Source organism: Desulfovibrio desulfuricans (assembly GCF_024460775.1).
Taxonomy (GTDB): domain Bacteria; phylum Desulfobacterota; class Desulfovibrionia; order Desulfovibrionales; family Desulfovibrionaceae; genus Desulfovibrio; species Desulfovibrio desulfuricans_E.
Map to the genome: position 1 here is coordinate 1 of NZ_JANFYZ010000019.1, position 42,540 is coordinate 42,540.

A 42,540-nucleotide genomic window follows, 5' to 3' on the forward strand; every position below is an offset into this window, starting at 1 on the left:
AACCTTTTCGGTGCTGCCGCTGCCCGGCAGCACGAGAGGCGGGCCATCGCTGACTGAAGATAGCTGCGGCGCATAAAACGCGAGAGGCAGAGGCCCCACGCCCCCGCCTCTCTATGAGTGGAGAATTCGTCATGGATTGCGGACTGCCATGCCCCCTATCATGTCACGGAAAAGTGATGCTAGTGGTTTGTGTTCTGCAATGCAGCGTTAATATTGCATTGAGAACGCATGGTCGTTCTGCATCCGGGCCGGAGTTCAACGTAGAAGTCCGTCCGGTTTATTGTTCGGGCGCGTCAGGGACGCGCCGCACAAGAGCCAGGGCCAGCAAGGCCGGAGACATCCTGGGCATCTGGGCAGGTCTGCGCAACTGCCGCCGCACAAAACCCGCCATGTCCAAAGCCATATCCGCATCAGTCAGAGCCGAGCGGCATGCCTTTTTGTTTTCTTCCAGAACTGCAAGATACCGCTCAACCAGCCTCAGATCACGATTGTGTGATGGATCATCGGCCAATTCAGGCGGCGAGGCTCCCAACTGGAAAACGTCACCGATGTGTTGCGACATGACCATTCCTCCATGAATGGATCACTTGCTTCCTTGCAAAGGGGTTGGCCCTGTCCGCCTCCTTGTTTGGTTTCGTACCGTCTCCCCTTCCCCACTCGTCAAGATTTTTATCGGAACATTAGGCCAGATCTTTAGGCTACGTCTAAAAAAAAGGCCCATTGCATGCCCACAAACGCAAAGTAAAAACGGAGAACAAATTATATCAGTCATGTAAAAGAGATACGATAAAACTGTTACTTGCAAGTAATTTCGATCGCAGCTACCATGCAGCAACTCAGATGCCTGACGAGGAGAACCTATGCCAACACCTATATTGCACAAGGAAAGCCTGATCCCGGGCAAAACCAGCAAACTGGTGCTCCACGCGCCGCAAATCGCGCAAAAAGCGCGCCCCGGCCACTTCGTCATGCTGCGCATGAGCGAACAGGGCGAGCGCATTCCGCTGACCATTGCAGATACTGACCGGGAAAACGGCACCATTACCATAGTGTATCTGGTTATGGGCAAGAGTACCGCCATGCTTGAAGCACTCGGCGTTGGAGATGCCATTCTTGACGTCTGCGGCCCCCTGGGCCACCCCACCCATATTGAAAAACGCGGCACGGTCGTATGCGTGGGCGGCGGCACCGGTATTGCCGCCATGCACCACATTGCCAAGGGCCATGCACGCATCGGCAACAAGGTCGTGGGCGTTATCGGCGCTCGCAGCAAAGACCTGCTGCTCTTTGAAAACGAGCTCAAATCCTTTGTGGATGAACTGCTTGTTTCCACGGACGATGGCAGTTACGGCCACAAGGGCCTTGTTACCGAGCTTCTGCGCGACCGGCTTGAAAAAGACAAGGACGTGTTTGAAGTCGTTGCGGTCGGCCCCGTGCCCATGATGGCCGCCGTGGCGGAAACCACGCGCCCATTTGGCGTCAAGACCACGGTCAGCCTCAACCCCATCATGGTTGACGGCATCGGCATGTGCGGCGCCTGCCGCGTCACCGTAGGCGGCAAAACCAAGTTCGCCTGTGTGGACGGCCCCGAATTTGACGGTCACGAAGTGGATTTTCCCGAACTGCGCCGCCGTCTGGCCGCCTACCGGGAGCAGGAAACCATTTCCATTGAAGAATACCGGAGAGTCAGCCATGGAGAATAGCAAGCCCAAAAAGACCGTGGCTCCCCGTGTGGACATGCCCTGCCAGCCCGCAAAAGTGCGCCGGGCCAACTTTGAAGAAGTCGCCCTTGGCTACACCAGGGAAATGGCTCAGGCCGAGGCCAGCCGCTGCCTTCAGTGCAAAAAGCCCCTGTGCGTCTCGGGCTGCCCTGTTGAAGTGCCCATCCGCGACTTTATCCATCAGGTTGCCGAGGGCAACATGGATGCCGCCTACCGCATCATCAAGACCACCAACAGCCTCCCCGCCGTGTGCGGCCGCGTGTGCCCCCAGGAGCACCAGTGCGAAGGCAAGTGCGTACTCAAGGCCAAGGGCCAGCCCGTGGCCATTGGTCGCCTTGAGCGCTTCGTGGCAGATACGTACATCGCCACCACAGCCTGTGAGCAGGTGACCGGCACCAATGCCTGCGCCCTGCCCCTGGGAGCCAAAAAGGTGGCCTGCATCGGCTCCGGCCCTTCATCCCTGACCTGTGCTGGCGTGTGCGCCACCGCAGGCATCAAGGTTGACGTGTTTGAAGCCCTGCACGAACCCGGCGGCGTGCTTATTTACGGCATCCCCGCCTTCCGCCTGCCCAAGACCGTGGTAGCCACGGAAATCAACGGCCTGCGTCAGGCCGGTGTGGACTTCCACCTCAATTCCGTGGGTGGCCGCACCATTGATATTGACGACCTGCGCAAGGAGTACGACGCCATTTTCATCGGCGTTGGCGCTGGCCTGCCCGTCTTTTTGGGCGTTCCCGGCGAAAATCTGGTGGGCGTGTTCTCCGCTAACGAATACCTCACCCGCGTCAACCTTGGCCGCGCCTACAACTTCCCCTCGCAGGACACTCCGGCCTACCCCGGCAAGCACGTTACCGTGTTCGGCGCGGGCAACGTGGCTATGGACGCGGCGCGCACTGCCCTGCGCATGGGCGCGGAAAGCGTGCATGTGGTCTACCGCCGCACAAGGGCTGAAATGCCCGCCCGTCTGGAAGAGCTGGAACATGCGGAGGAAGAAGGCGTGCAGTTTGCCATGCTTTCAGCCCCGCTGCGCTTCAACGGCGATGCGGAAATGCGCCTTCAGTCCGTAACCCTGCAGCGTATGGAACTGGGTGAGCCCGATGCTTCTGGTCGCCGCAGGCCTGTGCCTGTGGAAGGCTCGGAATACGATCTGCCCACCGACCTTGCCATTGTGGCTCTGGGCACCCGCTCCAACCCCATCCTCCTCGAGGCTACCCCTGAGCTCAAACTGAACAAGTGGGGCTACATCGAGGCCGATGAGGCCACTGGCGAAACCTCCATTCCCAACGTCTTTGCGGGCGGCGACATCGTCACCGGCGCGGCCACGGTCATTCTGGCCATGGGCGCAGGGCGCAAGGCCGGACAGGAAATAGTCAAAAGAATCGCAGGCTGATTGCAGCCCGGCATCTGATAAAAGGGGGGCCTCCGCTGGAGGCTCCCTTTTTTCATAGCCCATACATAAAAAGACAACAATTCAGCCTGCCCATTGACCTCGGCTTGCCAGACCTGCAGTTCGCGGTCATACTCACGTCAGAGTTCACACCAGCATCAGACCTGCCACCCCTGCGCCGCCATGGCAGGCCCTTTTATATCGGCAACATCCCCTTTCAGGGGCCGGAACGGCATCTCCGGCGGGCCAAGGGCGCGGCCCAGGCATATTCAGGAAGATCAGCATGATTCTCGCAGACCTGCACACGCACACCAAGTATTCGCACGGCGGCAATACTCCGGCAGAAATGTACGCTGCCGCCCAGGCCAAGGGGCTAGAATACATGGGCTTTACCGAGCATTCTCCCCGGCCCGTTGGCTTTGACTACACACACGAATACCGCGAGCAACTGACCCGCCACCTGCCGGACTACGTACGCGAGGTTTGCGCCCTCAAAGCCGCCAACCCCAATGGCCCCTGCCGCGTTTTGTTCGGCATGGAAATGGACTGGCTTGAAGGGCAGGAGGACTACACCCACGCCTCCTGCGCCGCCTTTGACTTTGATTACCTGCTTGGGAGCGTGCATTTTATCGGCCACTGGGGCTTTGACGACGGCGCTGAGCCGTGGAAAGCCTTTTCGCAGGAAGAATGCGACAAACAGTACCATGCCTATTTTGAAGCATGGGAGCGCATGATCCTATCCGGCCTGTTCAACATTGCCGCGCACCCTGACCTCATCAAGATTTTCTCTGTGGAGCAGTTCCACATCTGGCTGGCAAAGCCGGAAAGCATGGCGCTGGTGCAACGCGGCCTTGCGGCCCTGCAACGCATGGGGATGAGCATGGAAATATCCTCCGCGGGCCTGCGCAAGGCCTGCCGCGAGATATACCCCGCGCCGCCCATCATGCTCATGGCCGCGCAGATGGGCCTGCCCGTGAGTTTCGCCTCAGATGCGCACGGCACCGATGACGTGGGCTACGGTTTTGCCCGGCTGGCCTCCTACGCGCGCGCCTTTGGCTTTGCCGAGTACACCATTTTTAATCGGGGCCAGCGGATTGTGCTGCCTCTGTAAAAACGGCGCATGCCTTTGACACCACGGATCTCATGTATGTCCGAAATTATCGTATCCATCGATGACGTAAGTCTTTTCCTGCCCGGCGACGCCAGCCAGAAGCATGTGCTGCACAACATCAACTGGCAGGTGCGGCGCGGCGCGCACTGCGCGCTCATTGGCCCCAACGGCTCGGGCAAGTCCACCCTGCTGCGGCTCATGCGCGGCGAGCTGTGGCCCGCCCACGGGCGCATCCAGTGGCACGGGCCTGACGGCCCGGAAGATTCCCCGCTGGCGGGCAGGGGCATGACAAGCCTTGTCTCTCCTGCGCAGCAGGAAAACTATCAGCGGCAGGCATGGGATCTCACGGGCCGCGACCTGCTGCTCACAGGCTTTGAAGATACCTCACTGGTCTATGCCGACAGCACGGCCTACAGGCGGCAGGCAGTGGAAGACATGGCCGCTCGGCTTGACGCCGAGGGCCTGCTTGAGCGCACTGTGCCCACATTTTCGCAGGGGCAGCTGCGTTTGCTGCTGCTTGGCCGCGCCCTCCTGCGCGCGCCTACCCTGCTGCTGCTTGACGAGTGCGATGAAGGCCTTGACGAACGCTATCGCCAGATTTTTTTTGAGACCCTCGGTGAATACACCAGCCGCTGCACGGTCGTGATGACGGCGCACCGCGCCGCAAATATTCCCGACTGGTGCGCTGGCCGCCGTTATGTGCGTAATGGCCGCCTGCTCACTGCGCCGCCTGCGTCCGAGGGCAGTGAAAAAACGCCAAAGACGGCGCAGAGCAACAATGCCTCCGGCGTCGCAGAGCACGTCCTCAACGGCGGGCACGCCATGCTTGATCTGGATAACGTCACCGTATTCATTGATCGGCAGGAAGTGCTGCACGACATCAGCTGGTGCATGCATCAGGGCGAAAACTGGCGCATCACCGGGGCCAACGGCTCGGGCAAATCCACCTTGCTGCGTTTGCTGGCAGGTGATGAATTTGTTGCCGCCGGGGGAAGATTTGACCGCTGGCTGCCCGGTCAGGGCGGGCAGGTAGACACCCTCGAAGCCCTGCGCAAGGGCGTGCGCCTTGTATCAGATCTTTCGCAGGCTCTGTATGGTTATTCCCTAAATGCGCTTGATATGGTCTGCACAGGCTTTGACAACAGCATTGGCGTATACCGCCGTTTTTCTGATGCCGAGCGGGCCGAGGCCACAAGCCGCATGGCCCAGATGTTCCCCGATGAAAATCCCGAAAGCCTGAAACAGCTTGGGCGGCAATCCATCCGCCATCTGTCCACGGGGCAGTTGCGCCGCCTGTTCCTGGCGCGCGCCCTGGTGGGCGGGCCGGATATCCTGCTGCTGGACGAACCCTGCTCCGGCCTGGATGCGTCAAGCCGCGCCCAGTACCTGCATCTGCTGGATCAGCTTGCCTTACAGGGCATCCAGATGGTTTTTGTGTCCCACCATGATGAAGACGCCCCCCTGTGCATCAACAGGGAGGCGCATATGGAAGGCGGACGCCTGCGTGTGGTGCTGTAGGGCCTAATCCTTGCCCTTCCCTAACTTGGAACGCGCGATTTCAATAACAACGGGCAGCACGGAAATAATAATGATGCCGTAAACAATTAGGCTGAAGTTCTGCCGCGCCCATTCCAGGTTGCCGAGAAAGTACCCGGCGGAAACCAGCCCCCCCACCCAGAGCACGCAGCCCGTGATGTTGAACAGAAAAAACGTGGGCGGATGCATCAGGGCAATGCCCGCCACAAAGGGTGCAAAGGTGCGCACTATGGGCACAAAGCGGGCCAGCACAATAGCCTTGCCGCCGTGCCGCTCGTAAAAATTGTGCGCCTTGATCAGGTGGGATTTTTTGATGAGACGATTCTCGCGCGAAAAAATGGCTGGCCCCACATGCCGCCCGATAAAGTAATTCACCGCATCGCCCAGTATGCCTGCCGCCAGCAGTACGCCCATCACTTCGCCATAGCCCAAAAGCCCGGCCCCGGCCACCACGCCGGAGGCAAACAGCAGGGAATCGCCCGGCAGGAAGGGGGTTACCACAAGGCCTGTTTCGCAAAAAACAATGACGAACAGTATGGCGTAAAGCCATAGCCCGTACTGATCGGCAAGCTCAAACAAATGCACGTCTATGTGCAGAATAAAACTGACAAAGCTGCTCAGTAGTTCCATAAAGGCTGATCTCCCTCATCGGGCGCGTAGGCGCGCCTTCGGTCTGCTCTTGTACCCCAAGGCCGCTTGTGGCACAACACAGCCATGCGCGTACTCACCACCATAGCTGTCCTTGCCCTGATTCTGTTCGCTCCTGTTGCCAATGCTGCCGACACTTATATGGTTGGTTTCAGAACGCTTGGCCAGTGGTCGCCGGAAACAGGTCTGCGCCTGGATGTGAATGTGTGGTATCCATCATCCCGCCCGCCGCGTGATCTCAACTATGCCCCATGGGAGATTTCCGCCTCCCGCGCTGGCAAGGCGGTGGACGGGCGTTTCCCCCTGCTTCTGCTCTCGCACGATACCGCAGGAACGCGTTTTTCGTACCATGATACCGCCGCCTGGCTGGCATCGCTGGGCTTTGTAGTGGCTGCCCCCAACCACCCTGGCGACAACATGGACAACATGGACAACCTGCTGACCTGGCAGCAGCTTGAAAATCGCGCACATGAACTTTCTGGCAGCATTGACCTGCTCCTGCATGATCCGGAAGTGGAGCCCAGCATTGACGCCTCGCGCATCGGAGTAATCGGCTTTGGCGTTGGCGGCGCGGCGGCTCTGCTGCTGGGCGGTGCGCTGCCCGACTGCGAGGGCTGGGCCAGCTACTGCTCGCGTACTGCGCCAAACGACATGTATTGCAATACCTGGGCTCGCGAACGCATGGAATCGCTGTGCAAGAACCTGCCGCTCACACGCAGCCTCGCCGACACGCGCATCCGCGCCATAGCGGCAGTTGCGCCCGGCTTTGGCATGCTGTTTTCGCGCCAGTCGTTCCACTGGTTCTACCCGCCTCTGCTGATCATGGCTGCTCCCAATGACAGCCTGAACAACCCCGCCCTGCATGCGCGGCGCATATTTGAGCTTATGGATAAAAAGCCTCGCTGGCTGAGCCTGCCGCAGGCAGACACGGGTGCGCTCATGGCGCCCTGCCCGGAATCTCTGGCCATGGAATTGCCGGAGCTGTGCCGTTCGGTCACAGAAGAAACGCGGGGTGCAATCCACAGGCGCATGACCGAATCCTTGGGCGATTTTTTTCTACACTACCTTGGCAATGCGCAGAATCTGCCCCAGATTCCGCCGCCGCCCGACCTGACGCCCCAGCAGCAAAAGGCAGCGCCAGAGCCAGCCACGCAGCCTGCGCCAAAACCCAAAAAACGACGCCCAGGCTAGGCTTGTAAAGGCATAGGGCATGCGCCTTTTCAGCTGCCTTGACAATTGCCGCTCGGCTCACTAAAGGGTGTGGCATGGCGGTAGAATCATACCGTAACATGCAAATTTCCCTATCCGGAACAGGATAATATGCGGAACACAATTTATTTGTTCTGTTTTTTACTGGCTGCCCTAGTCCCCGCAACCGCCTTGAGCACAGACAGCCAGGGATTGCCAGAACAGCAAGGCTGGGTGGTCATGCCAGCTGGCGCGCGCCCTGCCTACTTTGGCATACACGGCGGCACCATGCCCGTCAGCCTGCTTGTATATGGCGACGGTTCTTCGCTCGTGACCTTTGTTGGCCGCACCGGCAACGACTTTATTGATGTGTTGCGCCGGGCCGAAGTCTCCATGCCAAGCCTGCTTAACGCCACCTCGCAGCGCTCGGCGGCTGGAAAAAACGTCTCGCCTTCGGCCAATGCTACCGCAGTGCTCATGGCGGGCTCTTCTTCCAGCAGCCTTCCGGTGTTCAATGTCAGCGGCGAAAGACTCTCACACATGGATGTTCCGCCCGGACAGCTCCAACCCTTTGGTCTTTCCGACAAGGCGCTGTCTATCGAAGGTGAAGTAACAGCCCCCCAGCGGCTGTCCACTGTGAAGCAGTATCGCCTGCTTTTTCAGCCGCAGTATCTGCAACCACGGCGCAACCAGCGTTAGCCTAATTGCAAAAAGCAACTTTTACTTTTAACAAAAAATCAAAAAAACTTTTTTACTGTTCAAACAGCCCATTGGGCAAACAAGTTAAATAATTTTAGCTTCAAACGCTGCCTTTTAAAATTGTTTTTGCGACTGCCCGCCCGGTACAAGAGCGGGCTTTTTTTTCGCCTGCTTGATTTGAATGTTTATAGAAGATAAACTATTTTTAAGCAGAACATTTTGTCTCAGGAGACAAGCTATGCCGCTTTCAGATCATTTGGAACTTATGCAGCGCCTCTGTGCCAAAGCAGGACAGGATCATGAGTGCCCCTTTGAAAAACACTTTCGTTCAGGCATTATGTCACTCAAGGAATTCAGCACGGACTATGATGCCATAGTTGACGAGCACAACCCCTTTTATCAGGAATTTACAAAATACCTGAAGCAGGATGCCCTGGAGACTGACGATCTGTTTTCGCTCTTTGAATGTCTGGTGATCTTTATCCGCATGCGCCAGATGGCACGTTCCGGCCTTGAGCTCAGCCTCAGGGAACAGAGCGTGCTGGACTATTTTGAATCATGCGGTGAGTGGGCGTCACGTGACGATACGCTCGTAAGCAACTGGTACTGGAAGCAACTTCCAGGTAAGCAGCGCAACCATTAGCGAAACAGCTCTCCGCAACGTGTCGCCAGATAATTCCAATCCACCAAACCGCCAGCCATATCCATGCGCAAAGGCCGCCCAGCATTGCTGAGCGGCCTTTTCAACATATGTGCTACGGCTATGCCGCCAGCATTCTAGAACACGCCAGGATTAAGCATCACCAGCACGGTGCAGATAATGCCCACGATGGTGCCGTAGAGCATGAAGGGCCAGAACGTGCGGCGCAGGACCTCGCCTTCTCGGCCCGACAGGCCCACAACCGCGCAGGCAGCCACGATATTGTGCACGCAGACCATGTTGCCCATGGCGCCGCCAACGGCCTGAGCCGCAACGATGATCTGACGGGGCAGGTGCAGGGCCTGAGCCATGTTCCACTGGAATTCAGCAAACATAAGGTCAGAAACCGTGTTGGAGCCAGTGATAAAGGCACCAAGACCACCCACAAAGGCAGCCAGAACAGGCCACACCGAACCAGCCACAGCGGCCACTGCCTGAGCCAGAGCCAAAGGCATGGAGGGCACATCAATGGGGTTTGTCGCAGAACCACGGAAGATGGACACCAGCGCCACGGCAAAGATCAGGGCAATGGTGGGGGACTTCATCTTGCGCAGGCTTTCGCCCCAGGCTCGGGAAACCGCGGCCTTGGGCATCTTGTGCAAGGTGATCGTCATGAGCGACACCACGATAAAGAACGTGCCGGGCAGATACAGATAATCAATGGAAGCGTTTACGCCCTTGAATCCCAGGATATCAACAAAGTTCAGCTTGAAACTCAGCAGCCAAGCCTTGAGCCCCAGCGAAGGAATGCGCGAAAGCACCAGCAGGATGCAGATCAGCACATAGGGCAACCATGCCTGGAGCTGGGTCATGTGCGCACGGAATTCTGTCTTGGTGCTGGGGGGCACGGAGCCAGTCCAGCTTTTGTCCCATTCTGTATGCGGGGCAAATTCCCACACCGTCTTGGGAACGCAAAATCCCTTTTTGGTACCCCACACCACAACGCCGAGACCAAGCAGGCCAGCAAGCAGAGCGGGGAATTCAGGGCCAAGCAACCACGCGCAAGCAAGGTACGGCACAAGGAAGCAAACACCCGCAAAAACGCAGTACTTCCAGGCGGCAAAGCCAACAGACCAGGACTTTTCCTTGCCAAAAAAGCGGGTCATGAAGCCCAGCATGAAAATGGTCAGGATAATTGCCATGGGGGCATGCATAAAGGTCGCCCACTGGCCTACAGCCGCACCAAACCCGTCATAATTCTGGAAGGGCAAATTGGGGTTGGCGGCAACGGATTCCGCCACAAGATTTTTAAGAAAGCTGAAACCAACGATAACAGGCGTGCCCACTGCCCCAAAGGTAACTGGCACGGAGTTGAACACCAGGCAGACCACGGCTGCGGCCATGGCCGGAAAGCCCAGAGCAAGCAGCAGGGGCGCGGCAAGAGCGGCAGGAGTGCCAAAGCCGGCAGCGCCTTCAATAAAGGCTCCAAACATGAAGCCAATAATGATGGCTTGCAGACGGCGGTCACGGCTGACGCCCTGCATGCCGCACTGGATGGTTTCCATGCCGCCGCTTTCTTCAAGAGTATAAAGAATAAGAATTGCGCCAAAAACAATAATCAGAACGCCAATGGCAACGACAACGCCCTGGAGCGACAGAGCAAGCAGATAGGAGGGAGATAGCTTCCAACCCACAAGTCCGCAGATGACGCAGACCAGCCAGGCCAGAGGCATGGCTCGGGTCGCTGGCCACCGCAGGCCAACCATAAAAATGAGTGCAACAAGGATGGGGATAATAGCTAAAAGGGCCAACATTCCAATAGACATAATGCCTCCGCATTTGTGAAGCAGTGAGATGCTCCCATTCTCAGCACACACTGCCCAGTTTTACACCTCGCCGCCTGGCAGGATGATGTTAACGCAATGCTGCCGCATTGCTTTACGGGGTTTCAGCCAGAGTTTTTCCGTCCCCAAGCGCAAGGGGACAGACCAGGTTTCGGCCCTCCCCACAGTGGAGAGCCGAAACCATCCCTCAACTTTCCTGCGGATGAAGAGCCTCAGCTCTCCACCCGCAGGAAGATGTTTCGTTGGATTATTTTTTCAGATTTTCAGCCAGAAGTTCGGCAATATGATCGACCTTTATCTTGAGGCCCTGCTTTTCAGCACCGCCACGGATCTGCATGACGCAGCCGGGGCAGTCCACCACCAGGCGGTCAGCGCCGGTGGCCTTCATATTGGCGATCTTCTTGTCCAGCAGCTGGGCCGAGATTTCGGGGAACTTCACAGAGTAGCTGCCGCCAAAGCCGCAGCACACTTCTTCTTCCTCGCAAGGCACGTATTCAGCCGCATCGCCAATGAGATCGCGGGGGGCCTTTTTGACGCCCAGGCCGCGGCACAGGTGGCACGAGGCATGGTAGGTGACCTTCTGCGCGGACTTGTTGAAGTCCTCGGCCTTGAGGCCCAGCACGTCATGTACGAAGGAGCTGAAGTCGATGATCTTGGCCGCAAAGGCCTGAGCTTCCACCGTGGAGAAATCCTGATCCAGGATTTCAGGGTAGTGGTGCTTGAGGTGACCGGCGCAGCTGGCGCACAGCGTGATGATGTAGTCGTAGTTGCCGCCACGGAAGGCCGCAATATTCTGCTTGGCCACGTCCATGGAGGTTTTGCGCTGGCCCATCATTTCGAGGGGCAGGCCGCAGCATGACTGTTCCATGGGAAAGTCCACGGCCACGTTTTTGGCGGCCAGAATCTTCACGCAGGCTTCCAGTTCTTCGGGGTAGATGAAGTCCTGGGCGCAACCGCTGAAGATGGCCACGCGGAAGGTGGGGTTCTGCACCTTGGGGGCCAGTTCGGGCCAACGGTCGCGGAAGGACTTGTTGGCAATGGCGGGCAGAGCCTTGAAGTTGTGCTTGCCAAGGAAGACGGCAGGCAGATGGCGCTGGAACTGCGCCCCGCGTGTGAAGGGCTTCTGGGCGAAGCTGGCGAACTTGAGCAGCTTGTGGAACAGCTTGCGGTTCTTCATCACAGCGGAAAGCAGGTTGGCTTCAATGGGCGCGCCCTGTTCCACGTTGAGGCGCGAGCGCACTTCGCGGATAAGACGCGGCAGGTCGATGCCGCCAGCGCACACATTGGCGCACGATTCGCAGCCCATGCAGTTCTGGCTGAGAATACGGGCGCGATCCTTGCCGTGGAAGAAGTAGGTAAGGATCAGGCCGATGGCGCCAATGTAGATGTAGCCCATCTTGTGGCCGCCCACGAGGCGGTACACGGGGCAGACGTTGGCGCAAGCGCCGCAGCGCACGCAGCGGAACACCTGCGAGAAGAGGGGATCCTTGGCGATTTCGGTACGGCCGTTATCAAGAAAGATAACGTGCAGAATCTTTTTGTCGTCGGCATTGGCTGCGCAGGGGCCTGCGCCGCACATCCAGGTAACATAGGAGGTAAGGCGCTGGGCGGTGGCGTTGCGGGGCAGCACCTGAAGGGCCACCAGGGCATCGTCCAGCTTGGCAACGAGCTTGTCCAGACCGGCAATGGCAACATGCACACGCGGCAGGGTCGTAACCATGCGGGCGTTGCCTTCGTTGGTCACGGTAGAGATCGCGCCGTTTTCGGCCACGGCAAAGTTACAGCCGCTCACGCCCATATCGGCGGCGATGAACTTGCGGCGCAACTGCACGCGGGCCACCTTGACCAGACGCTGCACGTCAGAATCCTGCTTGACGCCGGTGGCCTTGGTGAAGTCGTCCGCCACCTGATAACGCGAAAGGTGGATGGCGGGCATAACCATGTGCGAAGGACCTTCGTGGCGCAGCTGGATGATCCATTCGCCAAGGTCGGTTTCGTCCACGATCAGGCCGTTGCCTTCCAGCGCGGTGTTCAGGCCGATTTCTTCGGCGGTCATGGACTTGGACTTGACCACCTTCTTCACTTTGTTTTCTTTGGCGATGCGAACGATCATGTCGTTGGCTTCGGCAGCGGTGGCGGCACGGTGCACGTGCACGCCGCGCTTTTCAGCTTCGGCCTTGAACTGAGCGTACAGTTCGTCCATGTGCTGACAGGCGTAGTCCTTGGCGTCGGCGATCTGCTTGATCAGCGCTTTCTCGTCCACTTCCTTGAACACGGCTTCGCGGTTGGCGCGGTAGGCCACGGCAAAGGTATCAAGGGTGCGACGCAGAAATTCGTCGTTCAGGGCTTCGTCCAGTTCCTTATGATATCCCGATGAGCTCTTGAGGGCGTCATGCATGGGTTAGTCCTCCAGCAGAATGATATGCAGTTCCAGCGGCCCATGCACGCCCACGGCAGCCACGCGCTCAATGTCGGCGGTACGGCTGGGGCCAGTCACCAGTGTGGTGTACGTGGCAGTACCTTCGTTCATGCGCTCGCGCAGCAACTGGGCTATGGAGGGCAGATCGGGGTAGATGGTGGACTTGCGCAGCATCAGCACGGAAACTTCCGAGATCATGCCCGTAAGGCGCACGTCTTCGTTGTCGGTATTGAGCAGGCAGGTGCCGCTGGCGGCAACGCCAAGTTCGGCAGTGGAGACGCCCACGTCAATACCGGCAAGATAGTTGCGCAGCCCTTCGCGGATGCACAAAAAACCTTTTTCTTCACAGGCAGCTGCCAGCGCGGCAAAATCGGCGTCGCCAAGCTGCGGCGCTGCCACCACACGTTGTACGCGCGTGGGAACCTTATTGGGGCCAAGGGGGCCTTGTTCCGTGCCGGGTTCGTCAGCCAAAAGCTCTGCGGGAGCCTTGTTGGCGCAAACGTCCACAACATACTGCAAGGCGGCTGCCATGTTGGGCACTTCCTGCACTACGGCGTTAACAGCCGCAGCCTTGGCGGAAAAGGCTTCTACCAATTCCTGATGTGTCATAAACAACTCCTTTTTCAAAACACGCCGGGTTCTTGAACCATGCAGCTTCGCCGCGAAAAATAGTGTGCAGAGGGCCGGATTCACCCGCTGCCATTGTTTGCGCTCATATTCCTGCGAACGGCGTAACACGCCCATAGCTTCCGAAACAAACCCCCACGGCTCTTCTTCAGATGGGCATTCTGGCAGAATAACCGCCGGGTTGATAAACGCGGCGGAGGAACCACAGTCCCCCGCCGCGCTCGCATGTTACTTCAGGCTTTCAGCGTACAACTCCACTGTGTGCTTGACGCGCACGGAGTCATGGTTGTGCGAAAGCACGTCCTCAAGCTGCATCATGCAGGCAGGGCAACCGGCGGCCACAATCTTGGCTCCGGAAGCTACCACATTGTTGCGCTTGCGCTGGCCGATCTTGCGCGAATAATCGTAGTGGAAGAGGTTGAACGATCCGCCGCAGCCGCAGCAGCGGTCAGCTTCGGCCATTTCCGTGATCTTGTAGGCCGGGTTGGCCGCAACAACGGAACGGGGCTGGCTGACAACGCCAAGCGACTTCTTGAGGTGGCAAGAATCGTGGTAGGTCACGCTGACGGCGTTTTCCTGAGCCTGCTCGGCGGGCTGCACCTTGAGCACATCCACCAGGAAGGCATTGATGTCCATGGCCTTGGCGGCCAGTTCTTCAATCTTGCGTTTTTCGGCAGAACCCAGACGGTGCGCGTAGCGGGGCCACAGTTCCTTGACCGTGGAGGTGCAGGAACCGCAGGGGCTGAGAATATAGTCGAAGTCGCCGTTTTTGAGGGCTTCCACGTTCACGCGCATCTGCTCCACCATGCCCTTGGCATCACCGGACGAAAGCGCCGGAATGCCACAGCAGGTGAGATTTTTGGGCATGAACACGGCCACGTTGTGATAACGCAGCACCTTCAGGCAGGCTTCTGCCATATCGGTGTACATTTTGTCGCCCACGCAGCCGGGGAAGAACGCCACCTTGAGCCCGCCAGCGCGGCGGGGTTCGTCAAGCGCGCCGTAGCGGGCGTGCAGAGGTGTTTTTGCCAGGGGGTGGATGTGGCGGTCGCCCAGCATGAAGTTGAGCAGAGGCGCGCACACGGTGCCCTGCGCGTCGTTGCTCGAGCCAAAGATAAGGCCCTGCATGGGCGCGCCAACGCGCATGGCGAAGTTGAAGAGGCCAGGCTTGGTCAGAAGCGAACGGAAGATCATCTTCTTGACCGGGTGCAGGCCGATGAACTCGTTTACGATTTCACGGGCTTCCATGAAGACGTCCATAATCTGGACGCCGGGCGGGCAGGACGCCTGGCAGGAACCGCACAAAAGGCAGCGGCCCAGTTTTTCGGCCACAGCCGCAGGGTCCTGAATCATCTCATGGGCCAGGTTGTCAATAAGGGCCAGCTTGCCGCGAGCCACGTCGGCTTCCATACCGGTGGCGCCGAACATGGGGCACACGGCCTGGCACATGCCGCATTTCATGCAGGCAGTGATCCTGTCGTCCAGGGCCATAAGGCGCTGGGCCAGTTCGTGCATAGTACTCATGAAACGCTCCTGGAGCGGTTGAATTTTTGCTCTTGCCCGGTAGCGCCCGCACTGGGCGGGCAGCCCCCGGAAAAGACGGGGGCCAAAAGACCCCGCCTCTGCAATGCCGGAGCGAACTGCCTAGATGCCCACCAGCTTGGTGGAGTTAAGCAGTCCCTTGGGGTCAAGAGCCCGGCGCAGCCGCTGCGAGAACAGAATGGTGCCGCGTGAGGTTTCCTTTTCCATCCACTTGGACTTGGCGGTGCCTATGCCGTGTTCGCCGGAGAGCGTACCCTTCAGCTTGATAGCCGTATCGAACATTTCGTCGATGGCTTCTTCCACGCGCTTGAATTCGTCGGCGTCGCGCTTGTCGCACAGGAAGGTGGGATGCAGGTTGCCGTCGCCAGCGTGACCAAAGGTGCCCACTTCAAGGCGGTACTTGGCCGCGATGTCGTTGACGGCCTTGACCATGGCGGGGATCTGCGAACGCGGCACGGTGGCGTCTTCAAGCACGGTGGTGGGCCGGGCGCGGGCCAGCACGGGCAGGGCCATGCGGCGGGCTTCCCACAGCTTGAACTTTTCGGCGGCGTCCTTGGGCACGTGCACGGCAGTGGCGTGGTTGGCCTTCAGCACCTTTTCAACGGCTTCGGCATCGTCAGCAACCTGGGCAGGGTGGCCGTCCACTTCGATGAGCAGGATGGCGCCAGCCTCGCGCGGCAGACCAGCCTTGGTGAAGTCGTCCACGCGCACGATGGTGTTGTTGTCGAGGAATTCGAGAGTACAGGGCACAACGTGGGCGGCGATGATGCCCGCCACAGCGTCAGCGGCGTCCTGCACGTCAGAGAACACGGCCATCAGGGCCTTGGAGGCCTTGGGCGGCGGCACGAGCTTGAGGATGGCTTCAGAAATAACGCCCAGCGTGCCTTCAGACTGCACCATCATGCCGGCGAGGTTGTAACCGGTAACGCACTTGACCGTGCGCGAACCGGACTTGACCACTTCGCCCGTGGCGTCGAAAAATTCGATGCCCATGAGGTAATCCTTGGTAACGCCGTACTTGAGGCCGCGCAGGCCGCCAGCGTTTTCAGCAATGTTGCCCGCGAGGGTGGACACAGCCTGGGAACCCGGATCGGGGGGGTAAAAAAGATTTTTCTTGGCAACCGTAGCCGCAAATTCAGCAGTAATGACGCCCGGTTCCACCACAGCGTAGAGGTCGTCAGAATTGATTTCAATGATGCGGTTAAGGCCGGTGGTCAGAATGACCACAGTTTCGGACTTGTCCGGGATGGTGCCGCCGGAAAGGTTGGTTCCCGCGCCGCGCACGGTCATGGGGATACCATTGTCATACAGTTTTTTCACACACTGGCCGAGCTGTTCCTTGGTAGTGGGGCGCACCACCAAAGAAGGCATGACCGGCGGCAACACCGCAGAATCATACGAATAGCTCATGCGGTCGGCTTCGGAACTGAACACGTTTTCCTTGCCGATCATGTCTTCAAAATCCTTAATCAACGCCTGGCTTGCCATAAGGCCTCCTTAAAAGTCCGTCATGAACGTCTTTATGGTAAGGCACAGACCTCGCGCCCCTTGCGCGGGCCTGACAGATTTGGATTCCCATACGGTTGTTTGAACAGCCGGTCAACTTTTTTACGAGAATGAAGACGTATAGCGTTGTTTGACAAGTTTGCAAAGGGCACAAGCCAAAAAACTTTGGTATCACAGTCTGACATTATCGCCAAAAGTTTCCCCACTGTCGTTGCACCGATACCTGGGCAATGCGATATGCATCATTGCAATTCAAATCGTTTTAAACAGTTAAGCATTATGCGCGATATTGTGAAGACGCAGTGCCCACAATGTTCCCAACACTCTGGCTGGAAGGAACACATAAAAAAAATTCTGCGGCTGCCATGAAAAAATATTCCATGTCCAGCAACGGCATCGCAAAATGCGACCAGTGAGAAAATGTGAAAAAGATGGCCCAGACAGGCGGGAATGCCGGAATCAGGAGCTTGTGAGGATGTGGCGGCGCAGCGCGCGCCGCCACAAAAAAATTAACGCTGCCAACAGCTGCCGTCAACGGCAGATACCAGCGGATATGCCCGGACGGGCCAATTGTGTTAGCTTGCCCGGGGTTTCTTTGCAGCGGCCTGCTTCCAGAAGAAAAAATGCCCCAGAGCCATGCCGCCATGTCCAACGGCATAGGCCATCAAAAGCCATACAAATACGCTGTGCAGGCTTGCTGCTGTGTGCGACGCATCACCCATCTGCCACGAGCGGAACCACCACAGGCCAGTGAGCAGGGTCATACTCAAGGCTCCCATGCCGAGGCCCTGCACAACACAGGCAAGCCCCTTGGGGCGCGGCGCGATAATAAGCTTGCCGCTGCGTATGGCCGCAACGTCACTGGCAAGTTGCGCCATGTCGCCCCACAGATAGGGAAAATAGTGACGCGGCCCACGCATGCCAAGCCCGCATGCCACAAGGCCAAATCCCAGCACGCACAGCACAAGGCCCAGAATCATGTGGACGGCGCCAAGGCCAAAAAGTTGCGTCAGCACCTGCACCATTATCAGGCAGACCACCAGGGCGTGCAAAAAACGCAACACCGGCGGCTGAAAAAATCCGAGAAACTTCCACAGCAAACCCAACTGGGTTTTCAGCATTTCACCCAAGCCCATAGCGTCGCTCCCTGTTTTGCAACTTTTCAAGAACGGCGGCGCAACGGCGCGCCTGTGGCTTCAATCCCCGCAAAAAAACAAGCGCCGCCCCAAGGGGCGGCGCAACAGGTCTAATGGAGGCACGAGCATGAAAGCATGTGCGCCATCTTTTCTTTCTTGGTACGCAGATAGTTTTCATTCTCCGGGCAGGCTTCCATTTCAATGGGCACCCGCTCCACAATCTCTATGCCGTAACCGGAAAGTCCCACAATCTTCTTGGGGTTATTGGTCAGCAAGCGGATCTTGTGGATGCCCAGGTCAACCAGCATCTGCGCGCCGGTGCCGTAGTCGCGCAAATCCGGGGGGAAGCCCAGCTTGCGGTTGGCTTCGACCGTATCGTAGCCCTCATCCTGCAAGGCATAGGCCTTGATCTTGTTGGCAAGGCCGATACCACGCCCTTCCTGACGCATATAGAGCAGCGCGCCGCGTCCTTCTTTTTCGATCTGGCGCAGGGCAGCGCCCAGCTGGCCGCCGCAGTCGCAGCGCAGTGATCCAAGGGCATCACCCGTGAGGCATTCGCTGTGAATACGGGTCAGCACCGGTTCCGGCGTGGAAAGGTCGCCCTTTACAAGTGCCAGATGCGTGCCGGGTTCGTTTTCGCTTTCATAGGCAATGACAGAGAAGTCGCCAAAGCGCGTGGGCAAATGGGCCTGCGCCACCCGGCGCACCGAAACCTGACCCCGGTCAAGGCGGTAGCGGATGAGATCCTTGACCGCGGCAATCTTCAGGCCGTGCTCTTCGGCAAAAATTTCAAGGTCGGGCATGCGCGCCATGGTGCCGTCGTCGCGCATGATCTCGCAGATGACGGACGCAGGCTTGAGCCCGGCCAGACGGGAAAGGTCAACGCCGCCTTCGGTCTGCCCGGCGCGCGAAAGCACACCGCCAACCTTGGCCCGCAGGGGGAAGATATGCCCGGGGGTGACGATATCGTCAGGCCGCACATTGTCTGCCACGGCAGCCAGGATGGTCGTGGCGCGGTCGGCGGCGGAAATGCCCGTGGTCACGCCGTCGCGGGCTTCAATGGAGATGGTGAAGTTGGTGCCAAAGCGCGAGCCGTTGCGCTGGGTCATCAGGGGCAGTTGCAAGCGGTCAATGATCTCGGGAGCCATAGGCAGGCAGATGAGCCCCCTGCCGAACTTGGCCATGAAATTGATGGCTTCCGGAGTCACATGCTCGGCTGCCATGGTGAGGTCGCCTTCGTTTTCGCGGCCTTCGTCATCTACCAGAATAATCATTTTGCCCTGCCGGATGTCGGCAATGGCCTCTTCAATGCTGCACAATGGCATGTTGCTTCCTTCATTGCCCGCCGGGGGGCGTGATTTTTTTTACTTTCATCAAAGGTTAGGTACGGAGGCCTGTTCTGTCAACCGCAGGAGGGTCAAACACACAGCGCCTTTCTGCCCGCAAAAGGTTCAGTGCCACCCCCGCAGAGACAAATCGCCCGCGCCTTGGGCTAACTGCCCGAAACAGGCTTGAGGCCAACCTCTGCCAGCAGATCCTTGACCGACCTGCCGAACAAAAAGGGCAGCATGGCGCGGGGTACGCCAGCGCGCTCCACGCAAAGCTCGCGAAAGGCCGCGTCCATGCGGGCGGCTTCGCCCAGTTCCGCCACGGCGGCTTCCCGCTCGCTGCCCTCCAGCGGGCCTTGCTCCGCATAACGCTCCACCGTCAGGCCTTGCCCCTGCTGCGGAAAAAATCCCAGTCTGTCGGCCAGTTCAAGCACCGCCCGCACAGAAACCTGCTCTTCATGCGCGCTCACAAGGTCAGGCAGCAAGGCCCTGCTGGCAGCACTCAGAGTTGAAAATCCGGGGATCCCGTCGGCCAGCGCGTTCAGAGCCGCATACCGCCCAAGGTGCGAACCCTTGGCAAGCAGGGCCTCCAGCGGCCCGGTGTCCATGCAGAACAGGGCCGTGCACTGGGCCGGGCGCTGTTCATAGATGCCGCAGCCCGCGCCTTCGCGGTAATAACGGCAGCGCCAGGGGTGCACCCTGCCGCCGGGCCCGGCAATCTTGAGACGTTCCCCTTCCAGCGGCCGCAATGCCTTGCGCGAGTCATCCCGCGCCCACTCCCCGGCGCGCAGGCACACCAGGGCTTCGAGGGTCAACGTGCCGGAAACCAGCAATGCGGCGTCGCTCAGCATCAGGGTCGGCCCGCCCAGCAGGCAACAGGTGCCGCAGCGCCTGCACACAGGCTCCCCGCCGGAATCCGCGGGCATGGATGAAAAAGGGGTATTCTGCATACTCATAGGTTCTCCAGGGCCGGATCAGTGCGAAGGAGGAAAGGCTTGCCCTTTCTCCGCATGTTCCTGCCGGTTCTGCTTGAAACGTCCGCCCCAGAGGCGTCCCAGCCTGCGGGAGAGTTTTTCCATATAATAGTAGTACACTGGCGTGATGTAGAGCGTGACCAACTGCGAAAAGCACAGCCCGCCCACCACAGCCAGACCCAGCGCACGGCGGGCATCGGCCCCCGCGCCGATGCCCACGGCAATGGGCAGCGCGCCCATGAGCGCGGCCACGGTGGTCATCATGATAGGCCGAAAGCGCACATGACAGCCCTGGGTAATGGCTGCCAGCGGATCAAGGGACGGATCATTCTTCTGCGCTTCCAGTGCGAAATCGAGCATCATGATGGCATTTTTCTTTACGATGCCAAGCAGCATGATGATGCCCACAAAGCCGTACAGATCAAGCTCCATGCCGAACAGCCACAGGGTCGCCAGCGCGCCAAAGCCCGCCGACGGCAAGCCGGAAAGAATGGTGAACGGGTGGATAAAGCTTTCATACAAAATGCCCAGCACAAGATAAATGACCACAATGGCCAGCACAAGCAGCCAGCCCATACCTTTGAGCGAACTCTGAAAGGCCTGCGCAGTGCCCTGCGATTCGGCGGTCACCGTATCGGGCAGCAGCGGGCGCGCCGCCGCCTCCACCGCGCCTACGCCCTGACTGAGCGAAATACCGGGGCGCAGGTTGTACGAGATGGTCACGGACGGGAACTGCCCGTTGTGGTTGACCGCGATGGGGCCAACACCGGTGGAAAGTTTGGCAAGAGTATCCAGCGGTACAAGATCGCCGCTCTTGGAGCGCACATAAAGCCGCGAAAGGGCCGAGCGGTCTTTCTGGAAGGGCTTTTGCAATTCCACAAAGACCGAATAGTCATCCGTAGGCGCGTAAATTGTCGAAACCTCGCGCGAACCGTAGGCCGACTGCAGGGCCAGCTCTATCTGCTGCGGGGTCACGCCCAGAGCTGCGGCGCGGTTGCGGTCAATGGTCACGCGCAGTTCAGGATTCTTGAGTTGCAGGTCGCTGTTGACGTCCTGCAATTCCGGCAGCTTGCGCAGGGCATCCTCGATGCGTTGGGCGCTTTCAAAAAGCGAACCCATATCCGGCCCAAACAGCGTGTATTGATACAGGGCCTTGGAGGCGCGGCCGCCAATGCTGATGGTGGGCGGCACACGCACAAATACGCGCATGGAAGGCGAGGTGTTGAGATCCTTGCGCAGCTTCTGGGCCACGGCCTCAATGCCGGGGCGTTTGTCGTGCTCTGCCAGCCGCATGAGCAGGATGCCGTTGTTCATGCTCTGGCTGCCGCCCACAATGCCCACAATGGAGTTGTAGGCCGCCACATGGGTGGATGATTCCAGCATTGGGTCAAGGCTGTGCTGCGCCCGCACCATGCCCTCAAAGGACACGCCCTGCTCCGCCTCGGTACTGGCCTGCAACAGGCCCATGTCTTCCGTAGGCAAAAAACCCTTGGGAATGACCATGCCCAGCCATACTGTCAGGGCCAACAGGCCAAACGAGGCCAACAGGGTAATGCGCCGATGGCGCAACGCCACATCCAGCGAGCGGGCGTACAGGTCGGCCAGGCGGTCAAAACATCGTTCGAGCGCGCCGTACATCCCGCTCACGGCAGGCTTGTGCCCGGCCATGTTCCGCCCCTGAGCCTTTAAAAAATAGGCGCAGAGCATGGGAGTGAGCGTGAGTGAAACCACGCCGGAGCTCAGAATCGCGCCAATGATCACCACCGCGAATTCGCGGAACAGCCGCCCCACAATGCCGCCCATGAACAGCACGGGAATGAACACCGCCGCCAGCGAGAGCGTCATGGAAACAATGGTGAAGCCGATCTCCGCCGAGCCGTCAAAGGCCGCTGTCTGCGGATCCTTGCCCATTTCCTGATGGCGCACGATGTTTTCAAGCATGACGATGGCATCGTCCACCACAAAGCCCACGGCAAGAGTCAGGGCCATGAGCGAGAGGTTGTCCAGGCTGTAGCCCAGCACAGACATGACGGCAAAGGTCGAAATAACCGACATGGGCAGGGCAAGGCTGGGAATGATGGTGGCGGGCAGGTTGCGCAAAAAGATAAATATGACCAGCACCACCAGAAATACCGTGAGCACCAGAGTGAATTTTACGTCTGCCACAGATTCGCGGATGGACTCGGAGCGGTCGTAAAAAACCTCCACCTTGGCGGAGGGCGGCAATTGTTTTTCCAGCGCGGGCAGCAGGGCGCGGATGGAATCCACCACCTGCACTGTATTGGTGCCGGGCTGGCGCTCCACGGCCAGCATGATGCTGGGCGCGCCGCCGTTGCTCCAGGTGAGCTGTTTGTCCTGCTTGAAGCTGTCCACCACTTCGCCCAGATCGCGCAGGCGCACGGGCGCGCCGTTGCGGTAGGCCACCACCGCGTCGCTGAAGGCGCGGGCGTTCATAAGCTGGCCCGAAGATTTGATGGAATCAGCCCGGTGCGACCCTTCCAGCGAGCCTGTGGGCAGCATGCTGTTGGCTGCGGCAACAGCCTCTGCCACCTCGTCAATGCCAAGGCCTCGCGTGGCCAGCTCGTCCGGATTCAGCTGCACGCGCACTGCGTACTGCTTCTGCCCGTAAATGACCACCTGAGCCACGCCGTCCACCATGGAAAGTCGCTGGCCTATGAGCGTATCCGCGTATTCATTAAGCACATAGAGCGGCAAGGTGGCAGATGATACGCGCAGTTGCAGGATGGGCAGATCCGCGGGGTTCACCTTGCGGAAGCTCGGCGGCACGGTCATGTTGGAGGGCAAACGGCGCTGGGCAAGGCCGATGGCCGACTGCACGTCCAGAGCCGCCGCATCGATATTGCGGTCAAGGGCAAACTGGATGGTGATGCGTGTGCGGCCCGTAGAATTGACAGATGAAATGGAGTCGATGCCCGCAATGGTGAAAAATTCTTTTTCCAGCGGCGTAGCCACGGATGAGGCCATGGTTTCCGGATCGGCCCCGGCAAGTTCGGCCTGCACCTGAATGGTGGGAAAATCCACGGTGGGCAACTGGTTTACGGGCAGGTTGCGATACCCCGACACGCCAAAAAACAGCATGCCCAGCATTATCAGCACAGTGGCCACAGGGCGGCGGATAAAAAGCGCGGCGATATTCATGCGGCCCCCTCGGGGAATGCAATGGACGGCACACTTGCCTTGCGGCAAAAGGGGCTGCCCGGATCAAGTCTGCCCATATAAAACAATCAACGTCCGGGGCACTCGCCTTGTGGCGGTCAAAGCCCGCCCAAGCCTGCTTTGGACAAATCCATTCCGATCAATTCAAAAAATACTGCTCCAGCTCCCGCACCAGCAGGAACAGGCCCAGCAAACAGCACACGCCGCCAATGAGGGTGCGCAGCATGCCTGTGGGCGTGCGTTTTGCCAGAACCACGCCGCCAGCAAACCCTGCGACTTCAAGAATGCATATTATCGGCAGCAGGGCAAAATCCACATGCCCGTCAGCTATATTGCCCACCGTGCCAAACAGGGCTGTAACCACCTGATACGGCATGGCAAGGCCCACAGCCGTCATGGGGGCAACCCCAGCGGCTATCATCCACGGGATGGTCAGCACCGGGCCGCCAGCGCCAGTCATGCCCGCCAGAAAGCCCGTGCTCGCCCCGATGAAGAAAAACCCCGCCCTGCTCTGCCAAAAAACGCTGCCGCCAGCCTTGGGGGGGCGCAATACGCAAAAGCCTGCAAACAGGATGATGCCCGCCAGCAAAATTACCAGCGGCTTTGCGTTGATGCTGGCGTTGAGCACGGCCCCGGGCAGAGCCGCGAGGCCGCCGATCATAAAGGGCGTGGCCCGCGACCAGTCCACATGGCCCAAACGGCGATACATGACGGTTCCCACCAGCCCAATGGGCAAAAAGGACGCCAGCGCCGTCCCCATGGCCTCGTGCGGCTCAAGCCCGCTCAGCAGGATCAGGCCCGGAGGAACAAGAATACCGCCCACGCCCGTAAGCCCGACCAGAATACCCACCAGCAGGCATACAGCGCCCAGAACTATTAACAGCATATCTTCCTCAAAAATTAGGCAGACTGACCACCATGAAGCACAGCCAGAGCGTCAGTCCCCCACACAAGGCGCTATAGCGCAAGAGTTCACAAAGCGCCAGCAAGCGCTTGCGATCCCAGGGCGCGGCCTCGTCCTGTTCCGGCCCGAGCCAGGGTTTTGGCGTCAGCGTGCCGAAGTACACGGACGGCCCGCCCATGCGCGCGCCGCACAACCATGCGCAGACCGTCATGGACCAGCCGGAATTGGGGCTTGGCATACCTACGGCCTGTCGGGCCACAACCCGAAAACCGGGCCAGCGGCCTTGCCACACGCGCACGGGCCGCAGCCGACCGGGCAAAAACCGCAGATGATGCTCGCAAATGGCTACGCATCTGTCCGCAAGGCAGGCCGCACAGGCCGACAAACGGGCAGGAAGGTAGGCCAGCGCATCATCGCCGCGCGCCCCGGCCCAGCCCAGCCAGCGCCACTTTTCGGTCACGTAGCCCCACATGGAATCAGTGGTGCTCACGGCCTTGTAGCACCACATGGCCACGGGCCCGCCCACGAGCAGCCAGAAAAAAGGAGCCATAAAGGCGTCCGTAAGATTCTCAGAAAGCGTATCGGCCAGCGTTTTGCGCATGAGGAGACGGTCCATGCTGGATGTATCCCTGCTGACCAGCCACGAAAGCGCTTCGCGCGCTTGCGGCTCGTCATAGTGTTCGACCCGGCGCAGCACTTCCTGCCCGGTGCGCAGCAAGCTGCCCAGAGCAAGCCCGGCCCAGGCCAGATACAGGGCCAGCAGTGGCCCAAGCACCGGCAAGGAAACCAGCCCCCATGCCGCAACACCTGTCAGCCCCACAAGCACCGCCAGGGCAATCGCCCCGGCAAAACGCCCGCGCTGGCGTTCGGCATCCGGCCCGTTCTTGCGCATAACGCGCCGCGCCGGGGCTTCCAGCCAGTCCAGCAGCTTGCCCACCACGCAGACAGGGTGCCTCCAGGGCAGGGCAGGATCGCCCAGCCAGAGATCAAAAATCAGGGCCAGAGGGGCAAGCCACCAGCATTCCCACACGGAATAGGGGAATAGCTGCGCCAGACTCACGCCCAATTCTCCATAAGGCCGGTGCGGGCCAGGGCCATATACAGCACAATTCCCGCCGAGGTGGAAAGGTTGAGGCTGCGCACACGGCCCTCCAGCATGGGAATGCGGATACGGTGGGGTGAAAGCGCCAGAATTTCCTGCGGCAGACCGCGCGTCTCCGGCCCGAACACGAGGCAATCTTCCGGTTCAAAGGCAAACTGGTGCACCGGGGCGCTGACCTGCCCTTTTTTGGCCGAGGTCAGCACAAGGCGTGCGCCCTGCTGCCCTTGCGCTGCAAAGGCGGCCCAATCGGGCCAGACGCGCAGCCGCACGTTGGGCCAGTAATCCAGCCCTGCACGCTTGAGGTAGCGGTCTTCAAGCTTGAAGCCCAGAGGTTCAATGAGATTCAGGGTGGTATCCGTGGCGGCGCACAGCCGGGCGATATTGCCTGTATTGGGGGGAATTTCCGGCTCAAAAAGAACTATCTGCATGGTGTAGCTGACTGGTGGTAATAATGTGAATGGCACAGACTGGAAGTGCCAGCCATATTGCCGTGGCAAACATATCTAGTTGGCCTCCCCCGCGAGGGACAGGCGCATGCCGATGCGGTTGGTCAGGCCGCAGCGCTTTTCTTCTTCAAGAATATCCTTGAGAAACCGGGGCATGCCCGCATCTTCCAGAGCAGTGAAGCCCAAGCGGGCGTAAAATGGCGCGTTCCAGGGCACGTGGGTAAACGTTGTCAGATAGAGTGCGGGCATTTGGCGTTGCCGCATGCGCCCTGCAACCCGGCCAATGAGCGCCGCGCCTATGCCTTTGCGCATGTGGTCGGGGTGCACGTCAATCTGGGCCAGCAGGGCAGCATGGTCAATCAGCCGCACATAGGCGTAGCCCACAGGATTGCCCGCATGGTCAAGGGCCGCCCAGAGAAGGCCGTTTTGAACAGCTTCATGAAGTTTGTCCACAGGCGTGAAATCGGAACGGATGTGATCCGGTATGGAGCCTGGAGGAAAAATCCCCGCAGCGGCTACTTCAATAGCCGCCAGCAGGGGCACATGACATGCCGTTGCCTGTGCTATGGTGTATCCCTGAGGACTTTTCATATCAATCCGCCGCGCAAAGCAACGTGCTTTCCTGCAACAAGTGGTTGCTGATTCTTGTTTTCCAGCGAAATTTCACTACCCCATACTTTCATGAGCGGGTGCGCCATGCGCAAATTTCCCTTCCTCAGGGCCGCACGTTCGTCAGAGTCGGCCTCCCCTGAGCACCGTTTGCTCTCCGCCGAAATTCTGAAGCCCTTGTCTCTTCGTGAGCGGGAGCGCCGTGCGATGGATTTTGTTCTCCGGCAAGGAAAAATATTGTCCGTGGAGGGAGTGTACATAGCGGTACTCGACCGACACCGGGCAATATTTTGACGCAGCCGGAGGGCAAAAGCCACGCACGGCACACCCGCTCACATAATTTTCATGGAAGCGGAGAGACCGGGAACAACCTGACAAACAACACGAATATCCTTGCTGCCAAAACCCGCGTCATCCAGCGTGGCAAATATGTCCGCCTCGGTCACTTCCACCCGCGCGCCGCTGACGCCAGCCGCCTCCAGCCTGTCACGCAGCATGGCGCTGGCCCGCTGGCGGGCTTCGCTCAGGCTGTAGCCCTTGCCAATGCGCTCGGTCAGCTCCAGGGCCGGGATTGTCAGCACGCAGCGCCCGGTATCGGCATAGAGTTCCAGCGCGTCTGTTGGCAGGGTCAGGGCCGCGCCCACGGCATTGGCGACATCTGCGTATGGCGGTGTTTCCACGGGCATGTTCAGGGCTTTGGACATGCGCCGGGCAACGCAGGCCGCAGGGCCGCCCACCAGCCACACGTGCTGCGGGCGCGCCTCGCGCACTGCCTTGAGGGCCGCCAGGGTGTAAATGGGGCGGGCATTGATGCCATCAGTCAGGGCGCTGGCGGCGGCGGCCACCTGCGCAAGGGCATCGTCTGCGGCCATTTGGGCCAGAGATTCCGGGGACAGGCCGTGCTCTGCGGCCAGTGCGGCAATGCCCGCCGTGGATGCGGTCACATCGCCCGCCACGGCATCCCCGCCATTGATACCCTGCGCGCCAGTCGAGCCAGCGACAAAATTCAATACGTTCAGGGCATCCAGCAGGGTGGGACGGGAACCGCCAAAGGCCATGGCCGGGCCTTCGCGCAAGGGGCCGACATGAACCGGGCGCGCAGCGCCGGGCGCGGTATCCACCGCAAGCAGCGAATCGCCGCCCACACCGATGGAAACCGAAGCCAGAGCGCGCACAAGGGTGCGCCGCCCCTTGAGCAGCATGCCGTCCCTGTCCACTACCGGAGATCCGTCCACAAAGAGCGCCATATCTGTTGTTGTGCCGCCCATATCGAGCAACAGGGAGCAGCCCTGCCGCATGGCCTTGCTGCCGCCGCACAGGGCGAGCACGCCCATGACGCTGGCCGCAGGGCCGGAAAGTATGGACTGCACTGGCTCCCGGCGCGAAAGCGTCAGCGGCACCGCGCCGCCGTCCGCCTTGAGCAGACGCACGGAGGCTGTGATGCCAGCCTCGGCAAGGGCAGCCTCCACGGCATCCAGAAATTCATTGTGCAGGCGCTGCACGGCGGCATTGAAATAGGCGGTTGCCATGCGCCGGGGAAAGTTGAGCCGCCCCGAGAGCCTGTGCCCCACGGTTATGGACATCTGCGGCACAGCCGACCGCACGGCTTCGCTCATGGCCAGTTCGTGCACGGCATTGCGCGGCGAAAATTTGCCCACGCAGGCCACGGCGGCAACCCCCGCCGCCTCCCATTCCCTGACAGCGGCAGGCAAGGAGGCAGTGCGCAGGGGGCTGACCTCCACGCCCCGGTGGTCCAGCCCGCCGGGAACAACGCAGACATGCGCGCCCATTGCAAAACGATGCGGATCAAGCCCCGGCCCGGCGGAAAGGGCCAGCCCCACAGGGTCGGCGCGATCCTGCACCAGGGCGTTGACGGCCAGGGTCGCCCCAAGGGTCACGCGTGAAATAGCGCCAAAATCGCAGCCAGGGGCAGCCGTTGCCAGGGCGGCGAGCACCTCGCGCACAGACGCGGGCAGATTGTCGTGACGGGTGCGCGCCTTGGCGCTGGCCACCAAACGGGCGGGGGGCAAAGCTTCGGCACCAAGTCCCTCTGCGCCAATTTCGCCCGGAGCCAGTTCTTCTGCGGCGGCATCGCAGGCAAGCAGCACGGCATCGGTGTGCGTGCCCCCGGCGTCAATGCCCAGCACATATGTTTCGCTCATAATTCCGGCCTCATAATACTTGTTTGCTGACCCTGAACATACGGCATCGCCATCCTCAGGGCCAGCCCTTATTATTGGGCAGTTTTCAGGCGGCATTACCCGCCCTGCCCGCCGCGCATCCCCCTTGCATGTTCCTGGCGCTCGCTCCATGCGCCCGCAATTGTGGATATTCTTTCTCCCACTGGCGCAATTGCTTGCCATATGCGGTCATTTTCAGTAGATTTTTGCTCTTGCGGCAACCGCCGGGACTGCCCCGGCGCGCCCGCGTCTTATACAGCAGGCTACTGCGGAGGAAAGCCATGCAGAACGCAAAGTTTATCTGGTTTGACGGAAAAATGCTCCCTTCTGAACAAGCACAGGTTCATGTGCTGACCCACGCCTTGCATTACGGCAGCGCCGTATTTGAAGGCATTCGCGCATACGCCTGCGCCGACGGCACTTCTGCCGTATTCCGTCTGGAAGACCACTGCAAGCGCCTAATTAACTCCGCTAAGATTATGCGCCTGGAAGTACCCTTCACGGCTGAACAGCTCGTAGCCGCCTGTATTGAGACCCTCAAGGCCAATAAACTGCCCGAAGGTTACGTGCGCCCCCTTTCTTTCGTGGGCCATGGCGAAATGGGCGTCTACCCCGGCAACAACCCGGTGCAGACCATCATCGCCGCCTGGGCCTGGGGCGCGTATCTTGGCGCAGAAGCTCTTGAAAAGGGCATCCGCGTCAAGACCAGCAGCTTTGCCCGCAGCCATGTGAATACCAGCATGTCCAAGGCCAAGGCCGCCGGCAACTACATCAACTCCATCCTTGCCAAGGTGGAAGCCAAGGAAGACGGCTATGACGAAGCCGTGATGCTCGACACCAACGGCTATGTTTCCGAAGCCACGGGCGAGAACATCTTTATCGTGCGCGACGGCGTGATCAAAACCACGCCCTGGACGTCCATTCTGGGCGGCCTCACGCGCGACTCCGTCATGAAGCTTGCCAGAGACCTCGGCTACACCGTGGAAGAACAGCAGTTCACCCGCGATGAATTCTACATCGCTGATGAAGCGTTCTTTACCGGCACCGCGGCTGAAATCACCCCCATCCGCGAGCTTGACCACCGCCAGATCGGCGTTGGGCACGCTGGCCCGGTGACCAAGCACCTGCAAAAAGAATACTTTGCCATCGTCAAGGGCGAAAATCCCAAATACGAAGGCTGGCTGCACCGCTTTACCATTTAGTGCAGACAAACGGCGGGCCGCAATGCCGCCGCTTAGAGAGATATGCATCCGGCAGCTCCGCCCTCGCGGGGCTGCCGGATACCAAAGAGTAAACAAGTCCGCCCTGCGTCGTAATCCGGCGCAACACGGACACAACAGGTAACAGCCTTTCCTGCGGGTTCGCGCATAGCGCAATCCGGGACTGCCCGACAGCCCGTTGGTCATCTTTCAAAGGCAACGAGCGCCATGAAACATCTTTCCCTCGCCGCACGATACAGGCCGCAAAACTTCGCCCAGGTAGCAGGACAGGACATGGTCAAGGCCGTCCTTTCCCGTGCTGCGGCAGAAGACAGGCCCGCAGCCGCCTACCTTTTGAGCGGCACTCGCGGCGTGGGCAAAACCACCATTGCCCGTATTTTTGCCAAGGCGCTCAACTGCCAGCACGCTCCGGGGCCGGAACCCTGCAACCAGTGCGAGCAGTGCCGCAAGATCACCCAGGGCGTTCACGTTGACGTGACCGAAATCGACGGCGCTTCCAACAACAGTGTGGAAGACGCCCGCTCCCTGCGTGAAACCATCGGCTACGCGCCCATGGAAGGCCGCTACAAGATTTTCATCATTGACGAAGCTCATATGCTCACCCGCAACGCCTTCAACGCGTTGCTGAAAACGCTGGAAGAACCGCCGGAACGCGTGGTCTTTATCTTTGCCACCACCGAGGCGCACAAATTCCCCATCACCATTGTGAGCCGCTGCCAGCATTTTGTGTTTCGCCACCTGAGCGAAGACGCGCTCTTTGCCCACCTCACCGCCGTGCTACGCAAGGAAAACGCGGCCTTTGAAGAAGGGGCCGTGCGGCTTATTGCTCGCAGGGCGGCGGGCAGCGTGCGCGACAGCATGTCGCTGCTCGATCAGACCCTCGCCCTTGGCGGCGAGGAACTCACCGTTGCAGCCACCCGGCAGGTGCTCGGCCTTGCAGGGCAGGAACTGTTTGCAGAGCTGTTTACCGCCCTGCAAGGGCAGGATTGCGCCGCCGTGGCAAACCTGTGCGGGCAGATATTGCAGCAGGGTGTGGATATTGGCTTTTTCATGCGTGAGCTTGCGGGCAATCTGCGCAACCTCTTTTTGCTGCGCCAGAGTGGTCAGGCCATTGTGCCGAGCCTGCGCCTCCCCGCAGACGAAGCCGCCCTCTGGCAGGGCATTGCCCCGCAATTTTCTGCCGCTCACCTGCACGCGGCATGGCAGATGGCTCTTGACGCGCAACGCGGCATAGTGCAAAGCCCGGAACCAGCAGCAGCGCTTGAACTGCTTTTGCTCAACCTTGCCCTGCTGCCGCAGTTGCTGCCCGTTGGGCAGGCCACGCCCGGCCCCGGCGGCCAGGCTGGCGGAGCTGGTCAGTCATCAGTGCAGGCCCCAAGTCAGGCAGCCGCACAGGGAAGCCAACAGCAGGCTCAGGCAGTGCCCCCCTCTGCGCAGCGTATGGAAAGCAGTGCGGGAATGCCCGCCGGAAGCGCGCAGGTGGCTCAATCCCGCCCCAGGGATGCCGCCACCGGGCAGCACGCCGCCAATGATGCGGACGATGCGGAATCTGACGAGCCTGACGCGGCCCAGAGTTTTGCTGCCCCCACGCACCGCCCCTGGCGGCCCGGTGCGCAAACAGGAGCAGCGCAAGCTGATCAGGGCAGCACAGATCTGGCCATCTCAGATTTGGGTAGGCCAAATCAGGGTAGCCCCGGCCAGAAGGCCCTCCGTCAGGAAGATTCTGACTCACGAAATTTCGGGCAAGATGATTCTGGACAAAATGGAGCTGGCTCCAGTAATTCTGACCAGCCGGACTCCGGCGCAAGCGTCGCTGACGGGCAAGGCTTCAACCGGGGCGGCGCGGGCACACCAGGCCAGGGCAAGCAGGAAGGTCAGGCTGCCTGCAACTGGGCGGCATTTTGTGATTTTTGCTCTTCATGGCAAGGTGCCGGGCGCGACATGCCGCGCCAGCATTTGCTGCGCAGCGTGAGCGCCATATGGGCTGACGGAATTTTACGCCTCGCCCCCAAGGCTGAAACCCAGTTGTTCCAGCTTGAACGCGGACGTGAGGAGCTGACAGCAGCTCTGGCCGCCTACGGCGCAGGGCAGACGCAACTTGAACTCGTGGCGCCCCGGCCCTATCGCCCCGAGGCGGAACTGATTGAAGAATTCAGCCAGAGACCCGAGTTGCAACCCTGCCTTGAAGTGCTGAACGCACGGGTCAAAGGGTGCCGCCCGGTGGATCAGGATAACCGCTGAGTCCGCTGGCAACTGAAAAAAACTTTCCGCGTCCGCCCGGCCCAAGCCGCCGGAACCGGAAGCATGCAACAGACGCAAGGAGAAACACATGCGGAACATGAACGACATTCTGCGCCAGGCGCAGGTTATGCAGAACAAGATCGCCAAACTCCAGCAGGAAATGGGCGAACACAGCTACGAAGCCAGCAGCGGCGGCGGCATGGTCAAGGCCGAAGTCTCCGGCAAGCAGGAACTGCGCAAACTTATCATTGACCCCAAGGCCCTTGAAGGCAACGATGTTGAAATGCTCCAGGATCTTATTCTGGCTGCTGTTAACGAAGCCGGCCGCATCGCCCGTGAAACCATGGAGCGCGAAATGAGCTCCATCTCCGGCGGCATCAAGCTGCCCGGCCTTTTCTAGAGCCATGCACGATCGGATTCCCGAACCGCTCAAGGCCCTGGTAGAGCAGCTTTCGCGTCTGCCGGGCCTTGGCCCCAAATCCGCCATGCGGGCCGCCATGGCCCTGCTCAAATGGCCGGAAGCCGAAACACGGCGTCTTGGGCGCGGCATCCACGACCTGCGCGACAATCTGCACCTCTGCTCGCGCTGCGGCGGGCTTTCTTCCACTGACCCCTGCGCGGTCTGTTCCGATACGGAGCGCGCCCGCGATACGCTCTGCCTTGTCACGGAATGGGACAGCATGCTCACGCTGGACGAAGGCGGCTTTTATCACGGCCAGTATTTGATACTGGGCGGCCTGCTCGCCCCTCTTGAGCGCATGGATTCCGACAGCCTCGACATGGACAGGCTTGTGAAGCGCCTGGGCGAAGGCGAGGTGCATGAGCTTATTCTTGCCCTGGGTGCGACGCTTGAGGCAGAAAATACAGCTTCCTTCATTCGGCAGATGGTGCGCAGGCAGTTCCCTGCCGTGCGCGTTTCGCGTCTTGCACAGGGTATCCCCCTTGGGGCCGAAGTAAAATTCATGGACAAAGAAACCTTGCGACAATCCCTGCAATTCCGGCAGGATCTCTCCTGACATTCCGCATACCCAACTCAGCGACTCGTCTTTTTTTTTCACTCCGCTATAAATCTTTCGATGATTATGCCGTAAGAAGGGCAACACGGAGATTGTCTGCCTTGCCCTGCAATGCGCTTGTGATTTGTGCACATTTGCACAATCCCCTTGTTTTTCTGCCTCCTGGCATATACTATTAGATACATAATATATGCTATGTGTTTTGCCAAAGACATATGCATCGTAAGAACTTTCAGGAATCTCAGTGGGATGGTTTCTGTTTGCGCGTTGCATTGCTTTGCACTGGCCAACTGACAGCGCCCAGGCCAAATGGCGTTTGCTAGCAAATCAAAGGCGCAGGATGAGGTTCTATTCCATGAACATGACTTTGGCTTATCGCATCATTTTTGTTTTTGTCGCGGGTCTCGTACTGGCCTGTATGGCCATGCTCATCGGGTTTACCATGGTTCTGGGCGATGCCCTGTCCGGCGCTGCCACACTGAAAGCCCTGCTGATTGGCGGCGGCTTTACACTCCTGCTAGCCGTTGCCGGCTCCTTCTTTATCTGCAACAGGCTCTGCCCCATCCGCAAAATTGTACTCTACGCCAAGGCTATTGCCGCAGGTGATGAAAAAGCAAAGCTGGACATAGACCGTTCCGACTGTCTGGGCCACATGGCCACGGCCCTGCAAGAAATGGTAGCCAAGCTCGAAGGCCAGGCTCACTGGTACGAGAGCATACTCAATACCCTGCCCCTCTCCATTTCGGTAACAGATAACGACATGGTCTGGACCTTCTGCAACAAGGTCGCGCTTGAAAGCATGAATAAATCCTGTCAGGGCGATGTGGTGGGCAAACATTGCTCGGAAAAGCAGGGCAACATCTGCAACACGCCGCAGTGCGGCATTGAACAACTGCGCCTGGGCAACAAACGGGTCATCAATGAGATGCCCAATGGCAAAACCATGCAGATCATGCTCGACTTTTTGCAGGACCGGCGCGGCAACGTGGTGGGCCATGTGGAAATCGGCGAGGACATCACCGCACGCATTGCCCTTGAGAAGAAGGCCGAGCAAGCCGCGCACAAGGCCCGCATGGAGACTGTGAACCAGCTTGAGGGCGTTGTGGAAACATTGCAGCATGCCGCCAACGCTCTCGACAAATCACTCAACGATGTACGCGACAAGTCCGGCACGGTGGCCGACCGCATGGCCGAAACCGCCACTGCCATGGACGAAATGAACTCCACCGTGCTTGAAGTGGCCCACAATGCAGATGGCGCTGCCGATGCGGCCAATTCCGTGCAGGGACACGCCCAGGAAGGCGCGGACATTGTGCTGCGCACCATCAAGAATATGCAGGAAGTGCAAGGCAAGGCCTCTGGCCTCAAGGGTGAAATGAGCACGCTGGACAAACAGGCAAGGGACATTGGCGCCGTGCTGACGCTTATCCGCGACATTGCCGACCAGACGAACCTGCTTGCCCTTAACGCCGCCATTGAAGCCGCCCGCGCTGGCGATGCAGGCCGCGGCTTTGCCGTGGTGGCCGATGAGGTGCGCAAACTGGCCGAAAAAACCATGAGCGCCACCAGCGAGGTGGAAAAAGCCATTGCCGCCATTCAGGAAGGCACCAGCAAAAGCGCCACCACGGTGGATACCACGGTCAATTCCATTGAAGAGGTGAGCCACATGGCGCAGGAATCGGGGCACTCGCTTGACCTTATCTCAAATCTTGCTGGCGATTCCAGCAGCCGGGTTTCCGCCATTGCCGCGGCAGCCACCCAGCAGTCGGCAGCTTCGGAAGAAATCAACCGCAATATTGCCGAGGTCAACACGCTGAGCGCCCGCATAGCAGAGGCCACCAATGCCGCCGCCGGTCAGGTGCGCGACCTTGCCGCTCAGGTCAATATTGTAACGGGCATCCTTGACGACATCCGCAAAAGCGACGCCAGCCAGAGTAAACCCAATATATAAGGATGTGCTGCCTCGTGGCGGCACAAGCAACAAACAGCGCCGAAACCCAGGTTTCGGCGCTGTTTGTTTTATGTTCGATGCCTGCACTGCAAGGCTAACAGGCACAGATGCCAAGCGTTAGACAAAAAGGCTAGGGATGATCCTTGAACTTGTTCATTGTACCCTTTGCGCCGCTATGGCAGGGGGTGCAGTCCATGGTTCCCTTGGCCCAGTTGGCTTCATTTCCTTTGGTTTGGTGGCATTCGCCGCAATATGACACGGACTTCTGCACGGGGAATACCCCTTTGTAATCTTTGCCTGCATCAATCTTGGCGTTGAGAATTTCCGCCGTTTTTGCTGCCACGTCAGCCGTCAGCCTGCCGCAACGCTCGCTGCGTTGTTTGCTTTCGGCTTCAATTTTATTGACGTAACACCACTTGGAAACAGAGATGTGACACAGAACCGAATCCGATTCACTCTGCGGCAGGCTCCCCTTGAAACCCAGTGCCTTTTCACCGGGATCAAACACGGGGAGCTTTGCGGTTTCGTACCAGCGGAACAGATCATTGGCCATCGGCCGCACTTCCTTTCTGCCCCAGAACAGGGAAAAGGTTGATACGCCGCCATAAAGAGCCCCGCAAATTGTGCCCCAATCCGAAATGCCGCCCTTGTTGGCCTCGAGCATGGCAAAGGGAAACTGGTTGTACGGCGCGCCGTATTTTTCTGCCATTAGGCCAATGATGGCATAAAACGCGCCATAACCACAGCCGTAGTCGTTGTGCCAGTAGCCAAGGTAGGCCACTTCTGCGCACTCCTTGGGATCAAGCTTGTGCGGTTTCCAGCCATGATCTCCACCGACCTGCTCAAAACGGCCACCCGGCTGCGTCTGCCCCGCAGCAAGGCTGTTGCCGACGACAGATGTCATACCGCCCGCAAGTACAAGCCCGCCAAGCCCTGTCAATAGTGTTCTTCTGCCAAATTCCATAGGTCTCCTCCTGATGTTATTTGACATACCAGAGAAAGGGTATGTGAAAAAAAAAGCTACAGCTCTTTTAACCCGACAGTCAATGAGGGCGCAGGGCACAAAAGGAATTTTTTGTTTTTTTTCCACAACAAGACTAGACGATAACGGAGAAGGACTTACATATTGTTCGCGCCCAACCAATGGCGCTGATTTTCCCGCGCTCGCCGCCGTTTGCGCACTCCCTGAGGCCCCTCGGAGGTGGTAGCGCGAAGCGCACAGAGAAGTTTTCCTGAGGAGGATTCAGATATGTCCAAGATTATAGGCATCGACCTGGGTACCACGAACTCCTGCGTCTACGTCATGGAGGGCAAGGACCCCAAGTGCATCACCAATCCCGAAGGTGGCCGTACCACTCCTTCCGTGGTCGCCTTTACAGATAAGGAACGTCTGGTTGGCGATATCGCCAAGCGCCAGGCTGTTACCAACCCCAAGCGCACGGTTTTCGCCATCAAGCGCCTCATGGGCCGTAAATTTGAAAGCCCTGAAGTTGGCCGCTGGAAAGAGCATTCGCCCTACGCCATCGTCAAGGCCGCCAATGACGACGCAGGCGTGGAAGTTGATGGCCGCACCTACAGCGCGCCTGAAGTTTCGGCCATGATTCTGGCCAAGCTGAAGGCCGATGCGGAAGCATACCTTGGCGAAACCGTTACCGAAGCGGTCATCACCGTGCCCGCCTACTTTAACGATGCCCAGCGCCAGGCCACCAAGGACGCAGGCCGCATCGCCGGTCTTGACGTCAAGCGTATCATCAACGAGCCCACTGCGGCCTCGCTGGCGTACGGAGCTGACAAAAAGGCCAACGAAAAGATCGCTGTGTTCGACCTCGGCGGCGGCACCTTTGATATTTCCATCCTTGAAGTTGGCGACAACGTTGTGGAAGTGCGCGCCACCAATGGCGACACCTTCCTCGGCGGCGAAGACTTTGACCAGCGCGTCATCAACTTCCTGGTGGAAGAGTTCAAGCGCGAAAACGGCATTGACCTTGCCAAGGACAGCATGGCCCTCCAGCGCCTGAAAGAAGCCGCTGAAAAGGCCAAGAAAGACCTTTCCACCTCCATGGAGGCCGAGGTCAACCTGCCCTTTATCACTGCCGACCAGAACGGCCCCAAGCACATGCTCATCAAGATTGGCCGCGCCAAGCTTGAATCGCTGGTCAGCGACCTTGTTGACCGCACCATTGAGCCCTGCAAAAAGGCCCTGGCCGATGCGGGCATGAGCGCCTCGCAGATTGACGAAGTCATTCTTGTGGGCGGCATGACCCGTATGCCTCTGGTGCAGAGCGTGGTGGGCAAGTTCTTTGGCAAGGAGCCCAACCGCTCCGTGAACCCGGACGAAGTTGTGGCCATGGGCGCTGCCATTCAGGGCGGCATCCTCACCGGCGACGTCAAGGACGTGCTGCTGCTCGACGTGACCCCGCTTTCCCTTGGTATCGAAACCATGGGCGGCGTGTTCACCAAGCTGATCGACCGCAACACCACCATCCCGACGCGTAAAAGCCAGGTGTTCACCACGGCGTCCGACAACCAGCCCTCGGTGTCCATCCACGTGCTTCAGGGCGAGCGCCCCATGGCGCCCGACAACATGACCCTGGCACGTTTTGACCTGGCTGGCATTCCCCCGGCGCCCCGTGGCGTGCCGCAGATCGAGGTGTCTTTTGACATCGACGCCAACGGCATTGTGAACGTGTCCGCCAAGGATATGGGCACCGGCAAGGAACAGTCCATCAAGATCACGGCTTCTTCCGGCCTGTCGGAAGACGACATCCAGCGTCTGGTGCGCGAGGCTGAAACCCACGCCACGGACGACAAGAAGAAGCAGGAATTGATTGAAGCGCGCAACCACGCCGACAGCCTGATCTATGGCACGGAGAAATCCCTGACCGATCTTGGCGACAAGGCCGATGCCGCGCTCAAGAGCGATATTGACGGCAAAATCGCCGCTCTGCGCAAGCTTATGGAAGGCGAAGACGCCGCAGCCATCAAGGCTGCCACCGACGACCTCGCCAAGACCTCGCACAAACTTGCCGAACAGCTCTATCAGCAGCAGGCCCAGCAGACTGGCGGCCAGCCCGGCGCAGAGGCCGGAGCCGCAGGCGCAGGCCAGCAGCACGGCAATGCGGGTGATGATGTTGTGGACGCAGACTACACTGAAGTGAAGAAATAAGGGCAAGGGCAGCTCGGCGGCATACGCCCCGAACTTGCAACCACGCCTACCCTGTACTAAAAAGGTCTGGTTCCCTGAACCAGACCTTTTTTTGCGGCCCGCGTACGACGGGCCTGCCGGTACTACAACCAGGATACCGTCATGAATTTTTGCCGCTCTTTCGCCGCGCTGGCCCGCAATGTTTCGCTGCTGGCGCTTCTTGGCTGTCTTGCCGCGTGTCAGATGCCCTTTGGCCTTGGTCAAAGAGCGCCCCAGCCCAAACCCCAACCGGTTGCCCCCGCGGCCGTTACCGGCCCCTGCGTGGTGCTGGCCCTGCCGTCTTCCGGCACGTATGCCCCCATTGCGAGCAAGGTGCGCCACGGCGCGCAGATGGCCCAGAGCGAGCTTGCCGCCAGCGGCGTCAAGATGCGCCTTGAAACGGTCAATACCGAAGCTGCCGACTGGTTGCAGCGTCTGGACGCTCTGCCCCCGGCCTGCGCTGTTGTGGGCGGCCCCCTGCAGGCGCGCAACTACGCTCAGGCCCGCGAGCACGGTCAGCTCGAAAAAAGAGCCTTCTTCACCTTTGTGCCTTCGCTTGAGCAGGGCGATGAAGGAGCGCGCGCATGGCGCTTTTTCCCCAGCCCGCAAGACCAGATCGACACGCTCATCAACTTTGCCAGCACTGGCCTGAACATCCGCACCTACGGAGCCTTCTATCCCACCGATGCATACGGTGTGCGTATGACCGGCCTCATGGAACAGAGCCTTGCCAGCCACAACATGCTGCTGCAAAAGGCCTCGTATAACCCTGCCGACTCCACCTCGTGGAGCAATGCAGTGGCTCCGCTCATCAATGCCCAGACGCCTCAGGGCAGCAAAACCCCTGTGCCGCAGACATCCTTTGAAGCCCTGTTCCTGCCAGATTCGTGGAAGAGCATGGAAATGCTGACCACAAGCCTGCTCTATAACGGCGAGGACCGGCTGGTGCTTCTGGGAACCACGCTTTGGGAGCAAAGCCTCTCCGGCAAAACGGTTGCCAATGCCGACAAGTTCGCTCTGGCGGTCTTTCCCGGCGCATGGAACCAGCCGCAGGCCCCCCGTGCCCTTCAGGCGCCCGGCACGGACTTCTGGAATGCCCTGGGCTACGACTTTGTGCGCTTTGCCGTGTCCATGGGGCTTGATTCGCGCCTGACCACGCCGCAGGTTACGGCCCGCGCGCAGCGCGCCTCCAAGATGATCTGGGGCATGGCTCCCATTTCGTGGGACAACGCGGGCGTTGCCCACCAAAAGCTCTTCTTGTTCGGCGTTTCGCCCACTGGCATGACGCCCGTGGATGTGGAAACCTTCCAACAAACCCGCGCTCGTGTATTGCAACAGGCGGCTCTGCGTATGCAGGGCCTGCCGCCCGTGGACGCCACCGGCGCGCCCCTTGCGGCCCCTGCCGCAGGAGCGGAAGCCGCCCCGGCAGTGCAGACTGGTCAGACTCCGCCGTCTGCGCCCATCATGAGCAACACGCCGCGCCCCTCGTATAAACTCAGCCTGCCCGCTGCGCGCTGATCGCGCCCGCAGGCATTGCCTTTAAAGGACTACACATGGCAGACAACAAAACCATCAGTCTGGAAGAAGTGGCCCACATGGCTACACTTTCCCGGTTGAGCGTCAGCGAGGAAGAACAGACCCTGTTTGCCCGCCAGATGGGCGATATTCTGGCCTATATGGACGTGCTCGCGCGCGTGGACACCAACAATGTGGAGCCTCTGTACAGCCCGGCCCAGCATCCAGGCCCCCTGAGGGACGATGTGTCGGCCCGGCGGCGTGAGCGTAGCGAAGTGCTCGCCAACGCGCCCGAGGCCGATGGCGAATATTTCATCGTGCCCCGCATCGTATAGAGCAGTTTCAGAGTAATATTGCTCTGGCCCGGCCAGTGCAGCAGCCCGGCGCAGTCACCCGCGCCGACGCATACCGCACCCAAACGCACAGCATTGCTCAAACCGCAGTGCAGAACATATTTGAGAACGCCATGACCGAAATTTGTTCCCTCTCGCTCACACAAGCGGCTCAGGCCCTGCAAAAAAAGGAACTGAGCGCAGTTGACGCCGTTACGGCCTGCCTTGCGCGCATGGACGCCACAGAGCCGCGCATAGCGGCCATGCTGACCGTGGACAGGGAAGGGGCACTTGCCGCTGCCGCTGCCCTGGACAAGGAAGGCCCCAATCCGGCCAAGCCCCTGTGGGGTGTGCCGGTAACGGTCAAGGACGCCCTCTCCACCAAGGGGCTGCGCACAACTGCCGGTTCGCGCATTCTCGAAAATTATACTCCCTTTTATGACGCCTTTGCCGTGCAGCAACTGCGCGAGGCCGGGGCCGTTATTCTGGGCAAGAACAACATGGACGAGTTCGCCATGGGTTCCACCACGGAAAACTCCTCCTACCAGACCACCCGCAACCCGCGCGATGTAAACCGGGTTCCCGGCGGCTCAAGCGGCGGCTCCGCCGCGTCCGTCACTGCCGGGCAATGCTTTGCTTCTCTGGGCACGGACACCGGCGGCTCCATCCGTCAGCCCGCCTCCCTGTGCGGTTGCGTGGGCCTCAAGCCCACCTACGGCCGCGTGTCGCGCTACGGCGTCATCGCCTACGGCTCGTCACTGGATCAGGTGGGCCCGCTGACCCGCAGCGTGGAAGACTGCGCCCGCGTGCTCGGCGTTATCGCAGGGCATGACCAGCGTGACGGCACATGCGCCCCGCGCCCTGTGGACGACTATGTGACCGCCCTGAACAGCAAGCCCCTCAAGGGCGCGCGGCTGGGCATACCCAAGGAATTTTTTGGTGAAGGTCTGGCCCCTGAAGTGCGCGCCGTATGCCAGAACGCCATGAGCATTGCTCAGGCTCAGGGTGCGGAACTGGTGGAAGTGAGCCTGCCGCACACAGATGCGGCCATCGCAACCTACTATATTATCGCCATGGCCGAGGCCAGTTCCAACCTCGCCCGCTTTGACGGCGTTCGCTATGGCCGCCGCGCTGCGGATATCAAGAATCTTGAAGACCTGTACGTGCGCTCGCGCACCGAGGGCTTCGGACAGGAAGTCAAGCGCCGCATCATGCTGGGAGCCTATGTGCTTTCCTCCGGCTATTACGATGCGTATTACCGCAAGGCCGCACAGGTGCGCCGCCTCATCCGCGATGAATACCTCGCCGCCCTTGATAAATGCGATGCCCTGTGGGCCCCGGTTTCGCCCGTTCCTGCGTGGAATGTGGGCAGCCTGACCGCCGATCCGCTCCAGATGTACCTCATGGATGCCTACACGCTTTCGCTGAACCTTGCCGGTCTGCCCGGGCTTTCCATGCCTGTGGGTGTTGGTGCCGAGAGCGGTTTGCCCGTGGGTATGCAGCTTTTTGGCAAGGCCTTTGCCGAGGGCGAGTTGCTTTCTCTTGGGCATGCCTTGGAGCAGGTTTTGCCGGGGGTTGGAGCGGCGAAGTTGTAGATTTGGGTTGCAGTTTCTTTCTGAATAAAGCAGGGGGCAGGCCGAGAGGCTTGCTCCCTTTTTGTTGGTTTTGAGTGCGGCGCGCAGTTTCGCCTCCCCGGCTTGGTGTGTTTCTTTGATTTTTGCTGCCCTGCGGGCACTTGGTTTCGCCCTCCGGCGGCGTTTGGGACGCCTCCCCGGCGTGGGGCAGAGGGGACCTGTTAGGGGCTGCGCCCCTCCTAGGCCCCCTCTGCACTCCCCCCGGAACACCCCCTAAGAAGGGCTTTCAGCATTCTTCATGCGGCGAGGGCAACGCGACTATAGCTGCGGGAGCTTCCTTCCCTCGCTACGCTCGCTCAGGTGATCTCCCTCCGCGCCGCGTAAATGCCAGAGTTCGCTTTCGCTCTGGATGTGAATCTGTTTCAGCCAAATACCGCCGATACGTTGCCTGAAAAGGGCATGGCTTTGCACCGTTTTCAGGGCATCTCTAAAATTTCAATCATCACCAACTTGACCGATCCAGGTCGCAATGCATGAGACTTCGGGGCCACTCTCTCCTGCGAGCATTCCGCTCTTAATTCAACCGCAAGCAGGCAGAGAAATTACGAGTCAGAATAGTCCACTCGCCATCAAAAGCTGGTTGTGGCGTTGCCTTCCTTAAACTCGCCGGAGCGAACGCGGAGGCGATGGCTGGTGTTGAGTGAATTTGCAAAATACGCGTTTTGCGGCCTGAATGCGTCAGCGCCGGGATTTTGATGCTCACGTACATGAGTACGTTGCGCT

General features: G+C 59.6%; 35 protein-coding genes. 16 read left to right on the top strand and 19 right to left on the bottom strand.

Annotated features, from left to right (window positions below):
* Positions 1 to 277: 277 nt before the first annotated feature.
* A complete protein-coding gene (locus NE637_RS14220) occupies positions 278 to 562 on the bottom strand; it encodes a hypothetical protein (protein ID WP_192112300.1) in 285 nt (94 codons plus the stop codon).
* Positions 563 to 860: 298 nt separating this feature from the next.
* Here NE637_RS14220 and NE637_RS14225 point away from each other — a divergent pair, with 298 nt between their 5' ends.
* The 4 genes from NE637_RS14225 to NE637_RS14240 all read left to right on the top strand — a co-directional run bounded on the left by NE637_RS14225 (position 861) and on the right by NE637_RS14240 (position 5,737).
* A complete protein-coding gene (locus NE637_RS14225) occupies positions 861 to 1,703 on the top strand; it encodes a sulfide/dihydroorotate dehydrogenase-like FAD/NAD-binding protein (RefSeq protein ID WP_022657761.1) in 843 nt (280 codons plus the stop codon).
* On the top strand, positions 1,693 to 3,111 hold the full coding sequence (gltA, locus tag NE637_RS14230; protein WP_192112299.1) for an NADPH-dependent glutamate synthase: 1,419 nt from the start codon (positions 1,693 to 1,695) through the stop codon (positions 3,109 to 3,111). Before NE637_RS14225 ends, gltA begins: the two co-directional genes overlap by 11 nt.
* A 280-nt stretch (positions 3,112 to 3,391) precedes the next feature.
* Positions 3,392 to 4,219, top strand: a complete 828-nt coding sequence (locus NE637_RS14235) for a histidinol-phosphatase (RefSeq protein ID WP_227118273.1) — start codon at positions 3,392 to 3,394, stop codon at positions 4,217 to 4,219.
* Between the two features lie 36 nt (positions 4,220 to 4,255).
* Positions 4,256 to 5,737: an ATP-binding cassette domain-containing protein gene (locus NE637_RS14240; protein WP_227118274.1), complete on the top strand. Its 1,482-nt coding sequence runs from the start codon at positions 4,256 to 4,258 to the stop codon at positions 5,735 to 5,737.
* 3 nt (positions 5,738 to 5,740) lie between these two features.
* On the opposite strand, the gene NE637_RS14245 is transcribed toward NE637_RS14240, so the two are convergent.
* Positions 5,741 to 6,385, bottom strand: a complete 645-nt coding sequence (locus NE637_RS14245; RefSeq protein ID WP_215647956.1) for a DedA family protein — start codon at positions 6,383 to 6,385, stop codon at positions 5,741 to 5,743.
* 84 nt (positions 6,386 to 6,469) lie between these two features.
* On the opposite strand from NE637_RS14245, the gene NE637_RS14250 reads away from it, so the two are divergent.
* The 3 genes from NE637_RS14250 to NE637_RS14260 all read left to right on the top strand — a co-directional run bounded on the left by NE637_RS14250 (position 6,470) and on the right by NE637_RS14260 (position 8,933).
* Complete coding sequence (locus NE637_RS14250) at positions 6,470 to 7,594, top strand: alpha/beta hydrolase family protein (protein ID WP_227118275.1); 1,125 nt, start codon at positions 6,470 to 6,472, stop codon at positions 7,592 to 7,594.
* Between the two features lie 189 nt (positions 7,595 to 7,783).
* On the top strand, positions 7,784 to 8,290 hold the full coding sequence (locus NE637_RS14255; protein ID WP_227118276.1) for a hypothetical protein: 507 nt from the start codon (positions 7,784 to 7,786) through the stop codon (positions 8,288 to 8,290).
* Positions 8,291 to 8,528: 238 nt separating this feature from the next.
* On the top strand, positions 8,529 to 8,933 hold the full coding sequence (locus tag NE637_RS14260; RefSeq protein WP_227118277.1) for a hypothetical protein: 405 nt from the start codon (positions 8,529 to 8,531) through the stop codon (positions 8,931 to 8,933).
* A gap of 134 nt (positions 8,934 to 9,067) precedes the next feature.
* On the opposite strand, the gene NE637_RS14265 is transcribed toward NE637_RS14260, so the two are convergent.
* The 15 genes from NE637_RS14265 to NE637_RS14335 all read right to left on the bottom strand — a co-directional run bounded on the left by NE637_RS14265 (position 9,068) and on the right by NE637_RS14335 (position 28,706).
* Positions 9,068 to 10,756 carry an L-lactate permease gene (locus NE637_RS14265; RefSeq protein WP_192112292.1) on the bottom strand — a complete coding sequence of 563 codons (1,689 nt, stop codon included), beginning with the start codon at positions 10,754 to 10,756 and terminating at the stop codon, positions 9,068 to 9,070.
* A gap of 265 nt (positions 10,757 to 11,021) precedes the next feature.
* Complete coding sequence (gene ldhH / locus NE637_RS14270; protein WP_192112291.1) at positions 11,022 to 13,172, bottom strand: L-lactate dehydrogenase (quinone) large subunit LdhH; 2,151 nt, start codon at positions 13,170 to 13,172, stop codon at positions 11,022 to 11,024.
* A gap of 3 nt (positions 13,173 to 13,175) precedes the next feature.
* Positions 13,176 to 13,802 carry a LutC/YkgG family protein gene (locus NE637_RS14275; RefSeq protein ID WP_192112290.1) on the bottom strand — a complete coding sequence of 209 codons (627 nt, stop codon included), beginning with the start codon at positions 13,800 to 13,802 and terminating at the stop codon, positions 13,176 to 13,178.
* 246 nt (positions 13,803 to 14,048) lie between these two features.
* A complete protein-coding gene (locus tag NE637_RS14280; protein ID WP_215647952.1) occupies positions 14,049 to 15,344 on the bottom strand; it encodes a (Fe-S)-binding protein in 1,296 nt (431 codons plus the stop codon).
* Positions 15,345 to 15,464: 120 nt separating this feature from the next.
* The gene (locus NE637_RS14285; protein WP_215647951.1) at positions 15,465 to 16,850 is read right to left on the bottom strand and encodes an FAD-binding oxidoreductase; all 1,386 of its coding nucleotides are present in this window, start codon (positions 16,848 to 16,850) and stop codon (positions 15,465 to 15,467) included.
* Between the two features lie 295 nt (positions 16,851 to 17,145).
* Positions 17,146 to 17,514 carry a hypothetical protein gene (locus tag NE637_RS14290; protein ID WP_227118318.1) on the bottom strand — a complete coding sequence of 123 codons (369 nt, stop codon included), beginning with the start codon at positions 17,512 to 17,514 and terminating at the stop codon, positions 17,146 to 17,148.
* Positions 17,444 to 18,004, bottom strand: a complete 561-nt coding sequence (locus NE637_RS14295; protein ID WP_215647950.1) for a cytochrome b/b6 domain-containing protein — start codon at positions 18,002 to 18,004, stop codon at positions 17,444 to 17,446. Before NE637_RS14295 ends, NE637_RS14290 begins: the two co-directional genes overlap by 71 nt.
* A gap of 110 nt (positions 18,005 to 18,114) precedes the next feature.
* Positions 18,115 to 19,329 (bottom strand): bifunctional 3,4-dihydroxy-2-butanone-4-phosphate synthase/GTP cyclohydrolase II, encoded by a 1,215-nt coding sequence (locus NE637_RS14300; protein ID WP_192112286.1) that lies wholly within the window; start codon positions 19,327 to 19,329, stop codon positions 18,115 to 18,117.
* 167 nt (positions 19,330 to 19,496) lie between these two features.
* Complete coding sequence (locus NE637_RS14305) at positions 19,497 to 20,288, bottom strand: YkgJ family cysteine cluster protein (protein ID WP_227118278.1); 792 nt, start codon at positions 20,286 to 20,288, stop codon at positions 19,497 to 19,499.
* A gap of 18 nt (positions 20,289 to 20,306) precedes the next feature.
* Positions 20,307 to 23,465, bottom strand: a complete 3,159-nt coding sequence (locus NE637_RS14310) for an efflux RND transporter permease subunit (protein WP_227118279.1) — start codon at positions 23,463 to 23,465, stop codon at positions 20,307 to 20,309.
* Positions 23,466 to 23,622: 157 nt separating this feature from the next.
* Entirely contained in the window at positions 23,623 to 24,369 is a 747-nt protein-coding gene (locus tag NE637_RS14315; protein ID WP_192112283.1) for a sulfite exporter TauE/SafE family protein, read from the bottom strand.
* A 7-nt stretch (positions 24,370 to 24,376) separates the two neighbouring features.
* Positions 24,377 to 25,447, bottom strand: coding sequence for a CobD/CbiB family cobalamin biosynthesis protein (locus tag NE637_RS14320; protein ID WP_227118280.1), 1,071 nt, complete (start codon positions 25,445 to 25,447; stop codon positions 24,377 to 24,379).
* Entirely contained in the window at positions 25,444 to 25,917 is a 474-nt protein-coding gene (locus NE637_RS14325; protein WP_227118281.1) for a tRNA (cytidine(34)-2'-O)-methyltransferase, read from the bottom strand. The genes NE637_RS14320 and NE637_RS14325 overlap by 4 nt, the downstream gene beginning before the upstream one ends.
* Positions 25,918 to 25,992: 75 nt before the next feature.
* Positions 25,993 to 26,526 (bottom strand): GNAT family N-acetyltransferase, encoded by a 534-nt coding sequence (locus tag NE637_RS14330; protein ID WP_227118282.1) that lies wholly within the window; start codon positions 26,524 to 26,526, stop codon positions 25,993 to 25,995.
* 350 nt (positions 26,527 to 26,876) lie between these two features.
* Positions 26,877 to 28,706 (bottom strand): hydantoinase/oxoprolinase family protein, encoded by a 1,830-nt coding sequence (locus NE637_RS14335; protein ID WP_227118283.1) that lies wholly within the window; start codon positions 28,704 to 28,706, stop codon positions 26,877 to 26,879.
* A gap of 299 nt (positions 28,707 to 29,005) precedes the next feature.
* Here NE637_RS14335 and NE637_RS14340 point away from each other — a divergent pair, with 299 nt between their 5' ends.
* From NE637_RS14340 to NE637_RS14360, 5 genes are all read left to right on the top strand, one after another.
* Positions 29,006 to 29,926, top strand: coding sequence for a branched-chain amino acid transaminase (locus NE637_RS14340; RefSeq protein WP_022657737.1), 921 nt, complete (start codon positions 29,006 to 29,008; stop codon positions 29,924 to 29,926).
* A 225-nt stretch (positions 29,927 to 30,151) separates the two neighbouring features.
* Entirely contained in the window at positions 30,152 to 32,185 is a 2,034-nt protein-coding gene (dnaX, locus tag NE637_RS14345) for a DNA polymerase III subunit gamma/tau (RefSeq protein ID WP_227118284.1), read from the top strand.
* Positions 32,186 to 32,273: 88 nt separating this feature from the next.
* Positions 32,274 to 32,585, top strand: a complete 312-nt coding sequence (locus NE637_RS14350; RefSeq protein WP_192112277.1) for a YbaB/EbfC family nucleoid-associated protein — start codon at positions 32,274 to 32,276, stop codon at positions 32,583 to 32,585.
* Positions 32,586 to 32,589: 4 nt separating this feature from the next.
* Positions 32,590 to 33,201 carry a recombination mediator RecR gene (gene recR / locus NE637_RS14355; protein WP_022657734.1) on the top strand — a complete coding sequence of 204 codons (612 nt, stop codon included), beginning with the start codon at positions 32,590 to 32,592 and terminating at the stop codon, positions 33,199 to 33,201.
* Between the two features lie 355 nt (positions 33,202 to 33,556).
* Positions 33,557 to 35,152, top strand: a complete 1,596-nt coding sequence (locus tag NE637_RS14360; RefSeq protein ID WP_227118285.1) for a methyl-accepting chemotaxis protein — start codon at positions 33,557 to 33,559, stop codon at positions 35,150 to 35,152.
* A 130-nt stretch (positions 35,153 to 35,282) separates the two neighbouring features.
* Here NE637_RS14360 and NE637_RS14365 read toward each other — a convergent pair whose 3' ends face one another.
* Complete coding sequence (locus NE637_RS14365; protein ID WP_227118286.1) at positions 35,283 to 36,116, bottom strand: split-Soret cytochrome c; 834 nt, start codon at positions 36,114 to 36,116, stop codon at positions 35,283 to 35,285.
* Positions 36,117 to 36,401: 285 nt separating this feature from the next.
* Between NE637_RS14365 and dnaK the strand changes: the two genes are divergently transcribed.
* The 4 genes from dnaK to gatA all read left to right on the top strand — a co-directional run bounded on the left by dnaK (position 36,402) and on the right by gatA (position 41,778).
* On the top strand, positions 36,402 to 38,318 hold the full coding sequence (dnaK, locus tag NE637_RS14370; protein ID WP_192112274.1) for a molecular chaperone DnaK: 1,917 nt from the start codon (positions 36,402 to 36,404) through the stop codon (positions 38,316 to 38,318).
* Between the two features lie 141 nt (positions 38,319 to 38,459).
* Entirely contained in the window at positions 38,460 to 39,854 is a 1,395-nt protein-coding gene (locus NE637_RS14375) for a type 1 periplasmic-binding domain-containing protein (protein ID WP_192112273.1), read from the top strand.
* A 35-nt stretch (positions 39,855 to 39,889) separates the two neighbouring features.
* Positions 39,890 to 40,186 carry an Asp-tRNA(Asn)/Glu-tRNA(Gln) amidotransferase subunit GatC gene (gene gatC / locus NE637_RS14380; RefSeq protein ID WP_227118288.1) on the top strand — a complete coding sequence of 99 codons (297 nt, stop codon included), beginning with the start codon at positions 39,890 to 39,892 and terminating at the stop codon, positions 40,184 to 40,186.
* Between the two features lie 131 nt (positions 40,187 to 40,317).
* On the top strand, positions 40,318 to 41,778 hold the full coding sequence (gene gatA, locus NE637_RS14385) for an Asp-tRNA(Asn)/Glu-tRNA(Gln) amidotransferase subunit GatA (protein WP_227118289.1): 1,461 nt from the start codon (positions 40,318 to 40,320) through the stop codon (positions 41,776 to 41,778).
* 553 nt (positions 41,779 to 42,331) lie between these two features.
* Here gatA and NE637_RS14390 read toward each other — a convergent pair.
* Positions 42,332 to 42,540, bottom strand: a 209-nt coding sequence (locus NE637_RS14390) for a hypothetical protein (protein ID WP_256267768.1), incomplete at its 5' end; no start/stop codon positions are given.

Bases quoted from the DNA above. Each gene is read 5' to 3' on its own strand.
- NE637_RS14245 (WP_215647956.1), bottom strand. From the start codon at position 6,385: ATGGAACTACTGAGCAGCTTTGTCAGTTTTATTCTGCACATAGACGTG.
- NE637_RS14350 (WP_192112277.1), top strand. From the start codon at position 32,274: ATGCGGAACATGAACGACATTCTGCGCCAGGCGCAGGTTATGCAGAAC.
- NE637_RS14250 (WP_227118275.1), top strand. From the start codon at position 6,470: ATGCGCGTACTCACCACCATAGCTGTCCTTGCCCTGATTCTGTTCGCT.
- NE637_RS14360 (WP_227118285.1), top strand. From the start codon at position 33,557: ATGAACATGACTTTGGCTTATCGCATCATTTTTGTTTTTGTCGCGGGT.
- dnaK (WP_192112274.1), top strand. From the start codon at position 36,402: ATGTCCAAGATTATAGGCATCGACCTGGGTACCACGAACTCCTGCGTC.
- NE637_RS14365 (WP_227118286.1), bottom strand. From the start codon at position 36,116: ATGGAATTTGGCAGAAGAACACTATTGACAGGGCTTGGCGGGCTTGTA.
- NE637_RS14340 (WP_022657737.1), top strand. From the start codon at position 29,006: ATGCAGAACGCAAAGTTTATCTGGTTTGACGGAAAAATGCTCCCTTCT.
- NE637_RS14235 (WP_227118273.1), top strand. From the start codon at position 3,392: ATGATTCTCGCAGACCTGCACACGCACACCAAGTATTCGCACGGCGGC.
- gatC (WP_227118288.1), top strand. From the start codon at position 39,890: ATGGCAGACAACAAAACCATCAGTCTGGAAGAAGTGGCCCACATGGCT.
- NE637_RS14290 (WP_227118318.1), bottom strand. From the start codon at position 17,514: ATGGCGGCATGGCTCTGGGGCATTTTTTCTTCTGGAAGCAGGCCGCTG.
- NE637_RS14295 (WP_215647950.1), bottom strand. From the start codon at position 18,004: ATGGGCTTGGGTGAAATGCTGAAAACCCAGTTGGGTTTGCTGTGGAAG.
- ldhH (WP_192112291.1), bottom strand. From the start codon at position 13,172: ATGCATGACGCCCTCAAGAGCTCATCGGGATATCATAAGGAACTGGAC.
- NE637_RS14315 (WP_192112283.1), bottom strand. From the start codon at position 24,369: ATGCTGTTAATAGTTCTGGGCGCTGTATGCCTGCTGGTGGGTATTCTG.
- NE637_RS14335 (WP_227118283.1), bottom strand. From the start codon at position 28,706: ATGAGCGAAACATATGTGCTGGGCATTGACGCCGGGGGCACGCACACC.
- NE637_RS14300 (WP_192112286.1), bottom strand. From the start codon at position 19,329: ATGCCATTGTGCAGCATTGAAGAGGCCATTGCCGACATCCGGCAGGGC.
- NE637_RS14265 (WP_192112292.1), bottom strand. From the start codon at position 10,756: ATGTCTATTGGAATGTTGGCCCTTTTAGCTATTATCCCCATCCTTGTT.
- gatA (WP_227118289.1), top strand. From the start codon at position 40,318: ATGACCGAAATTTGTTCCCTCTCGCTCACACAAGCGGCTCAGGCCCTG.
- NE637_RS14275 (WP_192112290.1), bottom strand. From the start codon at position 13,802: ATGACACATCAGGAATTGGTAGAAGCCTTTTCCGCCAAGGCTGCGGCT.
- NE637_RS14330 (WP_227118282.1), bottom strand. From the start codon at position 26,526: ATGAAAAGTCCTCAGGGATACACCATAGCACAGGCAACGGCATGTCAT.
- NE637_RS14325 (WP_227118281.1), bottom strand. From the start codon at position 25,917: ATGCAGATAGTTCTTTTTGAGCCGGAAATTCCCCCCAATACAGGCAAT.
- NE637_RS14310 (WP_227118279.1), bottom strand. From the start codon at position 23,465: ATGAATATCGCCGCGCTTTTTATCCGCCGCCCTGTGGCCACTGTGCTG.
- recR (WP_022657734.1), top strand. From the start codon at position 32,590: ATGCACGATCGGATTCCCGAACCGCTCAAGGCCCTGGTAGAGCAGCTT.
- NE637_RS14220 (WP_192112300.1), bottom strand. From the start codon at position 562: ATGTCGCAACACATCGGTGACGTTTTCCAGTTGGGAGCCTCGCCGCCT.
- NE637_RS14240 (WP_227118274.1), top strand. From the start codon at position 4,256: ATGTCCGAAATTATCGTATCCATCGATGACGTAAGTCTTTTCCTGCCC.
- NE637_RS14285 (WP_215647951.1), bottom strand. From the start codon at position 16,850: ATGGCAAGCCAGGCGTTGATTAAGGATTTTGAAGACATGATCGGCAAG.
- dnaX (WP_227118284.1), top strand. From the start codon at position 30,152: ATGAAACATCTTTCCCTCGCCGCACGATACAGGCCGCAAAACTTCGCC.
- NE637_RS14280 (WP_215647952.1), bottom strand. From the start codon at position 15,344: ATGAGTACTATGCACGAACTGGCCCAGCGCCTTATGGCCCTGGACGAC.
- NE637_RS14260 (WP_227118277.1), top strand. From the start codon at position 8,529: ATGCCGCTTTCAGATCATTTGGAACTTATGCAGCGCCTCTGTGCCAAA.
- gltA (WP_192112299.1), top strand. From the start codon at position 1,693: ATGGAGAATAGCAAGCCCAAAAAGACCGTGGCTCCCCGTGTGGACATG.
- NE637_RS14375 (WP_192112273.1), top strand. From the start codon at position 38,460: ATGAATTTTTGCCGCTCTTTCGCCGCGCTGGCCCGCAATGTTTCGCTG.
- NE637_RS14225 (WP_022657761.1), top strand. From the start codon at position 861: ATGCCAACACCTATATTGCACAAGGAAAGCCTGATCCCGGGCAAAACC.
- NE637_RS14305 (WP_227118278.1), bottom strand. From the start codon at position 20,288: ATGAGTATGCAGAATACCCCTTTTTCATCCATGCCCGCGGATTCCGGC.